The 51,724-nt window shown below is 72.1% G+C and carries 37 protein-coding genes and 2 pseudogenes; 18 read left to right on the top strand and 21 right to left on the bottom strand.

What is annotated here, in order from left to right; all coding sequences use genetic code 11:
* Positions 1-195 precede the first annotated feature (195 nt).
* A complete protein-coding gene (locus ACFVWU_RS26740) occupies positions 196-1,335 on the bottom strand; it encodes a vanadium-dependent haloperoxidase (RefSeq protein WP_387625592.1) in 1,140 nt (379 codons plus the stop codon).
* Between the two features lie 1,050 nt (positions 1,336-2,385).
* Between ACFVWU_RS26740 and ACFVWU_RS26735 the strand changes: the two genes are divergently transcribed.
* A complete protein-coding gene (locus tag ACFVWU_RS26735) occupies positions 2,386-2,889 on the top strand; it encodes an ATP-binding protein (RefSeq protein WP_387625590.1) in 504 nt (167 codons plus the stop codon).
* A gap of 253 nt (positions 2,890-3,142) precedes the next feature.
* On the opposite strand, the gene ACFVWU_RS26730 is transcribed toward ACFVWU_RS26735, so the two are convergent.
* The gene (locus tag ACFVWU_RS26730; RefSeq protein ID WP_387625588.1) at positions 3,143-3,943 is read right to left on the bottom strand and encodes an anti-sigma factor family protein; all 801 of its coding nucleotides are present in this window, start codon (positions 3,941-3,943) and stop codon (positions 3,143-3,145) included.
* 25 nt (positions 3,944-3,968) lie between these two features.
* Positions 3,969-4,136, bottom strand: a pseudogene (locus ACFVWU_RS26725) (sigma factor-like helix-turn-helix DNA-binding protein); the annotation flags it as partial.
* Positions 4,137-4,973: 837 nt separating this feature from the next.
* Between ACFVWU_RS26725 and ACFVWU_RS26720 the strand changes: the two are divergent.
* From ACFVWU_RS26720 to ACFVWU_RS26650, 15 genes are all read left to right on the top strand, one after another.
* A complete protein-coding gene (locus ACFVWU_RS26720) occupies positions 4,974-5,354 on the top strand; it encodes a hypothetical protein (RefSeq protein WP_387625586.1) in 381 nt (126 codons plus the stop codon).
* A 524-nt stretch (positions 5,355-5,878) separates the two neighbouring features.
* Complete coding sequence (gene queC, locus ACFVWU_RS26715) at positions 5,879-6,592, top strand: 7-cyano-7-deazaguanine synthase QueC (protein ID WP_387625584.1); 714 nt, start codon at positions 5,879-5,881, stop codon at positions 6,590-6,592.
* Positions 6,592-6,993, top strand: a complete 402-nt coding sequence (locus ACFVWU_RS26710) for a 6-pyruvoyl tetrahydropterin synthase family protein (RefSeq protein WP_387625582.1) — start codon at positions 6,592-6,594, stop codon at positions 6,991-6,993. Before queC ends, ACFVWU_RS26710 begins: the two co-directional genes overlap by 1 nt.
* A gap of 41 nt (positions 6,994-7,034) precedes the next feature.
* Positions 7,035-7,703, top strand: coding sequence for a 7-carboxy-7-deazaguanine synthase QueE (locus ACFVWU_RS26705; RefSeq protein WP_387625580.1), 669 nt, complete (start codon positions 7,035-7,037; stop codon positions 7,701-7,703).
* 160 nt (positions 7,704-7,863) lie between these two features.
* On the top strand, positions 7,864-8,646 hold the full coding sequence (locus ACFVWU_RS26700) for an RNA-directed DNA polymerase (protein ID WP_387625578.1): 783 nt from the start codon (positions 7,864-7,866) through the stop codon (positions 8,644-8,646).
* Positions 8,647-8,656: 10 nt separating this feature from the next.
* Positions 8,657-9,220, top strand: coding sequence for a formylglycine-generating enzyme family protein (locus tag ACFVWU_RS26695; RefSeq protein ID WP_387625576.1), 564 nt, complete (start codon positions 8,657-8,659; stop codon positions 9,218-9,220).
* Entirely contained in the window at positions 9,217-9,660 is a 444-nt protein-coding gene (locus ACFVWU_RS26690) for a hypothetical protein (RefSeq protein ID WP_387625574.1), read from the top strand. The genes ACFVWU_RS26695 and ACFVWU_RS26690 overlap by 4 nt, the downstream gene beginning before the upstream one ends.
* Positions 9,660-10,697: a glycosyltransferase gene (locus ACFVWU_RS26685; protein ID WP_387625572.1), complete on the top strand. Its 1,038-nt coding sequence runs from the start codon at positions 9,660-9,662 to the stop codon at positions 10,695-10,697. Before ACFVWU_RS26690 ends, ACFVWU_RS26685 begins: the two co-directional genes overlap by 1 nt.
* Complete coding sequence (locus tag ACFVWU_RS26680; RefSeq protein WP_387625570.1) at positions 10,694-11,641, top strand: radical SAM protein; 948 nt, start codon at positions 10,694-10,696, stop codon at positions 11,639-11,641. Before ACFVWU_RS26685 ends, ACFVWU_RS26680 begins: the two co-directional genes overlap by 4 nt.
* The gene (locus ACFVWU_RS26675; protein WP_387625568.1) at positions 11,638-12,195 is read left to right on the top strand and encodes a phosphoribosyltransferase; all 558 of its coding nucleotides are present in this window, start codon (positions 11,638-11,640) and stop codon (positions 12,193-12,195) included. Before ACFVWU_RS26680 ends, ACFVWU_RS26675 begins: the two co-directional genes overlap by 4 nt.
* On the top strand, positions 12,192-13,328 hold the full coding sequence (locus ACFVWU_RS26670) for a glycosyltransferase family 4 protein (protein WP_387625566.1): 1,137 nt from the start codon (positions 12,192-12,194) through the stop codon (positions 13,326-13,328). Before ACFVWU_RS26675 ends, ACFVWU_RS26670 begins: the two co-directional genes overlap by 4 nt.
* Positions 13,328-14,191 carry a 5'-3' exonuclease H3TH domain-containing protein gene (locus ACFVWU_RS26665; protein WP_387625564.1) on the top strand — a complete coding sequence of 288 codons (864 nt, stop codon included), beginning with the start codon at positions 13,328-13,330 and terminating at the stop codon, positions 14,189-14,191. The genes ACFVWU_RS26670 and ACFVWU_RS26665 overlap by 1 nt, the downstream gene beginning before the upstream one ends.
* Positions 14,188-14,805: a PIG-L deacetylase family protein gene (locus ACFVWU_RS26660; protein ID WP_387625562.1), complete on the top strand. Its 618-nt coding sequence runs from the start codon at positions 14,188-14,190 to the stop codon at positions 14,803-14,805. The genes ACFVWU_RS26665 and ACFVWU_RS26660 overlap by 4 nt, the downstream gene beginning before the upstream one ends.
* Before the next feature lie 52 nt (positions 14,806-14,857).
* The gene (gene folE, locus ACFVWU_RS26655) at positions 14,858-15,448 is read left to right on the top strand and encodes a GTP cyclohydrolase I (RefSeq protein WP_387625560.1); all 591 of its coding nucleotides are present in this window, start codon (positions 14,858-14,860) and stop codon (positions 15,446-15,448) included.
* A gap of 34 nt (positions 15,449-15,482) precedes the next feature.
* Positions 15,483-15,905, top strand: coding sequence for an amidase (locus ACFVWU_RS26650; RefSeq protein ID WP_387625558.1), 423 nt, complete (start codon positions 15,483-15,485; stop codon positions 15,903-15,905).
* 500 nt (positions 15,906-16,405) lie between these two features.
* On the opposite strand, the gene ACFVWU_RS26645 is transcribed toward ACFVWU_RS26650, so the two are convergent.
* Genes ACFVWU_RS26645 through ACFVWU_RS26600 form a run of 10 tightly spaced genes read right to left on the bottom strand, consistent with a single transcriptional unit; the run spans position 16,406 to position 41,196 of the window.
* Complete coding sequence (locus ACFVWU_RS26645) at positions 16,406-18,148, bottom strand: ABC transporter ATP-binding protein (protein ID WP_387625556.1); 1,743 nt, start codon at positions 18,146-18,148, stop codon at positions 16,406-16,408.
* A gap of 17 nt (positions 18,149-18,165) precedes the next feature.
* The gene (locus ACFVWU_RS26640) at positions 18,166-19,944 is read right to left on the bottom strand and encodes an ABC transporter ATP-binding protein (RefSeq protein ID WP_387625554.1); all 1,779 of its coding nucleotides are present in this window, start codon (positions 19,942-19,944) and stop codon (positions 18,166-18,168) included.
* Positions 19,941-21,560, bottom strand: a complete 1,620-nt coding sequence (locus tag ACFVWU_RS26635) for a (2,3-dihydroxybenzoyl)adenylate synthase (protein WP_387625552.1) — start codon at positions 21,558-21,560, stop codon at positions 19,941-19,943. The genes ACFVWU_RS26640 and ACFVWU_RS26635 overlap by 4 nt, the downstream gene beginning before the upstream one ends.
* 16 nt (positions 21,561-21,576) lie before the next feature.
* Positions 21,577-22,875, bottom strand: coding sequence for a salicylate synthase (locus ACFVWU_RS26630; RefSeq protein WP_387625550.1), 1,299 nt, complete (start codon positions 22,873-22,875; stop codon positions 21,577-21,579).
* Positions 22,872-28,247, bottom strand: coding sequence for an amino acid adenylation domain-containing protein (locus ACFVWU_RS26625; protein ID WP_387625548.1), 5,376 nt, complete (start codon positions 28,245-28,247; stop codon positions 22,872-22,874). Before ACFVWU_RS26625 ends, ACFVWU_RS26630 begins: the two co-directional genes overlap by 4 nt.
* Positions 28,244-29,614 carry an FAD-binding oxidoreductase gene (locus ACFVWU_RS26620; RefSeq protein WP_387625546.1) on the bottom strand — a complete coding sequence of 457 codons (1,371 nt, stop codon included), beginning with the start codon at positions 29,612-29,614 and terminating at the stop codon, positions 28,244-28,246. The genes ACFVWU_RS26625 and ACFVWU_RS26620 overlap by 4 nt, the downstream gene beginning before the upstream one ends.
* Positions 29,615-29,616: 2 nt before the next feature.
* Positions 29,617-30,312 carry a VOC family protein gene (locus tag ACFVWU_RS26615; RefSeq protein WP_387625544.1) on the bottom strand — a complete coding sequence of 232 codons (696 nt, stop codon included), beginning with the start codon at positions 30,310-30,312 and terminating at the stop codon, positions 29,617-29,619.
* Entirely contained in the window at positions 30,306-32,534 is a 2,229-nt protein-coding gene (locus ACFVWU_RS26610) for a Gfo/Idh/MocA family oxidoreductase (protein ID WP_387625543.1), read from the bottom strand. Before ACFVWU_RS26610 ends, ACFVWU_RS26615 begins: the two co-directional genes overlap by 7 nt.
* Positions 32,531-33,604 carry a saccharopine dehydrogenase NADP-binding domain-containing protein gene (locus ACFVWU_RS26605; protein WP_387625541.1) on the bottom strand — a complete coding sequence of 358 codons (1,074 nt, stop codon included), beginning with the start codon at positions 33,602-33,604 and terminating at the stop codon, positions 32,531-32,533. Before ACFVWU_RS26605 ends, ACFVWU_RS26610 begins: the two co-directional genes overlap by 4 nt.
* Complete coding sequence (locus ACFVWU_RS26600) at positions 33,601-41,196, bottom strand: amino acid adenylation domain-containing protein (RefSeq protein WP_387625539.1); 7,596 nt, start codon at positions 41,194-41,196, stop codon at positions 33,601-33,603. The genes ACFVWU_RS26605 and ACFVWU_RS26600 overlap by 4 nt, the downstream gene beginning before the upstream one ends.
* Before the next feature lie 294 nt (positions 41,197-41,490).
* Between ACFVWU_RS26600 and ACFVWU_RS26595 the strand changes: the two genes are divergently transcribed.
* Positions 41,491-43,068 (top strand): MFS transporter, encoded by a 1,578-nt coding sequence (locus tag ACFVWU_RS26595; protein WP_387625537.1) that lies wholly within the window; start codon positions 41,491-41,493, stop codon positions 43,066-43,068.
* Positions 43,069-43,104: 36 nt separating this feature from the next.
* On the opposite strand, the gene ACFVWU_RS26590 is transcribed toward ACFVWU_RS26595, so the two are convergent.
* The 4 genes from ACFVWU_RS26590 to ACFVWU_RS26575 are packed head-to-tail and all read right to left on the bottom strand — an operon-like array spanning position 43,105 to position 48,833.
* Positions 43,105-43,860 carry a thioesterase II family protein gene (locus tag ACFVWU_RS26590; RefSeq protein WP_387625535.1) on the bottom strand — a complete coding sequence of 252 codons (756 nt, stop codon included), beginning with the start codon at positions 43,858-43,860 and terminating at the stop codon, positions 43,105-43,107.
* A 10-nt stretch (positions 43,861-43,870) separates the two neighbouring features.
* Entirely contained in the window at positions 43,871-46,324 is a 2,454-nt protein-coding gene (locus ACFVWU_RS26585; protein ID WP_387625533.1) for an ATP-binding cassette domain-containing protein, read from the bottom strand.
* Complete coding sequence (locus ACFVWU_RS26580; RefSeq protein ID WP_387625531.1) at positions 46,321-47,265, bottom strand: ABC transporter permease; 945 nt, start codon at positions 47,263-47,265, stop codon at positions 46,321-46,323. Before ACFVWU_RS26580 ends, ACFVWU_RS26585 begins: the two co-directional genes overlap by 4 nt.
* A complete protein-coding gene (locus ACFVWU_RS26575) occupies positions 47,262-48,833 on the bottom strand; it encodes an ABC transporter substrate-binding protein (RefSeq protein WP_387625529.1) in 1,572 nt (523 codons plus the stop codon). Before ACFVWU_RS26575 ends, ACFVWU_RS26580 begins: the two co-directional genes overlap by 4 nt.
* A gap of 160 nt (positions 48,834-48,993) precedes the next feature.
* On the opposite strand from ACFVWU_RS26575, the gene ACFVWU_RS26570 reads away from it, so the two are divergent.
* A complete protein-coding gene (locus ACFVWU_RS26570) occupies positions 48,994-49,296 on the top strand; it encodes a hypothetical protein (protein WP_387625527.1) in 303 nt (100 codons plus the stop codon).
* A gap of 11 nt (positions 49,297-49,307) precedes the next feature.
* On the opposite strand, the gene ACFVWU_RS26565 is transcribed toward ACFVWU_RS26570, so the two are convergent.
* The 4 genes and pseudogenes from ACFVWU_RS26565 to ACFVWU_RS26550 all read right to left on the bottom strand — a co-directional run.
* Positions 49,308-50,093 (bottom strand): class I SAM-dependent methyltransferase, encoded by a 786-nt coding sequence (locus ACFVWU_RS26565; protein ID WP_387625525.1) that lies wholly within the window; start codon positions 50,091-50,093, stop codon positions 49,308-49,310.
* Positions 50,090-50,263 carry a 50S ribosomal protein L32 gene (gene rpmF, locus ACFVWU_RS26560; RefSeq protein ID WP_387625523.1) on the bottom strand — a complete coding sequence of 58 codons (174 nt, stop codon included), beginning with the start codon at positions 50,261-50,263 and terminating at the stop codon, positions 50,090-50,092. Before rpmF ends, ACFVWU_RS26565 begins: the two co-directional genes overlap by 4 nt.
* A gap of 47 nt (positions 50,264-50,310) precedes the next feature.
* Positions 50,311-51,501: a CobW family GTP-binding protein gene (locus ACFVWU_RS26555; RefSeq protein ID WP_387625521.1), complete on the bottom strand. Its 1,191-nt coding sequence runs from the start codon at positions 51,499-51,501 to the stop codon at positions 50,311-50,313.
* 128 nt (positions 51,502-51,629) lie between these two features.
* Positions 51,630-51,724: pseudogene (locus tag ACFVWU_RS26550) on the bottom strand (30S ribosomal protein S14); the annotation flags it as partial.

Here is a 51,724-nt window from a genome sequence, read left to right as displayed (position 1 = left end):
GTCCAAGCACACCTGCTCGAACTCCTCAGCATTGACGAAACCCGACCCCGCTGGCTGGAGACCTAAAACCCCATGTGCGAAGTCCGGGACTAGCCAGGCCCCAGGTACGCGCGTATCGGCGGCCGGCTGTACCCGACGTGTCGGGTACAACCGGCTCCTGGTCGCGGCGCCCTGACGCCGCGCAGGTGCGGGCGGTCAGAGGTGGTGCGCCACGAAATCGGCCACCTGCGTGCCGAGTTGCTGACCGGCCTGGTTGTCGATGGCGGTGTGCTGGCCGGACCAGATCCGGCTGAGCCACGCTTCGGTGGCGGCGTCCTGGAAGCCGGCGAAGGTCCGCGTGACACCTTTCGACGTCACCGTGATCCGGTGGTGCGTGCCGTAGAACCCGGCGAGCGTCGTCGCCGCAGCTTGGCTGAGCGCGCCGTGAGCGCCGGGGTATGACGGATCCGGGGCGGTCGGCAGCAGCGGGGTCCAGCTGGGATCGCCGACGATGCCCCGGTTGTAGTGCGTGTCGCCGAGCCGGATCGCGGTCACCGGCCGCCACACGTGGTAGGCGTACTTGGCGTCGTACATCGCGATCGCGGTGTCGGCGAGCGACAGGTCGAGCCGGGCGAAGACCTTCACCGCCTGCTGCAGGCTTGCGTTTTGGGAGGTGACGAGGCCCTGCGCGACCTGGTTCCACACGTTCCAGACGGGCGCCGCCGCCCAGAACTTCGCGGCCGCGGTCTGATCGTGCGTGCGGGTGGTACTGGTCTTGCTGCCCAGGCCCTTGACCTCGTTCAGGGCACTCGCGTACGCGGCGCTGCTCACGGCCGGCGGCGCTGCCGGGCGGAACTGGCTCCCGCTGGTCAGCACGAACGGCTTGACCGCACCCCAGTCGCTGAACACCGGCATGGGGAAGGCGGGCGGCGTGGGCCGGTAGTCGCCGGGCAGGCTGCCGGGAGTGAACTGCGGCGGCTTGGTTGAGGACCCGTCAGTGGACCGCAGGCTGATCAGCTGGCGCGCGACCGCTGCTCCCACGCCGATGCCTGCCTGCTTGCCGGCGCTGTTGGCGATCGCGGACAACTGGCCGCTCAGCTGCTGGTCCACGCTTGCGCGCTTGGTGGGGTACAGGGCGGCCAGCACATCGTGAGCTGCCTGGTCCGCCGCGACGTCCGCACGTGCACCCTGAGGTGCCGGCACCGAGAACGCGTACACGGGGTCCGCGTGGGTGATCGAGGCCACCGCGTCGTACTCGGCGGCCTGGAGCAGCGCGAAGCTACGCGTGGGCTGGACGGTGGCCGGTTGGGCCTTGGGATCGCTCAGGATGCCGATGAGCTCGCGGTTCCACGCCACGACCGACCTGCCGGACCCCGCAGCGGCGGTGCTCGTGGTCGGCGACTGGGCGACGGCGGCGGTGGCCCCGAAAGCCGGGCTGGTGAGTCCGGCTGCCAGCACCGTTCCGATCAGGACGGCGAGTGTCTTCTGCTTTCCACTCATTTCGGTGGCTCCTTCTCGCTGGTGGCGGGTCGCGGCAACAGGCGGCAACGCTCGGACCACTCGGGTGCATCACGTGGGCCGCTGCGGACCAGGGAGTCCAGGTACATGGGTGTGTGCTCTCTACTGATCAGCCCGCGAGGCGGGCCGGGTGGGGGTCGGTCATTCGGTTGGTGTTTTCCGTGCCGGGCCCCGGCCTTGGAGACGTGCACAGCTTCCGGGTCAGCGCGGACGTCGTACTGCCGTACGCGGGTGGGCCGGACGTGGGGTGTCGGCTGAACAACGGGTCGGTGGCGTAGCGGAGCTCGGTGAACGGGACGTGCGCCGGTAGCTGGACGCGGGCGGGACCGGCCGCGCGGCGGGGAAGGCCCTGAGGGGCGGCGGAACCATCTCGGTCATCTCGGCTCACTCCTTGCCGGATGGAGGGAAGGAGGGGATCCCGGGGATCGGGTGCTCGTCAGATTCCACGGTTCCGGGGTCCGTGCGGTTCGGCCCGTAAGCACCTTTTGCGAGATTTCATTGATTTGTGGCATATGCGATGAGCGGCCGGGAACGCAGAGACCCGGGTGCTCCGACAGCAACTCGCTCGACCAGGTCCGCAGGCGCAGCGCCGAGACGAGCTCCACCTGCCCGAGATCGGCCTTCACGGCCTGAGGCGCACCGCTGCCACCAGCGTGATCGCCCCGCGCCATCTCCCGAACTGCCCGGACGCCTCGTGGGCACACATCGACCCTTGAGGTCGCCGCAGGTCACGGCTCCGCTGAGCGCCGTGTGCCCACCAACTGGCGAACTCTGGAGACACGAACGGGCCGAACCACATGGCGCCCGTCGCACGTGAAAGTAGACAAGCGCTGGTATTCACGAGATCTCCTCCCCATCCCCCGTCCCATCCGCAAGGAGTGAGCTGAGATGACCCAGCTACTCCCCACGAACTCCCGCCGCCGCCGCAACGCTCGGCTCCACGCCACGCGCCGAAGCCCGCAGCGTCCCCGGTTCGCATCCATCACGGGTGTGCTGCCTGCGCGAGGTTGCTGCCGCCGCCAGGCGCTGCTCACCTTGCCGGCGCAGGAAGCACTCGTCTCCGCCGCCCGTCACTTCACGGCGGAGCTGCTGGAAAGCTGGAGCATTCCCCAGGACGAGCGGGACTCCGCCGTTCTCATCGTCGACGAACTCGCCGCCAATGCCGCCCGGTACGGCCACGAGTGCATGACGCTGCAGCTGGTCCTCGACCACCACGTGCTGCACATCGTGGTCGTCGACTCCGGAGCTGACGTAGGCCGCCCCAGCCATCACATCGCCCCTGACGAACACGGTCGTGGCAACGGCATCGTCGAGTTCCTCTCACAATCGACCGAGGTCCGCCAAGCTCCGGAGGGTCGCGAAGTCCACGCCTGCCTTCAGTGGTCAGCGTGACCGCACCCGGTGAGGCTTTGGTCGCCAGGTGAGCGCGTCGCTCACCTGGCGACCGCGATGAGCATGGCATGGCCTTCGGTCTCCGGCGCGGTCGGCGATGGGGGGCGGGGATGACCGCCGTCGCCCGAACCCGCTTCCCCCGTCCCGCGGTGAACGTCGTGCCACGCGGCGTGACCTGTGCCCCGCCTGTCCGGCCGGCCCGTGCCGGCTTTGGAGGGCTGCCGGCCGTGAGGCGCCCGACCTGGCCGGGGCGTCACGCCGGGATGGTGAGCAGCTTCTGGCCGTTGCCGGCGTAGATGTCGAAGTGACTGATCGTTCCTGGGGACATGGGTACGGTCCCGGAGATCTTGGCGCCACGCGGGTACTCGCCGGCCTGCCAGGTGGCGGCGGTCGCCGCGGTGCCCGTGATCCCGGCCGCTTGCAGGCTGCATGTGATCCCGGGGGGTGCTCCCTTCGCCGAGACCTGCAGGGCGGTGCCCCAGGCCGCGGGCGAGACCTCGACCGTGGCGGACACGCCGGTGGTGGGGTCGGTTCCGGAGAAAGTATGGACCGGGGCCGGTGACGTCGGTGCGGGCTGCGCGACCTGGCTGCTCGTGGACACGACGGCAGCCAGCCACGTACCGCCCGACGCTGCCGCGGCGATGAGCGTCGTGGCGGCTGCGACCGCTACCAGTTGCCTCCGCACGGCGTTACGGCGTCGGGACGCTGCCTGCTGGAGCAGCCGGTCGAGCCGGCTTCGCTCGGTTTGCTGCGGTACGCCCGGCCCGGCAGCGGCCGCAGGCTGCGGCTCTGGCTGCGCTCGCGCGCGTGCGGCGGCCCGCTGTACCAATCGGTCGGCCAGCTCCTCGCCGGGCGCGGGCGGTGCCTCGCCTGCGGCCTCGGCCTCGCTGACCTTCGCGAGTAGCGCGGGCATTCCCGCCAGTTCGGCATGCTCGGCCTGACACTCGGCGCATTCCGCGAGGTGGGCGCGGACCTGCTCCGTCTCCGCCGGGGACAGCGTTCCCAGCACGTATCCGCCCAGGGAGAACCGGACGGCGTCACGGTCGCCGTTCATGGCCCGCACCTCCTCCACTCCGCCGTCACGGCTCGATACCCCGTTCCTGCAGCGCCAGCCACAGCGCCTTCAAGGCGTAGTACGTGCGCGACTTCACGGTGCCCACCGGAATGCCGAGCACCTGCGCGGCCTCGACCATCGTCCGGCCCCTGTAGTACGTCTCCAGCAGCACGGCCCGGTGATCCGGGGAGAGGGTACGCCTGGGTGCGATCCAGCTGCACCATCGCGACGCCGAGCAGTTCCTTCGCCGACATGAAGATCAGATGCGGCGGTTTGGCGCTGGTGTGCCGGGCGAGGCGCACCAGGTCGTCTTCGAGTTGGTCGAGGCTGAGGTCGGGCAGCAGTCGAGCAGCCGCGTCGGCGGCGTGGGCACGGGCATCTCGTGCGGTCATGGCCAGTTCTCTTTCATCGAGCACGGGTTCCGCCACCGCTAGCAGTGCTCGAACCTGCTCGTCGGTGTAGAGAGCGAAGAGCTCGTCCACTGGTCTGCCGAAGATGCGCTTGAGGATCGCGGGCGCCGGGTGGTGAGGCCGGGCAACTTGACCGGAGCGCCACCGCGTGAAGCTCTTGTCCGTCAGATCGACGTTTCGGAAGGCGAGATCACCGGTCTTCTCGTAGAGCAGCGCGGCAGCCCGTCTGTACTCGGCCAGGAAGCCGCGGAAGTCCATGCCGGACTCACTGACTAAGGCATCGAACAGGTTCATCGCGGTCCCTTCGCCGCAGCTCGGTGCGAACCGCGTCGGCTCTCTACCTACCACCGCCGGGTGGGGGATCGCACGGGTCGTGCAGAAGTGTCTGCAAACTGTCCGCGGATTGTCTCCCAGCTCACCCCAACGGGGAGCAAGTGTCCCTGCTTCGCCAGTAGTTATGTCCTGGGCTCCAGGCCATGGTTGATCCCCGCAAGCGAACCAAGAACGGGGCGTTCAAGCGCACTGGCGCTGAGCCCACCCCGGCGTCGTGCGCTTGTTCCGGACGCACTCGGGGGACTGCGTCACCGCAAGCCGCAGCGGCCCCCAGGAAAGGAATGAAAATGACCACGATCCTGTCTCCGCCGGCGAATCCGGTGTCCGCTCCCGTGCCTGCTGCATCGCATGGGCACCCGATGGATCAGCTCTTCGCTGTCCCGCCGATCGGTTTTGCCCCTGACGTCGATGGCAGGCGCGCCTCCCGCCCCGCCATGGATGCGCCCAAGACAAGCTCCTGTCCACAGCTGGCCAGTGCGGCCACCCCGGCACGGGGCGCGAACGCCGACCATCACCCGGTCGGGACATTTCTGTGGGCGCTTTGGATGTTCGGCCATGTCCTCGTGATCGCCCTCTTGAGAGTGACCACCAACAATCAGCTGGACCACCAAGGCGTCGCACACGGCCTGGACCCCTCCCGGTCCGCGCCCGACGTTGGGGAGGCCTAGCCATACGGCTACCAGACATGAAAATGACGGTCCTTTCTTCAGCAACGAGATGGCCGGTGCCGTCGACGCTCAATGGCTTCCCCCGGTTCTCGTACGAGCGGGCGCTGGTCTACATCGCCGCGGAACTCACGTGGTGGACCAGATCCGCCCCTCTTGACGACGCTGGCCCTGGGGAGCTGGCCGATATCTGCAGCGAGGTCCGCACCACCCTGGTTCGTTCGGCTGACGTCCGAATCGCCGGAGATGCTCTCGCTCTTTGCGAGGAGTCCTTGAGAGCCGCCGACAGGCTTCGTGGGGGCGCTCCCCCCGTGCGGCTTCAACACGTACGCCGTGCGTGCTTCGCATCCGCAGCCGCGCGGCTCCTCTGCCCTACCCGTCCGACAGCAGCTCCGCCCCAGATCGTCAGGGGCGAGGTGCTCACGTCCACACCGGCATGAGTCCGACCGTGCGTTGCCGGCCCGCCACGGACGTACGACAACCGGGCTCACTCCACCCTCCGCATCGGAGGACTACGAGGAAGACGTATGGAGATGACTGAACACGCTCCCCCGCAACACGCGGTGGTGATCGCCTCCGGTGGGCTGGACAGCACCACCGTCGCCTATTGGCTCGCCGAGGGCGGCAGCAGGCTCACGCTGCTTTCCTTCGACTACGGGCAACGGCACCGGAAGGAACTCGACTTCGCCGTGCTGATCGCTGACCGCCTCGGGGCCCGTCACGAGATGGCGGACCTGAGCGGGCTCGGCCACCTGCTGTCCGGCTCGGCGCTGACGGACCCGGCGATCGCGGTGCCCGACGGCCACTACACCGCCGAGGGCATGCGCAGCACTGTGGTGCCGAACCGGGACGCGATCATGCTCTCGATCGCCGTGGCCGCTGCGGTCGCTGCGGGGGCGGACGCGGTGGCGTTCGGTGCCCACGCCGGCGACCACGCGGTCTATCCGGACTGCCGCACCGAGTTCTTCGACCTGTTCGCCGAGGTGGCTCGGGTCGGTAACGAGGGGTTCCTCTCCGAGGGGTTCCAGCTGCTGGCGCCGTTCATCGACCAGACGAAGGCCGACATCGTGAGGGTCGCCAGTCAGGTCGGTGTGCCGTTCGCGGACACCTGGTCCTGCTATCGCGGCGGCGAGCTGCACTGCGGCACGTGCGGGACGTGCACCGAGCGGATCGAGGCGTTCGTGCTCGCCGGGGTCGAGGACCCGACCGAGTACGCCATCGCGCCCACCGGAGCGGCCTGATGAGGGGGGTCGTCGTGTCCGGCCGGCACCGGATCGGGAAGGCGTTCCGGTTCGAGGCGGCCCACTTCCTGCCCGGGCTGCCGGAGGGGCACCAGTGCTCGAGGATGCACGGCCACTCTTACGAGGCGGTATTCGTCCTCACCGCCGACCAGCTGGTGGAGCCGGGCTTCGTCACGGACTTCGGCGATCTCGCCCCGGTGAAGAAGCTCATCGGCACCACGCTCGACCACCGGACGCTGAACGACGTCCTGCCGGTCGCGCCGACGTCGGAGAATCTGGCCGCCTGGCTGGCCGATTGGTTCGTGGAGCACGTGGAGCCGTCGTTGCCGGGTCGGCTGGTGTCGGTGCGGGTGTCGGAGACGGCAACCAGCTGGGCCGAGTTCGTGCTGGAGGAGCGGTGAGCCTGTCGGGAGGTGAGGTCGGCGCCGGCAGGGGCCTGCTGGTGGCGGAGTGCTTCGGACCGACGTTCCAGGGCGAGGGCCCCAGCGTTGGGCAGCAGGCCCTGTTCGTCCGGCTGTCGCGGTGCAACCTTCGCTGCCCCGGGTGCGACACCCCGGAGACGTGGGACTGGTCCCGGTTCGACCCGCGCGAGGTGTCCACGCGACATAGCGTCGAGGATCTGGCGGCTTGGGTGATGGCCCGCTCGCCACGGCTGGTGGTGGTCACCGGCGGTGAGCCGCTGCTGCAGCAACCCAAGCTCGTCGACCTGGTGCAGCTGCTGTCGGGGCGGCGCGTGGAGATGGAGACGAACGGCACCATCGTCCCGCGGCCCGAACTGGTCGAGTCGGTCGCGGCGTTCAACGTGTCGCCAAAACTGGAAGCCTTCGCCGCCCCCAGGGACCGGCAGATCATCCCGGAGGCGCTGTCGGCCTTCGCGACCTGCGGCAAGGCCCGGTTCAAGTTCGTCGTCCGCGAGGCCGCCCAGCTCGACGAAGTCGCCTCCGTGGTGGAGACATTCTCGCTTCCCGATGTCTGGATCATGCCGGAGGGAACGAGCAGCGAGACGGTCCTCGGCAGGATGCGGGAGCTGGCTGACGAGGTCCTGAAGCGCGGCTGGAACCTCACACCGCGGCTGCACACGCTGCTCTGGGAGGCCGAGCGTGGCCGGTGAGGACAGCAAGGTGCCTGGACGGCGCGGTCGTTCCGACTCCCCGAGGCCGCGCGTGTTGGGTAGCGGCCAAGTTCTTGGTACGGAGGGGAGCGGGATCCTGCATGCCGTCCAGGCACGACCAACTATAGCCAACTCCCCTCCTCCGCGCGCACATTCACTGATGTCGTTCCTCGTCGATCCTCGACACCTCAAGGCCGCCGCGCGGGCCTGCATGCGCCGTGCCGGAGCACCGGGCGCCGATGGGATGAGCTGGGCGCAGTTCCGGCAGGGCATGGACGGCCGGCTGGAGGCCTTGGCCGAGCAGCTGCGGACAGGTTCCTGGATGCCCGGCCCCCTGCGCGAGGTGGAGATCACCGCCTACACCGGCAAGACGATTCCCTCGGTGATCCCGACGGTGACCGACCGGGTCGTCCAGCGGGCGATGCGGGGAGCGATTGAGCCGGTGCTGGAGCGGCGGGCGTTCGCCGGCTGGGTCTCGGGCTACCGTGCCGGGCGGAACCGGATCACCGCTCTGCGCGAGTCCGACCGGCATCTGCGGGAGGGGTTCCGGTGGGTGGCGGACGTGGACGTGCGGAAGGTGTCGGAGGGATCGTGCGCGGCCGAGGTCACCGACTGGCTGGCCGAGCACGTGGCGGACGGCTCGTTCCTGCGCCTGTTCGAGCGGGTGCTGGAGCCCTTGCCCTGTCCGATCGTACCGGGGACGGCACTGGCGCCGCTGCTGATCAACCTGCGCCTGTCCCGGGCAGACGCGCGGCTGGCCGGGTACCGCGTGGTGCGGTTCGCGGATAACTACTGCGTCTTCTGCGGCGGCGCCGAGCAGGCCGGTGAGGCCCTCGAAGCCGTCACCAAGGCGTTGGCGCGCTGCGGGCTGCGGCCCAACCTCACCAAGTCCAAGGTCTGGGCCGGGGTGAACGCCGAAGACCTGTTCTTGATCGCCGGATGAAGGGGGATCGATGACGACGAATCCGGCCGAGCACGCGCTCGCCTGGGTGCGGGTGCCTGGCGGTGTTTGCCTGTTCGGCGACCGGCAGAAGCCGGTGCGGGTGGTCGACCTGGAGTGGACGGCGACACCGGTCACGCCCGCCCAGCTCGGACTCGGCCCGGACCACCGGCCACTGGTCGAGGTAGCCCATGCGCAGGCGGCCCGGATCGCGGCCGATCTGGGCGGCCGGCTGCCGCTGTCCAAGGAGTGGGAGTGGGCGGCCTCCGGGGCCGAGCGCCGCCTGTACCCGTGGGGCGAGGAGGAACCGGACGAGACGCGGGCGAATCTGCGCGACTCCTGCGGGCGGCTTACCCCTGTCAGCTCCCACCCCTGCGGGCGGACCCCGTTCGGGCTGTGGGACATGGCGGGCAACTGCTGGGAGTGGACCGCCTCGAAGACGATCGGCGACGGCTTCGTCATTCGCGGCGGCTCCTACAACTCCCTCCCGCTGTACGCCCGGTGCACATTCCTGAACGCCGCGCCGGCCGAGTCCGCTTCGTCGGGCATCGGGTTCCGGGTGGTGAGAGCGGCGTGATCGGCGACCTCGTGATCGCGGGCTGCTCATACCGCAAGGCATCGGAGTCCCGGCCGCTGCCCGCACTGGAACGGTACGTCGGCGGTATCGCCCCACAACTGAACGCCCGCTTCGCCGGGCACCGGAAGGCTCGCAGCCGGATCCGCTTCCTGTCCGCCGCCTACGGCCTGGTCAGCGCGGACGACCTGCTCGCCCCCTACGACCAGCGCCTCGACTCCGACCGGGCCCAGGAGTTGCGCCCGACCGTGAACAGGCAGCTGCGGCGCGACTTCGCCGCCAACGGCGTCCCGCAGCGGGTGCTGCTGGTCCTCGAACCCGACTACCTGGTCCTGCTCGCCGACCTCCTGGCTCTGCCGGAGCGCCCGGCTCTGCACTGGATCCCCGACCCCCGCGGCTGGCCCCAGGCCGCCGCCATGCTCGACGAATGGAGGTGGCCGTGATGCACACCAGCCTCGCAGACACGCTCAAGACCCAGGCCAACGCCCACCGGCACGTCACGGCGGACTTCACCGAGCGCACCGGTCTGGGCTGGCACCAGCCCACCCCCGCGGGCGCCAGCGCCGGCCAGGCGCTGTCGGTCGTGATCCCGGCCCACAACACCGCCTACGCCCTCCCTGCGGTGCTAGACGCGCTCGGCGCCCAGCAGCACGCGGCCGACGTGGAGGTGATCCTCGTCGACGACGCTTCCACGGACGCGACGTTCGACATCGCCCGCCGGCACCCGGCGGTCACCACCGCAGTGCGTCTGACCGAGCAGCGGGGCTCGGCGGCGGCACGCAACACCGGTGTCCGCCTCGCCCAGGCCCCGACGATCCTGTTCGTCGACGCAGACATGGTGCTGCCCTCGCACGTGTACACCGACGTCGCCGCGCGGGCCGAAGCCGACACGGTGCTGACGGGGTTCCGGCACAACGTCGCCCACCGGGCGTCGCCCTGCGGCGGGCCGCTACTGCCCGACGGGCCCCCGCTCCTCGCGGCCGACCATCGCGTCACCTGGACGCCTCCGGTCGGCAAGGTCCTGCCGTACTCGGGCATCACGCTCACCGAGGAGCTGGACGGGCGCCCGCTGGATGCCACCGACGACTTCCAGAACCTCGGGTACGGCCGGTTCTACTACGACTGGGACCTGCCGAGGATGGCCGTCACCGCGCTGCTGGCCGTGCCGCGCGAGCAGCTGGTGTACGTCGGAGGCTTCGACGAGGAGTTCGGCGCACTGGGCTGGGGCATGGAGGACACCCACCTCGGCGCGGCCCTGATCGCCGCCGGATGCCTCGTCATCCCGCTGCGCCAGGCCGTCGGCTTCCACCTCGACCCGCCGGACGCCGCCGCCCAGTGGCAGGCCAAGCTCGCCACCTGGCCCGCGACGCTCGCCCGCTACCGCCACCTGCTGTCCCTGCCCGCACCCGCCGGGCAGGGCCGCGCCTTCGCCACCACTGCCGACAAGCACCTGACCGACTCCGAGGTGATCTCCCGATGATCCGCGCCTTCGCCGCCGCCCTGTTCGACGGCACCACCGTCGTACACGACCCGGCGGTCGGTACCAACCACCTTCCGCCCCAGCCGCTCCGGAGTGGCTGCGTCGCCCTGGACGACCAGCAGGTCGCCGCCTGGCCCCTGGCCGACCCGGCCGCCCTCGCGCTCGACTACCCCCTGAGCATGTGCTGGTCCCCGATTGTGCGCTGCAACCTGGCCTGCCCGCAGTGCCTCGACGACAAGACCGTGCGCGAGTCCACCGCAGCCGAACGGCGCGTCCTCGCCGGTCACATCGCCGCCTCGGGGGTCCTGGGCGTGGACATCTCCGGCGGCGAGCCGCTGCTGTTGCGCGACCTGCCTGACCTCGCCCTCGCGATCCGCCGCCAGGGCACCAGCGTGGTCAGCTGCACCACCAACGGCTGGCACCTCGCCCGGCGCGCAGGCAAACTCGCCGACGCGCTCGACGCGATCCGGGTCTCCCTCGACGGCGCCACCGCGGCTACCCACGACACCTGGCGCGGTCAGGACAGCTACCGCCGCGCCATCGCCGGCATCCGCGCCGCCGTGGACGAAGGCCTGTTCGTCCAGCTCCAGATGGTCCTCATGCAGGCCAACAAGCACGAGGCCCAGCAGCTGCTGGACCTCGCCGCTCAACTCGGTGCCGGCGGGGTGACCTTCCTCCAGATGCTCCCCATCGGCTCCGGCGCCGCACTCGCCGCCGAGCAGATGCTCACCGACGAGCAGGCCCAGGAGATCGTCGCTCCGCTCACGGTCCCGGCCGGTGTGCGGGTCCGGCTGCGCACCCGCACCAGCGCCGGCGGCTTCACCGTCCTGCGCGCCGACGGCTACGCCTGGCGCAACACTCGAGGTGCCACCGGCATCTCCGCGTTTATTCCCGTCACCGGCCCGGGCGACCTGCGCCTGCCCACGTCCGGGAGCACCTCATGACCAACACCCCCTATGCCGCGAGGCGGGTCTTCGCGCAGCGCGTCCCGTTCGCGCCGACGCATTACCAGTGCTTCGACGCGGCCCGGATGATTGCCGAGTCCGTCGTCGGGACCGACCCGGAGGTCACCTGCGTGGTCGGCATCGCCTCCGGCGGGATCAAACCGGCCCGCCTCATGGCCGACTACCTCAAGGTGCCCTTCCACACCGTCACCGCCAGGCACAACAAGAGCGACGTGCCGTGGCAGCAGGCCACCGGCGACGTCGAGGTCCTGCTCACGGATCCGCTTCCCGAACGCCTCGCCGGGACGGTGCTCCTCGTCGACGACATCGCTGGGACCGGAGCGACGTTCGCCGCCGTCACCGACGCGCTGCGCGGCCGGCTCGACGACGGCGCCGCGATCATGCCGGTGGCGCTGTTCCGCAACCGGGGCTGCGCCCAGAAGCCGGATCGTTGGGCCTGGACCGTCAACGACTGGGTCGTCTTCCCCTGGGAGACACCGCACCACGGTCAGACCCAGCCCGTCCCGGCCCTGCGGCGGGTGAGCATCCGGTGATCAACCACACGACCTCTTCCAGGGGCGTCCTGCTGGTCCTCGTCTCCTGGACTCCTGACGCCCCAGCCGGGATGGAACGCGCGACGGCGGCCCTGGCCGTCGGCCTCGCCCAGAACGGCCACCGGCCCGTCATCGCCACCGCCGTACCCCAGCCCGGCCGCCCCGGCCTCCCCGGCGTCACCATCGCCCAGCTACGCCTCGACGATGTGCGCTTCCCCTGCGACGACGACGTGCTGCGCCGCGCCATCACCTACCAGGACACCAAGCTGACCCGCCAGATCCAGAACCTGGTGACCGAGCACCGCATCGACACCGTCCTGTTCACCGACGCGTTGTGGGGGCTCGGCCGCCTGCGCGGCGACATCCCCGGCCACCTCCGCCGTGCGCTCGCCGCCCACGTCAAGCCGCACACCCTCGATGCCGGGCCCGCGCTCGCCCGCGCCACCCGCGTCCTCGTGCCCTCCACCGTCGTCCGCGACGAACTGGCCGGCTGGGGCCCGCGCAACCTCCGCGTCGTACCCAACGCACTCCTGCCCGATGCCTCAGTGGCCCCGCCCACGCCATCCCGCCGCGAACAGCTGCGCCGCAGCGGCCCGGTGCGCCTCCTCGCACGGCTCGGGCCGGAGAAGGGCGTGCTCGATCTGCTGGAGGCCGCCTCCGGCTGGAACCGGCCGGTCGAAGTGGCCCTCGCCGAAGCCGGATTCGAGACCAGCAAGGGCTCGCAGTCCGAGCTCCTCGACAGCTGCCGCAAGGCGGCGGCCCGCATCCCGGGCCTCCGTCTGCGCGGGGCGCTGGCCTGGGACGAGGTGCTGCCCTGGCTCGCCGGAGCCGCCGTGGTGATCGTCCCCAGCCACAAGGAGACCTTCGGCCTTGTGGCGCTGGAGGCGATGAGCGTCGGCACCCCGGTCGTCGCCTACCGCGTCGGCAACCTGCCCGCCCTGATAGGCCCGACAGGCCACGGCGACCACCTGCTCGTCGACCATGACGAAGGCCCGGCCGCCCTCCACAAGGCGGCACAAACGCTTCTGGAAGGTGACATACTGTACGCCGCGACTACACAGACCGTGTATCGGAGAGCGGCCGAATTCGAGCCGCGCCGAATCGCTGACTTCTTCCTGGAGGCGGTGTCGTGATGCCCGAAACCACAGCAACCCCTGCGCCGTTGCTGCTCGTCGACGGCTTCAATCTCCTGTGGGCCGGCACCTTCGGCTTCCCCGCACCGATCCACTCCCGCGACAAGAGCCGCGAGTTGACCGGCCTGTTCGCGTTCTTCGCCCTGCTGCGAGCCGCGATCCGCGACGACCTCGACGTCCCGGAGCCCGAGGTCCTGGTCGTCTTCGACGGTGAGCACGGCTCCGCCGACCGCGTGGCCACGGACCAGGAGTACAAGGCGAACCGGGAGGCGACACCGGAGGCGCTCAAGCCGCTGCAGTTCCTCACCCCGGTCAAGGACGGCCTGGACGCACACGGAATCCGGTGGGTCGAGGTCGACGACGCCGAAGCCGACGACGTCATCGCCACCCTCGCCACCCAGGCCGCCGCTTCCCGGCCGGTCCTGATCATGTCGCGCGACATGGACTTCTACCAGCTCCTCGACGAACGTGTGCGCATCCTCAACCGCTCCCGGAAGTCGTCCCAGCGGATCATCACCGCCGACGAGGTCGTCGCCCGGTACGGCGTCACTCCCGCCCAGTGGCCGGCCTTCCGCGCCCTGACCGGCGACAAGTCCGACAACATCCCCGGCGTCCGGGGTGTCGGCCCGAAGGTCGCCGCCACCCTGCTGCGCAACGGGATGCGGCTGCACGACCTTCCCGGCTCCGGGCGGCTGACCGGCGCCAAGGGCACCGCGATCACCACCGCCTGGACCGACGTACTCCGCTGGGAAGCGGTGATCACGGTGCGCCGCGACCTGGACGTGCCCATCGCCCTCAACGGCCAGGCAAGCCCCCAGCTACCCAAGCCCGCCGACGTCGTCGAGAAGCTGGGGCTGTGGTGACCAGTGCCGTGCCGGGCTCGGTCCTGGCCGCCTTCGCGCACCCCGACGACGCCGAACTGTGGGCCGGCGCCACCCTCGCCCTCCACACCAGGTACGCCGCCGTCACCATCGCCGTCCCGCACCGCGACGACGTCCGCGACGCCGAGGCCCGCAAGGGCGCCGCAGCCCTCGGCGCCGACCTGCACCAGGTCCCCCGGCTCGACCACGCCACCGTACAGCAACTGCTGCTGGAGAAGCGGCCGGAGATCGTCATCACCCACCCGCTCAACGACGTCCACCCCGAGCACCGGGCCGTCGCCACCACCGTGCTCGCGGCCGTCCCCGAGCTCAGGATCGCCACCGGCCGTCCGAGCCGCTTCTACACCTGCGACACCTACAACTCCCTCACCCTCGACGGACCGGTCCGCGCCGACGTAATCGTGGACGCCACCACGACCTTCGACACCAAGATGGCCGCGCTGCGCGAACACGCGAGCCAGCCGATCGACCAGCACTTCGGCCCCATGGCCGAGACCCTCGGCAGGCTCTGGGGCGCCCGCATCGGCACCCGGTACGCAGAGGCGTTCACCGCCGTGCCGATCCTCGGCTGCCTGCCCGGCGCCACCCACCTCTGACGCGCCGCACTTCGCGGCCCATCCACCGTCAACTCACCCCAAAGGGATGACCATGACGTCCATACCCGTGCAAGCCCCGCGCCGCCCCGTCGACCGCCCGCGCGTCGAAGAGCTGACCCGCGAGCTTCTGCTCGCCCTCGGAGAAGACCCCGACCGCGACGGCCTCAAGGACACGCCCCGCCGCGTCGCCGACTGGTGGGGCGAGTTCCTCGACCACGACCCCGGCAGGCTCACCACCACCTTCCAGACGCGCCAGTACGGCGACTTCGTCCTGCTGACCGGCATCGAGGCGTGGAGCGTGTGCGAGCACCACCTGCTCCCCTTCCGCCTCGACGTCTCCATCGCCTACGTACCGGACAGCAACGTCCTCGGCCTGTCCAAGCTGGTGCGGCACCTGGAGGCCCACACCCACGCCCTCCAGCTCCAGGAACGCATCACCCACGACGTCGCCCACGACCTCGCCAAGGCCGCCGCCACCGACGACGTCGCCGTCTTCACCGCCGGCGAGCACCTGTGCATGAGCATGCGCGGCATCAAAGCCACCTCGGTCCGTACCACCACCATGTGCAGGCTCGGCCGCACCGAGAGCGACCCCGACCTGGCCGCCCGCATCGAACGACTCGCGCTCCCCGTCCGCGCGTAACCACCCCGCACCCTCGACGCACCAGGAACCGACCTTGACTGTCCACCACTTCACCCTCACGACCTCGCTGGGCACCGACGCGGCAGCGGCCGAGGCCTGGCAGCAGCTGAAGAGCTCTCCGCCCGCCGGCTGCACCTACGATCCCGAGGTCTTCGCCCAGCCCCCCGGACTGCGCTGCGAGCGTGAGGCACCCACCCGGTTGAAGGCCGTCTTCGCCGTCGTCGGCGAGGTCCATACCTCCCACGGCCTCCTCCTCGACGACCTGGGCGTGGAGAACCTCTCCGAGTGGGTCAGCGACGGCGTGGACCAGCCCGGCAGCCCTGCCGGGATCCACACGACCGACACCGCCGCGCAGGCCCTGCTCCTCGCGATCGACCGCCTCCGACGCCTCGGCCACGACGCCGACGACATCGCGACGTTCACGGACCTGATCCTCGGCAGGTCTCACACCGTCTGACCACCGGGCCATGGGCATACCGACGCTACGACACCTCAAGGCACCCAACCTGTTGCCCCCCGCCGCGGGGACGGTCGCCCTACTGGCCGGAATCGCCACCGGCCGCCCCCGCTGGCAGCACCAAGCCGTCCGCCTGCTCGCCAACCACGGCTTCCACGGGACGGTCCTCGATCGTCCTCGGCGATCCGTACGCCGCGTGGCGGACCGACTGGCTAGACCGGGCAGGGACCTACGCCGACCTGATCCTGACGTGGCTTCCGCTCGGTCCCCGGCCGGTACTGCGAGCCCACCGCTCGCACCGCGCCGACCCGCTCCGGCCGCCCGTCGTGGTCGGCTGCGACCCCGCTTTCGGCTGGCAGGTCAGAACTCGCCCGGCGATCCAGGAGGGCGCGCCCGGCCTTGTGGTGCATCACACGCTCGACGCCGTCACCCGGCTCGCCGCTCCAACTCTCCAGAGCCGCCAGTAACCGAACCGCGCAGCCATTCACCCCAGAGTGGGTTCACCGCCCAGGACGAACGGTCGAACCCATGTGCCACTCCCGCGCCGCCAGTTGCGCCGCCCACATACGGGCGTAGCGGCCCTCCGTGTCAGCGAGCAGGTCGGCGTGGGTGCCGCGCTGGGTGACGCGGCCGTCGTCGAGGACGAGGATCTGGTCGGCACCGACGACGGTGGAGAGGCGGTGGGCGATGACGACGACGGTCTTGCCGGCCACCAGGCGGTCGATGGCCTGCTGGACCACGACCTCCGATTCCGTGTCCAGTGCAGCGGTCGGCTCGTCGAGCAGGATCACGGGCGCGTCCTTGAGGATGGCGCGGGCGATGGAGATCCGTTGGCGTTCGCCGCCGGAGAGGGCGGAGCCGATCTCGCCGACGCGGGTTCCGTACCCGTCCGGAAGGCGGGAGACGAAGTCGTGCACGTTGGCCGCGCGGGCGGCGGCTTCGATCTCGCCGTCGGTGGCGTCCGGGCGGGCGAGGGCGATGTTGGCGCGGATGGTGTCGTCGAAGAGGTAGACGTCCTGGAAGACGGCGGCGATGTGGCGCAGCACCTCGTCCGGTTCGAGGGTGCGCAGGTCGGTGCCGCCGAGGCGGACGGTGCCGGTCTGCGGGTCGGCGTAGCGGCTGATCAGTTTGGTGACGGTGGTCTTGCCGGAGCCGGAGGGGCCGACGAGGGCGGTGAGGCTGCGTTCTGGAATGGTGAAGTCGACGCCTTCCAGGGTGGGTTCGGGCTGGCCGTCGTAGGCGAAGGTGACGTTCTCGAAGCGGAGGTCGAAGGTGGCGGGCTCCTGCCCGTCGGGTGCGATGGGCAGGGGCTGGACCGCGAGCACCTCGTCCACTCTGCGCAGGGCCGCTTCGGAGAGTTCGAAGAGCTTGGTCATGGTGGCGGCGAGGCTGAGCGGTTCGGCGAAGCGGGCGGCGGTGACCACCACGGCGACCACGAGCGCCGGGGAGAGTCGGGTGTCGAGGGCGAGCGCGGAGCCGATGGCGACCAGGGCCACGAGGGCGAGCTGGACGATGAGTTGGGCTCCTGCGACGGGCAGTGCGGCCGAGCGGTTGGCCCTCGCCTGAGCGTGGTGCTGGTCGGCCAGGACGGCGGTCAGGCGCGGGGAGCCGGCACCGGCCTGGCCGGTGGCCTTGAGCACGGGCAGCCCCTGGACGTATTCGACGATCCGGTCGGACAGGGCGGCATCGGCCTCGTTGACCTCGTCGTACCCGGTGTTGGAGCAGCGCTGCACCTGGCGTACGAGTGGGAGGGCGGCGAGCGTGCCGGCGACGAGGACGAGCCCGAGACGCCAGTCGAGTGCCAGAACGACGATCCCCAGCACGGTCGGGACGGTGATGAGCTGGATGAAGAGCGTGGAGAGCGAGGAGATGGCGGCTGCCGCGGTGGTGGCGTTGTTGCCGACGACGGAGGTCAGGTCGCCGGCCGCCCGGCGGGCGAGTTCCTGCTGCGGCATGGACCGGAGTCCAGCGCCGAGCCGGAGCCTGGTGGTCTGGGTGACGAGGTGCCAGTAGTCGTAGGTGAACGCCGTCTCGCGCACGCGCAACGCCGCTTCGCCGGCGACCAGGGCCGCCAGCAGCCCGACCCACAGCCAGGCCCGGCCGGTGCGGACCGGCTCCCGGGTCAGTTCCGCTAGCAGGGGGATGAACGTGGCGTAGGCGGCGGCCTGAACGAGTGAGGCCGCGAACGAAACCCGCAGGGTGCCGCGGAACTGCGGGGCGTACGGGCCTGCGGCGGTGAGCATCAGGCGAAGGATCCGCCTCATCGGACAGTCTCCCGGTCGGTGGTGAGGCCCCAGCGGGCGGCCTGTTCGTGGCGGGCCCACAGCTGGGCGTATCGGCCCCCAGCGGCGACGAGTTCGACGTGCCGTCCGCGTTCGGCGACCCGGCCGCCGTCGAGGACCACGATCTGGTCGGCGTCGACGATGGTGTTGAGCCGGTGGGCGATGATCAGGACGGTCCGGCCGTGGGTGAGCCGGGCGATGGCCTGCTGGATCGCGGCCTCGCTCTCGGGGTCGGCGAAGGCCGTCGCCTCGTCCAGGATCACGATCGGCGCGTCGGAGAGGACCGCCCGGGCGATGGTGATGCGTTGGCGCTGCCCGCCGGAGAGGAGCCCGCCGCGCTCGCCGACCTGGGTGTCGTAGCCGTCGGGCAGTTCGCGGGTGATGAACTCGTGTGCTGCGGCGGCTTCGGCCGCGGCCCGGACTTCGGCGTCGGTCGCGTCGGGGCGTGCGAGCCGGATGTTCTCGGCGACGGTGCCGGTGACCAGGAACGGTTCCTGGAAGACCAGGGCGATGTGCCGGAGGAGGTCTTCGCTGCCGATCTCCCGCACATCGACGCCGCCGATGCGCACGGAACCGGACTCGATGTCGTGGAAGCGCGGAATGAGCCTGGCCACCGTGGACTTGCCGGAGCCGGACGGTCCGACCAGCGCGCACACCGTGCCGGCCGGAACGTCGAGGTCGATGGCGTCGAGGGCCGGGCGGCCCCGGTCGGCGGCGTAGCGGAAGGTCACGTTGTGGAGCGTGATGGCCGAGCCCTCCGGTTGGCGGGGGTGCTCCGGTTCGGGGAGGGCGGGGGCGCTGAGGAGTTCGGTGATCCGGACAGCACCTGCCTTGGAGTCGTTGATGTAGTTGGTCAGGTGCATCAGGGGTGCCACGGCCTCGATCGGCATGGCGCCGATCAGCAGGCCGAGCAGCAGGTCGGTGTCGGAGATCCAGCCGGCCGCGCGCATCGGCACGCCGGTGGCCGCGACGAGCAGCAGGGTGGGGAGCGGCACGATGAACAGCCGGGTCAGCAGGCCGGAAGCCCGTGAGGTCGCGAGCCAGCCGGCGACTGCTTCGGTGAACTCCCCGACGGCGGTCGAGAATCGGCGGAAGGATCCCTGTCCGTCGTCGAAGGTCCGCACGACCGGCATGCCCTGGACGAACTCGACCACGGCGGCATTGACGCTCTCGTTCGCCTGGTTGTAGCGCTCGCGCTGCTGGGTGTAGTCGCGGGAGAGCAGGGACAGGCACACCATCGCGATCGGGAGGATGAGGAGGACGGCGAGCAGCAGCCGCCACTGCACGGCGCCGAGCGCGATCAGCGCGGCGAGGGGCTGGGCGATGCCGGATCCGACGAACGGCAGGGCATCGGCCACCACGTTGTGTAGCGACTTGACGTCGTCCTGCATGATCTTCTTGATCCGGCCCGAGCCCAGCCGCTGTACCTCGCCCAGCGGCATCCTGGCGAGTGCGTCGGCGATCCTGCCGCGCAGGACCACCTCCAGGCTGTAGCTGGCCTCGTGGGCGAGGTGCTCGGCGAGGCAGCGGGCGGCGAACGCGGTCACCAGGGCGGCCAGCGCCCCGACCGTCCAGGCAGTGATGTCGGAGCGGCCACCCGAGAGCAGCGCGCCGACGGCGAATGCCGCGCAGAGGTAGCCGACGACCGCTCCGATGCCGCCGAGTACGCCGAGGAGGGCCGCGCGCCCGAGCCTGGCACGAACGGCCGGGGCAAGTGCGACCAGGTCCAGGACGCTTCCCAGTCCGCCCTTGCTCATCGCACGCCTCCGGCGATCAGAGCGGCCAGCTCCCGCTTGTTGACCTTGCCGAGCGCGGTACGGGGGAAGGAGTCCACCATCTCGATCCGGTCGGGCAGTTTGAAGGCCGCGAGGCCGAGCCCCGTGAGGTGTGCGTTGAGTTCGGCGCGGGTCGGCGGGGTGCCCCGGGCGATGACGCAGGCGCAGCTGCGTTCGCCCAGGGTGTCATCGGGGATGCCGACGATCGCGACGTCGTGGACGGCCGGGTGGCTGAGCAGGTGGTTCTCGACCTCCTCCACCGGGACCTTGTCGCCACCACGGTTGATGACGTCCTTGATCCGTCCTTCCACCACCAGGTCTCCGCTGGGCAGTTGGCGGACGAGGTCGCCGGTGCGGTAGTAGCCGTCGGGGGTGAAGGCGGTTCGGTTGTGGACCTCGGCGCGGTAGTAGCCGCGCAGGGTGTACGGGCCGCGCACGTGGAGTTCGCCGACTCCGCCGGGTGCCACCTCGTGGTCGTCGGCATCGACGATCCGCAGTTCGTCGTCGGCGGCGAGCGGGCGGCCCTGCGTGTGCAGGACCAGCTCCTCGGGGTCGTCCTGCCGGGTGAAGTTGAGGAGTCCCTCGGCCATGCCGAAGACCTGCTGGAGTCGGCAACCGAGGGTGGGCGTGATCCGGGCGGCGGTGTCGGGCTTGAGCCTGGCCCCGCCGACCTGGAGCAGCTGCAGGCTGCTGAGATCGGCGTCGGACCAGTCGGCGGCCTCCAGCCAGAGCAGCGCCAGCGGTGGGACCAGGGCGGTGACGGTGACGCGTTCGCGCTCGATCAGGCGGAAGGCGTCGTCCGGGCTCGGGGTCGGGCTGAGCACGACGGTGCCGCCGGCATACAGGGTGCCGAGGACACCGGGGCAGGCGAGCGGGAAGTTGTGGGCGACGGGCAGAGCGGCCAGGTAGCGAGTGCCGGTGTCGAGGCCGGTCACCTCGGCGCTGGCGCTGAGGTTGTAGACGTAGTCGTCATGCGTGCGCGGGATCAGCTTGGGGACGCCGGTGGTGCCGCCCGACAGTAGGAGCAGAGCGACGTCGGCGGGATCCGGGCCGGGCAGTGGTCCCGGCTCGGCGTCGAGATCCGCCAGGGCGGTGAACTCCGCCGGGTCACCCACGATCAGGACGTGACGCAGGGCCGGCGCCTGGGCGCGCACGATCCGGGCGAGCGGTCGGTGGTCGAAGCCGAGGTGAGTGTCCGGCGCCACGTAGGCCACGGCCTCGGAGAGCCGGGCGAGGTGGACAATCTCGGTCTCCCGGTGGGCGGGGAGGGCATAGACGGGGATCGCCCCGAGCCGGAACAGCGCGAAGGACAGGGCGAGGAACTCGGCCACGTTCGGCAGGTGCACCAGCACCCGGTCCCGGGGCGCGATGCCCAGGGCGTGCAGGCCGACAGCCAGCCGGTCGGCGCGTTCGTCGAGTTCGTGGTAGCTCCAGCGGCGGTCGCCGTCGACGACGGCGGTGTGCGCGGGCCGCATCCGCGCCTGTTCGCGGAGCAGGGAGCCGAGCGTGCGGCCCGGCCAGTAGCCGCGCTCGCGGTAGCGGGCCGCGAACTCCTCCGGCCAGCCGGTGAATCCGTCCAGCATGACAGCCTTTCTCATGTCGGTCCTTCTCATGTCACTGCCCGGCAGCCGGTACGACGTAGGGCGCGACGCTGGCGAGCTTCTCGCAGGTCTCCTCGTACTCCCGGGCCGGGCGGGAGGCGCCGACCACTCCGGCGCCCGCCCTCAGCCAGGCCCGCCCGTCGCGCTGGTACACCGCGCGCAGTACCAGCGCCGCGTCCAGCGAACCGTCGCAGCCGACCATCAGGACGGCGCCCGAGTAGAGGCCGCGCGGCTCCGCCTCCAGTTCCTCGATCAGCCGGTAGGCGGCGGACTTCGGGATGCCGGAGGCGGTCACGGGCGGGAACACCGCACCGAGCGCGTCCCAGGCGGTGCGGCCGTCGGCCAGCGTGGTGGCGACGCGGGAGGCCAGGTGCTGGACACTGCCGCGCGGTCGGACCGTGAGGAACTCGCTGACCAGAGTGGTGTCCGGGCGCCCCACCGAGGCCATCTCCTCGACGGCGAGCTTGACCGAGGTCGCGTGCTCGAAGACCTCTTTGGGGTCGGTGAGCAGGTCGCTCCGCAGGGCGTCGTCACGTTCCGGCTCGCCGGTGAGCGCCCGGGTCCCGGCCAGCGGCTGGGTGGACGCCGTGCCTGCGGCGTCCACCTCCAGCACGGTCTCCGGGCTGAAGCCCGCGGCCTGCCAGCCGCCGAGGTCGAGCAGGAAGGAGCGGGCGGGGGTGTTGTGGCGGCGACCGAGGACGTAGGTGGCGCACAGGTCCACGGCAAAGGGGATGGCCACCGGGCGGGAGAGGATGACCTTCTGCAGCCGCCGTCGGCCGATCTCGGCGACGGCGTGCGCGACTCCGGCGGAGTAGGACCAGTCGTCCGATCTGATGCCGACCGGTTCGGGTTCCGCATGCGGCGGTTCGGCGGGCTCGCCCAGCAGCTTGCGTGCGGCGTCGAGGGTGTCGTCCTCCAGCGCGCGGATCAGGATCTCGTCCGCGCCGATCCGGAATTCGAGGCGGGGAACCATCAGCTGAGCCAGGGTCTCGCGCGCGGCTCTGCGGTCGCCGCTGGCCAGTTCGAAGCGGGCCCAGCCGTAGGCGTGCCAGTCCGTCACCGGTATCTGGCCGAGTGCCGCCTGGACGGCCCGCCAGGGCGTCCCGGTCCAGGCCTCGGTGGCGCCGAAAGTGCTGCGGACCTCGCCTGCGTCGACGCGGATCTCGCCAAGTGGGTCGGCCGCGACGTACCAGCGCTGCCCGCGCTCGTACACCACGTACTCGGTGAGCAGGCCGGAGTGCACGAGTTGTGCGACCACGGCGAGCGCGTCGAACCGGCCCTCGACCAGGGCCTCCCGGTAGTGCCGGTTCACGGCGTCATCCCCTCTACGGCGTTGATGGGTGCGGCGATGAGCTCGGCCACGCGGGGTGCGTTGTGCTCCTCGACGCAGCTGAAGTGGTTGCCCTCGATGTCGGCGATCGGCAGGTCGCCGAGGCAGACGTCGCGCCAGAAGGCGAGCGTGGTCTCGTCCATGCCGGGCGCGAAGCCGGAGTCGGCGTTCGGGCGCAGGAAGCGGATGTCCCCGGCGTACGGCGGCGGGGTGAACCGCGCGGACAGGAAGCTCTGCCGGAAGACGCGGAACATGCCCGCGACCATCTCGGCCGGCATCTCCTGGCCGGTCACCTCGGCGACGGCGGCCGCGTACCGGGCGAAGCGCTCCTCGCGGCTGTGGTCGCCGAGGTGGCGGAAGTACGCGGCGGCCTGGTCGAGTCGGGCGTCGCCGCCGACCTCGGCCAGCGCGCCCTTCGGCACCCGGCCGCCATGGCGTCGCATGACCTCGGTGAAGGCGCGCAGGATGTCGGCGGAGTCGATCTCCCCGAAGCCGGTCTGCTGGAGGGTGATGTGCAGGTTGGGGATGAAGAGGATCTCGATCATCAGGTCGTCCTCGATGTCCATCACCACGGGGTGGCTGCTCACCAGCACCAGGTCCTCGACCTGCAACCCGCGTTCCGCCAGCCGCCTGGCGACCTCGGTGGCGAACAGGCCGCCGAGGCAGTAGCCGACGAGCTGGAAGCGGGTGTGGCCCTCGGCGAGCAGACGGTCGGTGTAGTCGTCCGCCAGCCGCTCGATGACCTCGGCGGGATCGAGCGAGCAGTAGACGTCGGTGTCGTCGATGACGATCCCGAGCACCGGGCCGAGGCCCTGGGCCACCAACTCCTTGGCCAGCGGCCGGAAGCAGTCCATGGTGCCGAGACCGGCGTGGAACAGCACCCGTACCGGCCCGGCGCCGCCGGTGCTGAAGGGCACCAGGACGGCGTTGCTGCCCTCGGCGCGTCGAGCGCTCAGGTCGTCGGGAGTTTCCGTCGCGCGGACGCGCAGGAAGCAGGCCAGGGCCTCGACGGTCGGGTGGTTGAGCTGTTGCCGGAGCAGCGTGTCGAACGGCACGTCGGCGGCCTCGGGTAGCTCCTCGCGGAGCCGTCCGGCCATCCGGGCCATGATGAGGGAGTCGGCGCCGAGGTCGTAGAAGCGCTCCGCGCGCCCGACCCGGCCGACGGCGAGGGCCGATGCCCACAGTTCGGCGAGCCTCGCCTCCAGGGGGTCGGCGGGTTCGTCGGAGCCGGCGAGTCGGACGGTGTCGGTGGACGCCGGGCGCCAGCCCCGCAGAGTGCGCCGGTCGACCTTGCCGTTGCCGGTGAGCGGGAGCGCGTCGACGACCTGGAGGTGGGAGGGGAGCATGTGGGCGGGGAGGCGGTCCGCCAGGTGCCGCAGCAGCTCCGCCTCGGTGACCTGGGCCCGGTCGGTCTTCAGCCGGGCCGCGAAGAGGTGGATGCCCTGCGGTGCGAGGACGTGGTCGTCCTCGGGCAGGCACGACACCCGGTCGGCGCCGGCGGTCTTCGCCAGCAGTTCCAGCCACTGGTCCCGGTCGAGGTAGGAGGCGCCGGTGGTGCGGCGGGCGTCCTGGGGGGCGGTCATCATGAACGCCTGGGAGGCCAGGATCCACGGGTGCTCCCGGGTCGGCTCGGTCAGCACCAGCCGGCCTCCCGGGGCGACCAGCTCGGCGAGCCGGGCGAGGGACGCCTCGGTGTCCCGGGCGTTCTCCAGCACGCCGGCGGCCAGCACCACGTCGTACGAGTTCGGCGCCAGGCCCTGCGCGCGGTGGTCGGCGTCGACGTCGAACACGCCGAACCGCACCCACGGATGCCTGCCGAAGCGGTTGCGCGCTTCGGGCAGGAAGAACGGCGAGACGTCGGTGAAGAGGTAGTCGACCTCGAAGCCGTCCAGCGCCTTGAGCACTCCCTCGGTGGTGCCGCCGGTGCCGCCGCCCACCTCCAGGACGCGCAGTGGGCGGCCCGCCGGGTGCTGCCGGGCGATCTGCTCGAAGAGGTCGGCGACGGCCTGGTTGAGGTAGCGGGCCATGCTGTGCTCGCGGTAGAGCGCGTGGGCGGTGTCGAACCGTCCTTCGGGAAAGAGCAGTTGGACCGGATCCTGCTCACCGGCCAGCAGCGCGGGCAGGCTCTCGCAGTTGCGGCGCAGGTAGGCGAGGAACTCGGGTGAGCCCAGCTCGTCGGTCCAGGCGGCCTCAAGCTGCTCCCAGCGCGCGGCGACCACGGCCGGGTCGACCGGGCCGAGGGCGGCCTGCGCCAGGACCGCACGCCAGCGCGCCACCAGCCACGCGTGACGGGGGGCGATGGCCGTACCTGCGCTCTCCACCTCCATCAGGGCAAGGGCCATCGAGGAGAGCACCGCTGCATCAAGGCTCTCGACGTACCGCTCGACTTGGGTACGGGTCAGGCCCTCGACGGGTCGCGCCACGGGCTCGCCCACCTGACTGGCCGTCGCACCGCAGCGGGCGGTCTCCACCACCGCAAGCAGTCCACGCTCGCCGCCCGTCCCGTCGAGGACGGCGCCCGCAGCAGCGACCGCGGGGTGGTCCAGCAGCGCGGCCTCGATCTCGCCGAGCTCGATCCGGTGGCCCCGGACCTTGACCTGGGTGTCCTCACGGCCGAGGAACTCGATCTCCCCGCCGGGCAGGTAGCGACCGAAGTCTCCGGTGCGGTACAGGCGTTGTCCGTCCGGGTGGGCGATGAAGCGGTAGGCGGTCGTGTCCGGGTCGCCGAGGTAGCCCTCGGCCAGCCCAGCGCCCGAGATGTGGAGCTCGCCGACCGCCCAGACCGGGCAGTCCCGCAGCGCGCCGTCCAGGACACGGAAGCCCTGGTTGGCCAGCGGTCGGCCGTACGGGATGCTGCGCCAGCCGGGCTCAAGTCCGCTGTACGCGTGGTGGATCGACCAGATCGCCGCCTCGGTCGCGCCGCCCAGGCCGATCACCTGAAGGCCGGGGATGCGGGCGGTGATCTCGTCCGGCAGGGTGATCGGGATCCAGTCGCCGGACAGCAGGGCGAGGCGCAGCGTCGGCAACGTGAGGGTCGGTTCGGTTGCCAGGTAGGTGGCGAGCATCTGCATCAGCGCGGGGACGGAGTTCCACAGCGTTACGCCGTGCTCGGCTATCAGGGCCGCCCAGTGCGACGGATCGGTCCGGCGCTCCGGGTCGGGGTAGACCAGGGCACCGCCCACCGCGAGCGGGCCGAAGATGTCGTAGACGGACAGGTCGAAGCCGAGGTTGGCCAGGCCGAGCACGCGGTCGTCGGCGGTGACGCCGAAGCGGTGGTTGATGTCGGCGATCGTGTTGCCCGCGGCGCGGTGGCTGATCACCACGCCCTTGGGGCGGCCGGTGGAGCCGGAGGTGTAGATGACGTACGCGGGCGCATCCGGATCGCCGCCGGTCGGCTCGGCCGCCGGGGTGACGGGCGGCAGCTGGTCCACGGCGATGACGGCGGCGCCTGCGGGCCAGTCGGCGCCCACCCACGACTGGGTGAGGACATGGCAGACCTCGGCGTCCTCCAGGATGGCGGCGCGGCGCAGCGGCGGCTGGACGGTGTCCACCGGCAGGTAGACGGCCCCGGCGAGCAGCGTGCCGAGCACGGCGGCGACCTGTTCGACGCCCTTGTCCATGACGACGGCCACGCGCTGCCCCGGCGTGCAGCCGGCCACGCGCAGGGCGTCGGCGACGGCGGTGGCCCAGCCGGCGAGTTCGCTGTAGCTGACCACCCGGTGCGGTCCGTACACCGCGGGTCGCTCCGGCGTACGTGCCGCCTGGGCGAACACCGGCTGGTGCAGCAGGGTGTCGGGCAGGGCGGTGGCGGTGTCGTTGGCCCGGCGGCGCTCCTCCGCCTGCCAAGCGGGCAGCGGGATGGTCTGCTCGGCGTCCCAGACGTCGTCGCCGGCGGCGAGGCCGCGCAGCAGGGTCTCGAAGGCGGCGAACATGTCGTCGGCCAGGCCGTCGGGGAAGACGCCTTCACGGACGTCCCAGTTCGCCTGGAGGCCCTCGGCGTCGTCCATCGCCTGGCAGTCGACGAACACCTGCGGGGTCTGGGTGATGCCGAAGCCGTCCAGGCGTCCGGTGGCGCGGTGGCCGTCGGCGTCCTCGCCGAGGCCTATGGCGCTGGTGAAGACGATCGGCAGCAGCGCCGCCTCGCGCCCGCGCCGGCGAGCCACTTCGCGCAGCACCTCGACGCCGGAGCAGAGGCGGTGGTCGAGGTCGTCGAAGAGCTGGTCGGCGACAACCTTCGCCTGGTCGGTGAAGGAACGGCCGGCGGCCCAGTCCACGGCGAGCGGGTTGACAGCGGTGAAGTCGCCGACGATCCGGCCGACTTCGGGATGGAGCGGGAGACGGTTGAGCACCGTGAGGTTGAGCGAGAAGCGCGGGCTGCGGCTCCAGCGCTCCATCACGGCGGCGTAGGCGGCCAGCACGACCGAGGACGGGGTGAGCCCACGCTGCTGGGCACGCAGCTTGAGCCGCTCCCAGGTCGCGAGGTCGAGCCGCAGGAAGCGGCGGCGGAAGCGCGGCTCGGACGGGCCGTCGGCGAGCGGCAGTTCGGGCGCCGCGGGGAGGTCGTCGATCCGGGCCCACCAATAGTCCCGGTCGCGCTGATAGCCGGGGCTCTCGCGCAACCGCCGTTCGGCGAGGAGGTAGTCGCGGAAGCGCAGCTCCAACGGCGGCAGCTCGGCGGTCGGGTCGGCGTGCAGGGTTTCGAACTCCGCCAGCAGCAGCCAGATGCTGGCCCAGTCCGCGATCAGGAAGTCCATGGACAGGTGCAGCACCGCGCGCCCGGGAGTTCGGGTGATCCGGAGGTCGAACAGCGGCCATCGGGTGGTCTCGTACACGCGGTGGCCCATGTCGGCCCGTGCCGACTCCAGTTCGGCTTCGATCCGCTCGGCGTCGGCTTCCCACAGGTCGGTCGCCGGCACGGGCAGGTGCGGGACGCTCGGCAGGACCCGCTGGTAGCCGTCGGCCTCGACCGTGGCGCGCAGCATGTCGTGGCGCTCGATGAGCCGGTTCCATGCCGCCTCGACGCGCTGCGGGTCGAGGTCGGGGTAGTTCACCTCCAGGTAGACGTGACAGGCGACCCCGCCGTGGCCGAAGGCGTCGTTGCGGCCGAGCAGGTAGGCGGCCTGGACGTCGGTGAGCGGGAACGGTTCGTGCACGGCCTGCGGGTCGGGCGTGAGGGCAGTGGGCGCGCTCTCGGCTCTCAGGTGCTCGACGACGGCGGACTTGGCGGCCTTCAGCGCTTCGAGCTGCTCCGGGGTGATGACGTTCTTGGGTGCGCGGTACCGGAGTCGGCCGCCTTCCTCCCACAGGGTCACTCCTGCACGGCGCAGTTCGGCGATCAGTTCGGTTGTGCTCATGCGTCTCGGCCTTCTTCTTCGTCGGTCCGCAACGGAGTGGGTGGGATGTTGGCGTTGAACCGGAACACGTTCTCCGGGTCCCAGGTCTGCTTCAGGCGGGCCAGCCGCTGGTACGTCTCGGTGCCGTAGGCGGCATGCACCCACTCGGGTTCGGGGTCGGGCAGCAGGTTCAGGTACGGACCGCAGGTCACGGGCTGGAGCGAGCGCCACGCCTGCACGGCGGGGCGGACGTGGGTGGGGCTGTCCGCCGCGCCGTACCACTGGGCGCAGATCTCGGCGAACCACTGCGCCTGCCGGCGGGTGAACGCGGTGGGACCGGCCGGGGCGCGGCTGATCGCACCGCCGAGGGCGCCGAGGACCACCGAGAAGTTGGGGCCGGCGGCGTCCCACTGGCCGAGCAGCGAGTCGATGGTGGCGTCGGAGAGCTCGGTGAGCAGCTCGCCCCGGTTGTAGACGTGCTGGTCGGCGTAGTTGGGCGGGGAGGGCAGCAGCCGCTGGTAGTCGGCGTAGGGCACCAGCGCGACCCCGTCGGCGACCGGTCGCGGGCTGCCGTGGCGCAGCGGTGCGAGGATCTCCTCGCCGTCATCCGGGTCGCCGAACCAGGTGGGGATGAGCATCGCGCCGCGTTCGAAGTGCAGGTGTTCCGGGATGTACGGCAGGGGCGGCGCGGTCCAGACGATGGCGATCAGCGAGGCCTGGTCCGGCGCGGTCACCAGCCAGTCGCGGGCCGTGCGGAGAGCAGCCCGGACCTGCCCGGCGGGGTGGATCAGCGGCCCGGCCAGGACGTGGGTGACGGGGTGCAGCCGAAACCCGAACCGGGTGACCACGCCGAAGTTGCCACCGCCGCCGCGCAGGCCCCAGAACAGCTCGGGATGTTGCTCGGCATCGGCTCGGATCGCGCGGCCATCGGCTGTGACCAGGTCGAAGAAGACGGCGTTGTCACTGGTGAGGCCGTACTGGCGGGAGAGGTCGCCGACGCCACCGCCGAGGGTGTGGCCGGCGATCCCGACGTCGGTGTTGCGGGCGCCGGGCAGGGCGAGGCCGTACTTCTGCGTGGCCGCGTCGAACTCGCCCCAGGTGAGGCCTGGTTCGGCGGTCGCGGTGCGGGTCTCGGGATCGACGTCGATCCGCTTCATGCCGCTCAGGTCGAGCACGAGACCGCCGTCGCAGGTGGCCCAGCCGGCGACGTTGGCTCCGCCGCCGCGCACCGCGACGGGCAGGCGGCGGCTGCGGGCATAAGCGAGCGCGGCGATCACGTCGTCCGTGCTGGTGCAGCGGGCGATCACGGCGGGGTGGCGGTCGACGCGGGCGTTGCGGACGCGGCGCGCCGCGTCGTACGCCGGGTCGCCGGGAGTGAGGAGTTCCATGGTCAGCCCCTCCTGGCGGCTGCGGTGAAGACGGCGCCGTGCAGCCGGGCCGGTTCCAAGTCGGCTGCCAGTCCGGCCAGTTCCACGCCCAGGACGGCGGTGTGTGCTGCGGGCTCCACGGCAAGGCGCCGGTCCTCGCCGACAAGCGCGTCGAAGGCCGGCCGATCGGCGGCGGCCACGCCCATCCGGACGCGGGAGACCGCCTCCGCTCCATTGGGGTGAGCGATCCGCGCGGGGCGCTGCGGCGGGTCGTAGGCGGAGACGACGAACGGCAGCCGGGCCGGGCGCGGGGCGAGGAACTGGTAGCGGACGGTGTCGCCGTCCGGGCGGGTGCGTTTTCCTTTCATCACCCGGGAGACGGGCACGTTCGCGACTCGCAGGTCAGCACGGGTCGCGGTCAGGTCCAACTCGTCCGTCTCCAGGGCGAGATCCCGCCAGCCCTCACCGGGCCGGGCCCAGCGGGCCAGCCGCTCGCCCGCGCCGAGGCCGTACGCGACGCTGAAGGGCCACCTCAGCAGAGCGAAAGCGGGCGGTAGTTGGAAGAACTCGATGAACGGGCCCTCGGCGAACCAGAGCAGGGCGTTGTGCGCCCGCGCGGGATCGCTGCCGAATTCCATGGTGAATCCGAGCTCGGTGAAGTCCCGGACGACTGCTCGGACGTCGTCGACCTTGCAGAGAATGTGGCTGCATCTCAGCATCGCGGCCTCCTCGCGGCGAAGAGGCGCTGCCCGAGCGGGGCCAGGGGGTGGTCCTCGCCCGGCAGGGTGAGGACGTCGTCGAGGCCGGCTCCGGCGAGGACGTTCAGCCACTGGCGGCGGGAGAGGAAGGTCTCGCCGGACGCGGCGCGGGCGTCCTCGGGAGTGGTCATCATGAACGCCTGGGACGCCAGGATCTCCAGGTGCACGCGGGTCGGTTCGGTGATCAGCAGCCAGCCGCCCGGCACCAGCAGTTCGACCAGCCCTCGGATGGTCACGTCGGTGTCCCGCGCGTTGTTCAGGACGCCGGCCGCGATCACGACTTCGGCCGAGCCGGACTGGTACCCCTGGTCCTGGGGTGTGCGGTCGATGTCGAACAGGTCGAAGCGCATCCACGGGTGACGGCCGAAGCGCTCGCGGGCCGGAGCGAGGAAGAACTTGGAGACGTCCGTGAACTGGTAGTTGGCCGTCAGTCCGCTGCCGGTGAGCGCGTCGATAACGGCTTGGGTCGTGGCACCTGTGCCCGCGCCGATCTCAAGGACGCGCAGCGGGAGCGGACCCGGGTGGACCGAGGCGATGGCCCGGACCGAGGCGGCGACGGCGGCGTTCAGGTAGCGGGCGGTCACGGTGTCGCGGTAGACGGCGTCGGCCCGCTCGCTCCGCCCCTCGGGGAAGAGGAGCAGGGCGGCCTGCTGCTCGCCGGTCATCAGCTGCGGCAGGCATTCCGCGTTGAGCCGGAGGTAGTCGATGAACTCGGCCGATCCCAGCCGGTCGGTCCACGCCTCGGCGGCGAGGTCCCAGGCGCGACCGACGTCGGTGGCACCAGTCGTCCGGGTGGCGCGGAACACTTCACCGTAGCGTTCGATGAGGCCGCGCTCTGCCAGCACATCGAGCCAGCGGCCGATCAGGCGGTGGTGCGCGGGTGCCACGCGGGCGTCGGCCAGCAGCTGGGCCAGAGTGGCGGGCGTTCCGGGCAGGGCGAGCAGCATCGAGCGCAGGACGGCGTCGTCCAGCCGCTCGACGAAGGTGTCGACCTGCTCGGCGGTGACGCCCTGGGCCTGCGGCTCGGCGGCGGTCATCGCCCGCGCGATGACACCGTGCAGGGTGAGCGGTCCGCACTCCGTGAGGCGCTCTCCCCCGCCGACGGTGGCCGCGGCTGCGGCCAGGTCGGCCACGGCCAGCGGCTGGTGGGCCTGCCGGGGGCGCAGTTCCGGGTATCCGAGCCCACTCGTCACGTCCTGCCACATCCGGCAGAGCGTCAGCAGGACCTGGTCGGGGCGCTCACTCCCAGGTTCGCCCAGGACGGCGGCGCGGAGCGCGAGCAGATCGGCGCCGATGGCGGAGGGCCACAGGTCGTGCAGCGTGTGCCGGAAGCTCGGCGGCCGGGCCGGTCCGAGCACGGTCGCCGTGGACTCGGCCAGGTGCCCGGTGTCCGGGCCGTCGAAGTCGAAGCGGTTCTTGACGGCCTCGGGGATGTGGAGGCGCGGCGTCCAGCTGACCGGGCCGTGTGTGTCAGCGAGCGTGAGACTTCCGCCCGCTGTCCCGACGGTCACGCGGTGCAGTAGGTGCAGGTGGTTGTCGGGTTCGGTGGGGTCGACCTGGTTCTGGACCCGCAGGGTGAGTGGAGCGCCGCCGATCCGGCCGGTCAACACGGAGAACGGACCGCCGGTGCTGTCCGCCGCTGAGAGCTCCCACGGCCGCACCGCGCCCAGCGCGTCGCCGAGGATGTGCAACAGCGGGAAGGCGACCTGCACCGAGCAGGCCGCGTCCACGTACTCGGCCGGCTGCCGGGCGAACAGGGCGCGGGCCGCAGCCGTGAACCGGCGTACGGACGGCAGCCGTACGTAGAGATCGCCAACGCGGTAGTGGACGCCGCTGCGGCGGGCCTCGCGCAAGCAGGCGGCCAGGTCGTCATGGTGGACGGGCTGTTCCTGCACCACGTGCATGCCCCGGCGCAGCAGCCGCAGCGCCAGGTCCGTGCCGGCTCCGCCCATCACGCCGGAGCGCAGCACCACGCAGGCGAGGTCGATGTCCCCGGGCAGTTCCTCGGGGTCGGTGAACAGCGGTACGCCGTAGCGCTCGGCGCACTCGATCGAGCGTGGGCTGCCCTTGGCGAGCACTCCGGCGATCTCGAACTGCTCGGGCAGTGCGGCAAGCGCGGCCAGGTAGAACTGGCCGAAGGTCGTCCCGCACACCACCACCCGCAGCTTGCGGTTCCCGGTCACAGGGTTCCCTCCTCGACCGTGGCAAGCTCCTCGATCGGTGTCTGATGAATCGTCATGTCGCAGGCGTCGCGGAGTCGGGTGACGGTGGCCGACGGGTCGAGCGCCGATGCGGCGTAGGCTGCTCCGGCCGCGACCTCGCCGCGCAGGACGGCCGTCGTCGCGGCGGCGGTCATGGCGCCGGTCAGCTCGGCGATGCCCGGCGCGCGCAGGACGGCCGTGCGGGTGGCCGCCCGGCCCGCCACCGTGCCGTCGAGCTGCGCCAGGATGGTCACGTACGGGGTGCGCCCAGCCGTGTCCAACGCGGTGGCGCGGCACAGCCCGGCGACCGCGTCGGCCAGGGGCAGGGCCCGGGCCGCGTCCAGTGCGGTGGCCAGGTGATCGCCGTCGAGCGCGGTGTACCAGCGGCCGTGGGTGAGCGCGAGGTCCCGGGCCAGCTGCTCGCCCTCCGCGTCCAGGTACGGGAAGGCGCTGACCTCGTACGGGAAGAACGGCAGGGTGACGGCCGGCCGACGGGTCGCCGTACCGGGGCGGCGAGCGCCGTCCTGCCAGGCGGCGAGCGGGTCGTTGCCGCCGCCGAGGACACCGTGCAGGTAGTCCTCGGCGCCAGTGGCGGTGAACCTGTCGAGCACCCCCGCGTAGACCGTCAGCTCGTGCACCTCGTCGAACTCCTGGGCTGCGAGCCAGCGTGGCAGCAACCCGGACAGGCCGGGCAGCGCGCCGGCGGCGAAGACCGCGCAGCGGCCTGCGGTGTCCGGTGGCAGGGTTTCCCCGCCCGCATCGACATGGTGTGCTCCGGCCGCGAGCGCGGCTCGGGCCACACGTACGGCGGTCCGGTGCGACGGCCCCGCGCAGTTGACGACCACCTCGCACCCGCGGACGAAGGCCGCGAGCAATCCGTCGTCCTCGACGTCGACCGCGAGCGCCTCGACCGCTGCGGGCAGCGTGGCCGCCGCACGCACGGCGCGCTCCCGGCTTCGGCCGCCGATGCGCAGCGGTCCGGCGCCCCAGCCGTCCAGCAGCCGGGCCGCCTGCGCGCCGACCGCGCCATAGCCTCCGATGACGCCGATCACAAGGTGCCTTCTTCCATCTCGTCGAGCGCCGCGAGTTCCTCGGCGAGCGCTGCCGCGACCCGTTCCAGGCTGCGTCCCGAGAACATCCGCCGCAGCGGCAGTTCGACGCCGTAGCGCTGCCAGACCTGCTCAATGAAGCGGGTGGCCAGCAGGCTGTCGCCGCCCAGCTCGAAGAAGCTCCGCTTGCGGCCGACGGCGGTCCGGCCCAGCAACTCCGCCCACAGATGGGCGAGTTCCTGCTCCAGCCCGGCCTGCGGCTCCTCGTCCGGATCCTCAGGACCGTCCGCCCCGGCGAGCCGGGCGAGTGCGCTACGGTCGATCTTGCCGTTGGCGCTGAGCGGCAGCCAGGGCAGCACCTCGACGCGCTCGGGCACCATGTGGTCGGGCAGCCGGGACATCAGGTGGGCGCGGAGTCGGCCCGGGTCCAGGTCGGCAGCGGCCTCTGGGCGCCGGCCCCACAGCAGGTGGGTGAAGGTATCACCGATCGGGCGATGGCCCGCCTCCCGCAGCCCGGCCCCGGCCAGGAGTTCGGCCCAGCGCGCGCCGGACAGCATCGGGGTACCCGCGAGCCGGCGTGCCCGGTCGAAGCCGGTGTAGCCGCGGTCCAGCAGTGCCGCCGTCAGCAGCGCGACGGGTGTCAGCTCCGCGCGCTCGACCGCCAGGACGGTGCCGCCGCGCCGGGCGAGCAGAGTGGCCAGCGCGGGGCCCTGCGCCGGGTCCGGGTAGCGGTGCAGGACGTTGTCGGCCAGCACCACGTCGAATCGGTACCTCAGCTCGTCGGAAACCCGTGCGCCGTGCAGGAGTTGGCAGTCGGTTCGGTGCGGCAGCGCCTCCAGTCGGTGGCCGGCTGCTGCGACCATGGCCGGTGCGGGATCAAGCAGGGTGTAGCGCACCTGCTCCGGGTCGAGGAGGCGAAGCAGCCGAGCGGCGAACCGGCCGTCCCGGCCGTCGAGTTCGACGACCTCGATCGGCCTTCCCAGCTCCGAGGCCAGCGCGGCCAGGCGGTGGGCGATCTCGTCGGCGGCCCGGGCCGTCCCCTGATCGTGCTCGGCCAGGCTCGCCGGAGAGAGCACCTCGTCGTCGAGGAGCGCGGCGGGATCGAGGCGGTCGGCGAGGATCTCGCGGTAGTCGTCCAGCCGTTCCAGCAGTCGACCGTGGGCTCGGACGATCAGCTCGGCGTACTCGTCGGCACCCGTGTCGGGCTCGGTGCGCGCCAGGGCCTCCCGCAGGCCGGGACCAGCGCTGTACGTACCCGCCTCCTCGACCAGCACCTTCTGCTCGACCAGCCAGTTCAGCCACAGCCCGAGGATCGGCAGGTGCTCGTCCACCACGTCCAGCCGCCTGGCGAGTTCGCCCGCCGTCGTACCGGTGAAATCCGTCAGGCGGAGCAGCCTGACGAGGAACGCCTCGGCCGTCTCCGCCTCCACCTGCCGGGCCCTGGCCCGAGCAGCGAGCAGGTCGGCGTCCGGCTCGATGCCGTCAACACCCGACCGGTCTACGGTCACAGCCGGTACGACGGCGGCGACCAGACGTCGCGCCGCCCCCTCGCCCGCCAGCGTGACGACAGCCCGGCCGACGCCGGCGTGGTCCCGCAGGGCCGCTTCGATCTCACCGAGTTCGATGCGGTGGCCACGGATCTTGACCTGCTGGTCGGCCCGGCCCAGGAACTCCAGCGTGCCGTCCGGCCAGTACCGTCCGAGATCGCCGGTCCGGTACCAGCGTTCGCCGCCCAGCGAAACGAACTGGCGCTCAGTCTGCTCAGCTGCTCCCCGGTAGCCGCGGGCGACTCCCGCGCCGCCGATCCACAGCTCACCCGCCACCCAGTCCGGGCAGTCGCGGCCGAGCGGGTCGACGACCCGGTAGCGCTGATTGCGCAGCGGGTACCCGTACGGGATCGAGCGCCAGGTCGGCTCGACCTCGGCGACCTCGAAGGCGTTCGACCAGATCGCGGCCTCGGTCGCACCGCCGAGGGCGACGAACCGGCAGCCGGGTCGCTGGGCCGCGAGACGTCCGGGCAGGTCCAAGCCCACCCAGTCGCCGGAGACCAGCACCAGTCGCAAGGGCGGCAGGCCGTCGCCGCCTTCCGCCACCACGAGCAGCATGTCCAGCAGGGCCGGGACGGTGTTCCAGAGCGTCACCTGGTGGCGGCGGGCCAGCTCAAGCCAGCGCCGGGCGTCGCGCCGGGCCTCCTCCTCGATCAGGACGGCCGCACCCCCGGCCGAGAGGGGGCCGAAGATGTCGTAGACGGAGAGGTCGAAGTCCAGCGCGGAGACCGCGAGCACGCGGTCGTGCTCGCCGATCGCGTAGCGCTCGTTGAGGTCGGTGACGGTGTTGGCCGCCGCGCGATGCGTGATCTCCACGCCCTTGGGGTCGCCGGTGGAACCGGAGGTGAAGATGACGTACGCGAGCTCGTCCGGGTCGGACTCGACCGGTCGCGCCATCGGCCCGGCGGGCGGAAGGTCGTCGATCGCGACCGGCACGACGGCATCGGACCAGGCCGAGGCCGCCTTCGCGGCCTGGTCGGTGACGACGAGGCGAACGCCTGCCAGGCTGTGGATGCGCTCCCGCCGTGCCGCCGGCTGGTCGACGCCGACCGGCAGGTAGGCCGCTCCCGCCGCGAGCACGCCGAGCACGGCGGCGATCTGGTCGGGCCCCTTGGGCAGGGTCACGGCGACTGGCTCGCCCGGCCCGACGCCCCGATCGGCGAGGGCGGCGGCCAACCGCACTGCTCGGTCGGCCAGTTCGCCGTAGGTCAGCTGCTCGTCGTCGCCCCACCGCAGCGCGATGCGCTGGGGCTGCTCGGTGGCGCGCTCGAAGAAACGTGCGTGGAGCAACCGGGCCGGGGCCGCGGTGCCGGTGGCGTTGATGCGGGTACGAGTCTCCCGCTGGGCTTCGGGCAGCAGGTCGGGCGCGGGTGCCTCCCAGTCGCCCCAGCCGAGCCAGTCGAGCAGCCGGAGGTAGGCGGCGAACATCGCGTCGAGCAGACCGTCCGGGAAGAGCTCCTCGACGGCGTCCCAGTTGAGGCGCACCCCGCCGTCGTTCTCGGTGACCTGGTGGTCGAGCCACACCTGCGGAGTCTGCGACACGCCCCACACGTAGTCGTCGAACAGCCCCGAGGCGGGTTCGCCGCCGACCCCGAGCGCGCTGGTGAACACCACCGGCATGGTGGTCCCGGGTTCGCCCGTGTGGCGGGCGAGTTCACGCACGACCTGGACGGCCGAGACCTCACGGTGGTCGAGTGCGCCCCACAGTTCCTGCTGCACCCGCCGTGCCCGCGTCAGCCAGCTCTCGCCCGGCTCCGGGCGGGAGGCGACGAGCATCAGCGAGGTGAAGTCGCCCAGCACGTTGGCGATGTCGGGGTGCACGTCCTTGCGGTCGAAGAGGGTGAGGTTGAGCGTCAGGTCCGCTCGGGCGCTCCACCGGCCGAGCACCTCAGCGAAGGCGGCGAGCAGCACGGCGGAGGGGGTGAGCCCGTGCTCGCGGGCCTGCTCGCCGATCGGCCGCCAGTACGCGGCTTCGATCCGGGCCTCGCGCCGGGTGAAGCGGGGCCGCTCCACCGTCGACGGGTCGACGGCCAACGGGAGTTGCGGCGACGGAGGCAGCGCCGGCACCTGGCGCGTCCAGTGCTCCTGTGCGGCGGCGAGGGCGGCGGGCTCGGGCGCGGTGCCGAGCACGTAGTCGCGGAACGAGACGCCCACCGGAGGCAGTTCGGCGTCCAGGTCGTCGTAGAGGAGGCCGAGTTCGGTGTAGAAGGTGAGGATGCTCAGGGCGTCGAGGACGATGTTGTCCATGCCGATGCCCAGCCGGGTGCGGTCGCCCGCGCGAACGGCGCGGATGGCGAACAGCGGCCAGCTCGCCGGGTCGAACAGCTGGTGGGAGGCGGTGTCGCGGAGCTCCCGGAACGTTGCCTCGGGGTCGGGGCCGGCCTCGGTGACGGCGATGCGGTAGGACGGGACATCGGCCAGGATCCGCTGTTCCCCGCGCTCGTCGACGACGGCGCGCAGCATCTCGTGGCGGCGCACGAGACGGTCCACGGCGGCCTCCAGGCGGGCGAGGTCGAGGTCGGGTACGTCGTACTCGCGGTAGAAGTGGCAGCCAGTGCCGCCGAGGGTGAAGTCCTCGCCCCGGCCGAGCCAGTAGGCGCGCTGAACGTCGGTGAGCGGGAAGGGGTCCGGCCGGTGCTCCGGATCGGCTGCCAGGTCGGCACCGGACCGGGCGCTGTGGTCGATCCGCAGGGTGGCGGCGAAGTCGGCGAGTACGGGGTGGGCGAACAGCTGGGCGAGCTTGACGTCCGCGAAGCCGTCCGCGCGCAGCCGTCCGACCAGCCGCGTGGCCAGCAGGGAGTCGCCGCCGCGGGTGAAGAAGTCGTGCTCGCGGCCGACTTCGGGCACTCCCAGGATCTCCGACCAGGCTACGGCGGCGCGACGCTCGATCCCACCGGCGGGCGCGGTGACCGGCACGGCGCCGTGAACGTCGTGGGCGGTAAGGGTGCGGCGCAGGGCAGCCCGGTCGATCTTGCCGTTGGGCGTCAGCGGCAGCGCGGGCACGAGGACGATCCGCTCGGGCACCATCGCCGACGGCAGCCGGTCCGCCAGGAAGGCGCGCAGTTCAACGGTGTCCGGCTGTCCGTCCTCACGGTCCGTCGGTCTTCCGGCCGAGACGGCCGCCAGTGTGCTCCAGTCCGGCACTGACGGCACGGGCGTGACGGCGGCGACCAGCCGGCCGTCCTCGCACACCACTGCGACGCCCTGGCCGACCCCGGGGAAGGCGGTCAATGCCGTCTCGATCTCGCCGAGTTCGATCCGGTGGCCACGCACCTTGACCTGGTGGTCGGCCCGGCCGAGGAACTCCAGTGTCCCGTCCGGCCAGTAGCGCGCCCGGTCGCCGGTACGGTACCAGCGCCGGCCGTCGGCCTCCAGGAACCGCTCGGCCGTGCGAGCCGGGTCGTTCCGGTAGCCGCGGGCGACACCGGCGCCGCCGATCCACAGCTCTCCGGGTACCAGGTCCGGGCAGTCACGTCCCAGCGGGTCGACCACCCGGCAGCCCACGTTGCGCAGCGGCGTGCCGTACGGGATCGAGGTCCAGGCCGCCGAGGGATCGCGGACCTCGCAGATGGTGGAGTGGATGGCGGTCTCGGTGGTGCCGCCCAGCGCGACGAACCGGCAGACGGGCGCGACGGCCGCCAGCCTGCCCGGCAGGTCCAGCGGCACCCAGTCACCGCCCAGCAGCACCACGCGCAGCGGCACGTCCGCGCCTGCGGCCGTGACCAGCATGTCCAGCAGTGCGGGCACGCAGTTGGCGACGGTCGCGCGGTGGCGGTGCGCGAGCTCGGCCCAGGCGTGGGCGTCGCGGCGCTCCGGCTCCTCGACGCACACCACGGCGCCGCCGGCGGAGAGCGGGCCGAAGATGTCGTAGACGGAGAGGTCGAAGTCGAGGGCGGACAGCGCCAGCGTCCGGTCGGCGGGGCCGATGGCGAAGCGCTCGTTGAGATCGTGGACGGTGTTCATCGCCGCGGCGTGGGTGAGCTCCACGCCCTTCGGCTCGCCGGTGGAGCCGGAGGTGTAGATCACGTAGGCGAGGTCGGTGTCGGCCCCCGGGACGGGTGCGGCCAGCGGCGTGGTGTTCCCCGGTACGGCGACGTCGTCCAAAACCAGCCGGAGCCCGGCGGTGCGGTGGATGCGCTCGCGCCGCAGCGCGGGCTGGTCGATGCCGAGCGGAAGGTATGCGGCGCCTGCGGCCAGCACGCCGAGGACGGCCGTGATCTGGTCCGGGCCCTTGGGCAGCGTGACGGCCACCAGGTCTCCGGCTGCGACGCCCTGGGCCTGCAGGTCAGCGGCGAGCGTGAGCGCCCGCCGGGCGAGCTCGCCGTAGCTGAGCGAGCCGTCCGCTCCCCAGCACAGCGCGGTGGCCTCGGGGTTGCGGGCGGCGTGGGCGAAGAATCCGTCGTGGAGCCTGGCACCCGGCAGCGGCCCGGCGGTGTCGTTGACGGAGTCCCGCACCGCGAGCTGCGATGCGGGGAGCAGCGCCGGGACGGGCTCGGACCAGGTGTCGGCGTCCGACAAAAGGCGGTCCAGCAGCCTGCTGTAGGCGTCGAACATGGCGTCCAGCACGCCGGGTGCGAAGGCGTCCTCGCGGGCGTCCCAGTTGACCAGCAACCCGCCGTTCAACTCGGTCACCTGGGCGTCCAGCCAAACCTGCGGGCCCTGCGAGATGATCCAGGTGGCCTCGCCGAACGTGTCCCGGACCTCCATTGGGAACAACTCGCCCAGGCCCAGGGCACTGGTATAGACGACAGGTGCGAGAACCCGTGCACCGTTCAGGCGGGAGGCGTCGCGCAGGACCTCCACACCGGAGTAACCGGCGTGCGCGGCGTCCGCGTGAAACCGCGCCTGCAGCCGGGCGGCGCGCTCCGCGAAGGTGCCGGGCGCGGCGCCGTCCCACGCCAGGAGGACCGACGAGGTGAAGTCGCCGACCAGGGAACCGACTTCGGCGTGCAGTGGTTCACGGTCGAAGAGCGGGAGGTTGAGCAGGAAGCGCGGCTCGGCACTGAAGGCGGTGAGGGTCTCCGCGAACACCGAGGCCAGCGCCATCGCGGGGGTCAGCCCGTGGCTGCGCGCCAGTCCCCCGAGACGTCGCATCATCCGGGGGTCCAGCCAGCGGTGGTGGCGCACCACGGTCGGCTGCTCGGACAGTGTGGCGAGCGGCAGTTGGGGCGCGGCGGGCAGCTCGGGCAGGTGGCGGCGCCAGTGGTCGCGGTCGGCGTCCAGGGCAGCCGCACGGGTCGGCGCCTGTCGGGCCGCGCGCCGATCGGCGAGATAGCGCGGATAGCTGTACGCGAGCGCGGACAGCGGCGTGTCAGGGTCGGCGTAGCTCCGGGCGAGGTCAGCGAGCAGCACGCGCAGGCTCAGTGCGTCGGCCGCGACCATGTCCAAGTTGAGGTGGACGCGCGTGCCGCTCTCCCGGATCTCCGCGGGCAGCAGCGAGAGTTGGACGTCGAAGACCTCACCGGACGCGATGTCCAGGCTCCGGTGGGACAGTCGCTGCCGGATGTCCGCCAGTTTCTGCTCGGCTTCGGCCGCGGTCAGCGCGCGCAGGTCGTGAACGCGAAGGCCCGGCCAGGTGCTCTGCGGGGCGATCTGCTGGTAGCCGTCGTCGAGGATCCGCACCCGCAGCATCCCGTGCCGCGCGAGCACCGCCCGGACGGCCGCCTCCAGGCGGGCGGGCTCGACCCGCTCGCCGTCGAACTCGTTGTAGAAGTGCGCTGCCACGCCACCGAGTTGCTGCTCATCGGCGCGCCCCACCCAGTAGGCGTGCTGCATCAGCGCCAGTTCGAACGGCTCGGACTCGTCCACCGCCCGCCCGGCCGTCGGGGTAGTCGCCCCGGCACCGGCCATCAGCTCGTGCCAGGCGGCCAGGGTCGGTTCGGTGGCCAGCTCCGCGAAACCGATCTCCAGGCCGGCGCGCCGAAGGCGGCCGGCCAACCGCATCATGGCCAGCGAGTCCAGGCCGAGGGCGATCAGGTTGTCGCCCTCGCCCAGCTCCTCCGCCGGCAGTCCGAGCAACTCCGCCACGGCGCCCGGGAGGTCGGGCACTGCGGCCCCGTGATCCTGCGACAAGTGGGTTCCCTTCCTCGGGATGTGGAGGTACGTGCCGCCAGGACGGCGGCGCGGCCGGGGCGCCTTCGCGCATCTCGCGGCCCGACGACTCGGAAGCCGTTCGACTGTTACAGCCGGATTGCTTATTGGTAGTGGTTATCATATGCATTAAGCCTCTCCGGTAGGCAAGCCCGAACGCGCAAACACCGGTTCAAGTCCGAGCAAGCCGCCGGGGAACAGCCCCTGACAGACCGTCTAGGCGCCCGCACGGGCGTGGAAGAGAGGGCACGCATGAGCACGACCGAAGCTGACGCGGTGGAGGCGGCGATCCCACCCGAGGTACGAAGCGGCAGGCGCTGGACGACGGCGGTGACCTCGCTCGCGGCCGCGATGATGACCCTGGACATCACCGTGGTCAACGTGGCCCTGCCGCGCATCGGCGAGGACCTCGACGCGTCACTGGACAGCCTCCAGTGGATCGTCAACGCCTACACGCTGACCTTCGCCGCCTTGCTACTCACCGCAGGCTCGGTGTCCGACCGGATCGGCCGCCGCCGGATCTTCCTCGCCGGCGTGGCCGTCTTCACGGCCGCCTCGTCCGTGTGTGCGCTGGCGCCGAACGCGGCGGTTCTGATCGCGGCCCGTGCCGTTCAGGGCGCCGGCGGTGCGATGGTCCTCGGCACCTCGCTCGCCCTGATCGCCGGGGCGTTCGAGGGTGCCCCGGCCCGCTCCCGCACCACCGCCATCGGGCTGTTCACGGCGGGCGGAGCCGTCTCGGCGGCGCTCGGCCCCCTGGTGGGCGGCTCGATCGTCGAGTGGCTGAGCTGGCCGTTCCTGTTCGCGGTCAACGTGCCGATCGGACTGCTCATCCTGGTCGGCGCCGCCCGCAAGGTCCCGGAGAGCGTAGCCACCGACGGACCCGCCCGGATCGACTACGCCGGGGCCGTGCTGGCCGTGCTGGCGCTGTTCGCCCTCAACTACGGCCTGCTGGCCGGATCCGAGAAGGAGTGGTCGGCACCGGACGTGCTCACCGCGCTGATCGCCGGCGGTGTGCTGGCGGTGGCGTTCGCCGCCGTCCAGTGGCGACTGGGCCCGGACGCGATGCTGGATCTGCGGCTGTTCGCCATCCCGACCTTCAGCGGCGCGGTGCTGCTCAGCTTCGCCGCCCGGATCTTCAGCTTCGGGCTGCTGCCGTTCCTGACCCTCTGGCTGGGCGGCATGCTGGAGCTCAGCCCGTTCCGGATCGGCCTGGTGCTGCTGGCACAGTCCGTCGCCCTGGTGATCGCGGCGCCGCTGAGCGGCCTGCTCACCAAGGTGATGCCGGTCGCCGGGGTACTCGCACTCGGCATGGCCGTGGTCGGCGTCGGCATGTTCCTGGCCGTCGGGATCGGCCCGCACGACGGCTGGTCGGCCGTCCTGCCCGCGCTGCTCCTGCTCGGTGCGGGAGCGGGTCTGACCCTCCCCCACCTCCTGGCACTGGCCGTGGGTGTGGTCCCGGCCTCCCGGGCAGGCACCGCCTCGGGTGCGGCCAACAGCTTCTTCCCGCTCGGTACCGCAACCGGCGTCGCCGCCTTCGGCGTGGTGCTCAGCCACAAGGTCGGCGCGGTGATGTCCTCCGCCGCGCTCGACCGGCTCGGCCTCCCGCCGGGCGACGCGGAACGCCTGCGCAAGCTCGTCGCGGCGGGCCAGTTCGACACCCTCGCCACGGCCACTCCGGCTGCCACCCGCAGCCAGGTCGTGGACCTCGCGCACACCGCCTACACCGGCGCGCTGTCGACGATCTTCCTGATCGCCGGCATGGCCGCGCTGGTCGCGGCGGCCGCAAGCCTTCTACTGGTTCGTGAGCGGGACAACCTCGATACCGCGTAAGACAGTTCGGCGCACACCACGGCCCTCCTCCGTGTGTCAGAGGGAGGCCGTGGTGTACTCGGCGATCCGCCGACGCACCGCGCTCACGACCTCCTGGGGACGGTCCGAGAGGTAGAAGTGCCCGCCGGGGAAGGTCAGGCGCTGGAAGAGGCCGGAGGTCCACTGCCGCCAGCCGTCGGCCTCCTCGGCCGTGAGCTCGGTGTCGTCCGCGCCGACCAGGGCGGTCACCGGACATGGCAGGAGGCCGTCCGGGCGGGCCGGGTAGGTCTCGATGAGCCGGTAGTCACCCCGGACCGCGGGGAGGACCAGCCGCCGGAGTTCGGGCATGGCCATGAGGGCGGCGTCGGTGCCGCCGAGGCGGACGAGCTCGGCGCAGAGCGCGTCGTCATCGAGCAGATGCGTGGTGCCGCCGTGGTGGAACTGCGGTGCCTCGCGGGCCGAGACGAACAGGTGGACGGGCGGGCGATGGCCCTGCCGGACCAGCTGGAGGGCGAGTTCATGGCCGACGGTCGCTCCCATGCTGTGCCCGAAGACCGCCCAAGGCCGGTCCAGCAGCGGTGACAGCGCGGCACCGAGCCCGCCCACCAGCGCCGGGAGGTCGGCCGGGAGCGGATCGTCCAGGCGGTCCTCGCGGCCCGGCGGGCAGACGAGCAGGAGCTCCACCTCCGGCGGAAGCAGGGTGACCCACGTGCGGTAGAGGCCCGGCGAGCCGCCGGCGTGCGGCAGGCAGACCAGCCGGACGGCGGCGTTCGGACGGGGCTGGGGACGGCGCAGCCAAGGCGCGGAAGTCATGGGAAAGTCCTCAGGGTCGCTCGGTGATCCCGGCCGGTGCGACAGCCGAGGCCGGCAACTTGGCTACGGCCGCGAGCAGTTCGCGGGTGAGCGGATCGGCGGGTGTGGTGAGCAGCCGCTCGGCGGGGCCGCTCTCCCTGATCCGGCCGTCGGCGAGCACCGCGAGAGAGCCGCCCAGCCGTGCGGGCACGGTGAGGTCGTGGGTGACGACGATCAGGGCGACGCCCAGCTCGCGCCGGAGCTCGGCCAGCAGGGAGATCACGGTGTGGGCGGTCGGCGCGTCCAGGGCGCTGGTCACCTCGTCACACAGCAGTACCGCCGGTTCTGCGGCCAACGCCCTCGCCAGGGCGACCCGCTGGCGCTGCCCTCCGGAGAGCTGCGCCGGTCGGCGTCCCGCGTGCTCGGATGTCAGCCCGACCCGTTCGAGCAGCCGGTCCACTTCGCGGCGCACCTGCGCCGCGTCCAGTTCGGGACGGAAGCGGCTGAGCGGGCGGGCGACGATCCGGCCGACGCTGTGGCGGGGGTTCAGCGAGGAGTACGGGTCCTGCGGCACGAGTTGCAGTCGGCGCAGCTGTTCCGGGGAGCGTCCGTGCAACCCGTGGCCGGTCTCCTCGTCCGAGAGGAGGAGGGCGCCCGACCAGTCGGCGTGCAGGCCGGTCAGGCAGCGCAGCAGGGTGGTCTTCCCGCCGCCCGAGGGGCCGACCACGCTGAGGCAGCCGCCCTGTTCGACGGACAGGTCGATCGCGGCGAGCACGGTCCGCCCGCCCCGGCGTGCCTCCAGCCCTCGCACGGTCAGGGCCGCTGGTCCGACCGGCTCGCGTGGCCCAGGCAGAGCGGTGACACGGCCCGCGTCGACCAGACTGCGGGCGGCGGCGCTCGCTGGCCGGGCGAGCACGTCGGCCACCTGCCCGTGCTCGACCACGCGCCCGGAGTCGAGCACCGCCACCTCATCCGCGACCGAGGCCACCTGGGCCAGGTCGTGGGCCACCAGCAGCACGGCCGGGCCTCCGTCCTCGCGCAGCCGCCGGATGTCGGCCAGCAGCGCGGCCGCGGTCACCGGGTCGAGGGCGCTGGTCGGTTCGTCGAGCACGAGCAGGTCAGGCCGGTGCGCGAGCGCCGCCGCCAGGGCGACCCGCTGGCGCTGGCCGCCGGAGAGCTGGTGCGGGAGGCGGCGCAGGAAGTCGTCGTCGCACGGCAGCCGGACCGTCCGCAGCGCGGCGCGGATCCGTTCCGGCCGCTGCTTCCGGGGGACCGAGCGGGCCCGCAGGTACTCACCGAGGTGGTCGGCCACCCTCATCGTGGGGGCGAGTGAGGTGCGCGGGTCCTGCGGAACATAGCCGGCATGGCGGCTGCGCAGTCGGCGCAGCGCGCGTGCGGGAAGGCCGAGGACGGGCCGGCCGGCCAGGTGGGCCTCGCCGGTCCGGAGTGACAGTCCCGGGCGCAGTTCCCCGAGGGCGGCGAGAGCGACGGTGGTCTTCCCGCTGCCCGACGGCCCGACCAGCGCGAGGATGCGCCCGGGGGCGAGATCGAGGTCGATGCCGTCCACCACCGTGCGCGGCCCGTCCGGGCCGTGCACCTGCACCGTCAGGCCACGCAGCCGCAGTACCGCGGACCCGGCAGCGAGGTCCGCCGCCACGGGTACCGGCCGCCGACGGCCGCGTGGCTGGCGCGCGGCGGGAAAAGCGGCGTCCACCAGCAGGTTGGCGGCCAGCAGCAGCACCAGGATCCCGGCCGCCGGGACGGCGACGGCCAGCGGTTGCAGCGACAGCCCGTCCCGGTTCTCCAGAACCATCAACCCCCAGTCGGCGGCCGGTGGTTGGGCACCGTAGCCGAGGAATCCCGCAGTGGAGACGACGAACACCGCGCCCACGAACCGCACGGCGGCGTCGGCGGCGAGCACCGGCGTGAGGTTGGGCAGCACCTCGCGCAGCAGGACGTACCCGGTGCGCTCGCCCCGGGCGAGGGCCGCCTCCACGTAGTCGTGCTGCAGGGCCTGCAGGGTGGCGGCCCGCACCACGCGGACGATCTCCGGCAGCAGGACGACGGCGGTGGCGGCCCCGACGCCGACGGCACCCCGACCCAGCGCCACCACGGTGACGCTCAGCAGCAGGAAGGCGGGCAGGCTGAGCAGCACGTCCGCGCACCGCAGCACGGCCGAGTCGGTCCGCCCGCCGCGCAACGCCGCCACCATGCCCGCCGCCGCGCCCACGGCGTACGCGGCCGCGAGAGCGGTCAGCGAGAGCAGCACCAGCGACCGGCCGCCGGCCAGGAAACGGCTGAGCACGTCGGCGCCCAGATGCTCGGTGCCCAGGGGGGCCGCTCCCGAGGCGGGGGCGTACGGCATGTCGAGCACCTCGCCGGGCCCGTGCGGGGCGAGCAGCGGCCCTACGAGGGCGAGCAGTACAGTCGCTGCCAGGACGGTCCCGGCGGCCATCGCCCGCCACCGCCCGCGAAATCTGGTCAACTCAGGCTCCTTGCCGCCGGATTGAGCGCGGCCGCCAGAAGGTCCGCGAGCAGGTTGAGGGTGACGGTGACACCGGCGACGATCAGGGCCACGCCCTGGACGACGGGGACGTCACGCGCGGCCGTGGCGTTCACCAGGGCGGCGGCCAGGCCCGGGTAGCCGAAGAGCGTCTCGGCGACCAGGGTTCCGCCGAGCAGGTAGGCGAGGTAGCGGGCAAGCACCGGCACGGCGGGCACCACGGCCGCCGGGAGCACCCAGCGCAGCACGACGCGGTGCTCGGGGATGCCGCCGAGCCGGGCGGTGCGGGCCGCCTCGGAGTCGGTGGCGGCCAGCACCCCGGCGCGCACCAAGCGGACGTTCTGGGCCAGGCTGACCGACAGCAGCGTCAGCACCGGGAGCACCAGGACCCGGGGCTCGGCGGCCACGCTGTGCCCGGCCGAGGGCAGCGACACCGCCGGCAGCCAGCCGAGCCCGACGGCCAGGAGCAGCACCAGCAGCGTGCCGACGACGAACTCGGGCAGGCTGACCAGCGCGAGCGTCGCGGTCGACACGACGCGGTCCGCGGCCCGCCCGGCCCGCAACCCCGCCCACAGCCCGAGGCCGACCGCGAGCGGTACCAGCAGCGCCGCCGCGACGGCCCCGAGCAGCAACGAGTTCCCGGCCCGCTCGGCGATCAGCTGCGCGACCGGGCGACCGCTGGCATAGGAAGTGCCGAGGTCGCCCTGCACGGCGTGCCAGAGCCAGTGCCCGTAGCGGATCCACGCCGGCTGGTCGAGCCCCAGGCTGTGGCGCAGCGCGGCGATCTGCTCGGGCCCGGCCCGACCGCCCAGCCGGGCCGCCGCCGCGTCGCCCGGTGCCAGCGCGGTCGCCGCGAAGACCAGGACCGAGGCGGCGAGCAGGGTGCCCGCCGCGACGGCCAGCCGGCGCAGGACCGCCCTCACGAAGCGAGGAAGGCGTCGCGCAGGCACGGGTAGTCGAAGAAGCCGCGCGCCTGGACGCCGTGGACGGCGGGCGTGGAGGCCGCCACAGGGGGGATACGGGCGAACACCGCGTCGCCGCCGTGGTCGTAGAGGTGGTGCTGGACGTCGTGGACGGCGGCGGTGCGCTTGGCGTCGCCGACGGCGGAGTGCATGGCGGTGATCAGGCCGTCCAGGGTGGTGCCGGCGGGCCCGGTGAAGGGGTACGAGGCCTTGGAGCCGTAGTACATCGAGAGCTGCAGCGGCAGCGGCATCGCGTGGTACAGGTTGGTCTGCAGCGGGGTGCTCAGCAGTGCCTTGATGTCAGCGTAGTAGTCGGCTGCGGGGATCTTGTTGACGGTCGCCGCCAGCCCGGCGGCCTGGGCCTGCTGGACGAAGGCGGTGGCGCTTTCCAGCGTCCCGTACTCGTAGTCGCTGGTGCGCACCGAGAGCTGCCCGCCCGGGAACAACTTCCGTACCTGGTCCGGGTCGTGGGCGCGACGCCGGAGCGAGGTGTCGTACCAGGACTGGTGGCGGCCGAGCGCGTCGTCGGCGACCTCGCCGTAGCCGAGGGTGACGGTACGGACCATCGCCTCGCGGTCGATCGCGAACTTCACGGCCTGGACGGCCTCGGGCTTGGTGAACGGGTCGGTGCCGAGGTTCATGGTGAAGGCGAGCTCGCTCCACAGCTCCTGCGGCGCGGTGAGGATGCGCAGGGCCTGGTTCTGGGCCTCGGCGCGGGCGGTGGTGAGGGTGAGCCCTCCCGCGTAGTCGAACTGGCCGGCCTTCAGGCCGTTGAGCCGGGCACCGGCGTCGGCGACGGAGAGCAGTTCGATCTGGTCGAGGTAGGGGCCGCCGTTGGCCGAACCCCAGTAGTCGGTACGGGCGGTGAGCAGGCTGCTGCTGCCGGCCGTCCAGCTCTTCAGGACGAACGGTCCCGAGCCGGGCGCGTGCGCGAGGTCGCTGGTGCCGTCGGGGAAGACGAACATCGACTGGGCGAGGACCAGGTCGAAGAAGCCGTCGGGGCCCTTGAGTTGAAGCTCCAGCGTGCGGAGGTCGCGGACGGCGGACGCCCCGGCGTCGAGCCCGCCGAGCAGCCCGCTCTGCACGGTGGGGTTGGAGGCCAGCGTGCGGAGGCTGAACAGCACGTCCTGGGCGGTGAGTTTGCGTCCGTCGCTGAAGGTCACGCCGTCGCGCAGCCGGACGGTCCAGCGGGTGACGTCCGCGTTGGGCTCGACGGATTCGGCGAGCCGCCACACCGGGGCGCTGCCCTCGATCTCACCGAGGGTGTCCCAGATCAGCCGGGCCCGGACGTAGTCGATCGCGCTCCCGGTCGCCTGGAGCACGCTGGTGGACTCGGCGCTGGATCCGGCGAAGGCCGCCCGCAGCTTGCCCCCTCGGCGGGGCGGGACGGAGGCCGTCGGGCTCTGCGCGGCGAGCGGCGGGCGTGCGGTCGAGCCGCCACTGCACGCCGTGAGCAGGCCGCTGCCGAGCACCGCGCCCGCGCCCATCAGGCCGAGCACCGATCTACGGGATATCTGACGATGCGTCATCTTCCCCTCATTCATGGACGATTCCCCAAGCCTAAAGTGAAACGATAATACTTTTCAATAACCCTGCGGGAGACAGCAGTTCAGGTGCCACGCGACGATTCATCGCCCGTTTTGCCAGTCATGCGTAGATTTGGAGATGGACAGAGGGAAGGCGGACGTCATGAGCGCACCGATCGACCACCGAACCCACAGCGAGCACGGCCACCACCACGGCGAGGGCTGCGGCCACGTGGCGGTGCCGCACGCCGACCACGTGGACTACGTCCACGACGGCCATCTGCACCGCTTCCACAACGGCCATGTCGACGAGTGCGAGTCGGCCGGCCACGTCGAACACTCCGGCCACGCCCACGAGCACCGGGAGGGCTGCGGCCACACCGCCGTCCCCCACGGCGACCACGTGGACTACGTACACGACGGACACCGCCACGCCGCCCATGCGGGCCACTGGGACGATCACTGACCGGCTCGGCTTCAGCGCACGGCGACCAGGACGCAGCTGTCGCCGTACTGCCAGACCGGCCCGGCATGGCGGAACCCGGCCTGCCGTAGCAACCGCTCGTGCCCGGCCGCCGACAGTCCGTTGCCGTCGCCGTCCGCCGGCGGGAGCTGTTTCCGCCCGGCCGCGAGCAGTTCGGCGAACTCCGGGACCTGCCCCGCCGCGGCCCACCAACCGGCCCAGTCCTCCCCGGTGTCGCTCCTTCCCCGACGTTCGGCGCGGCACCGCCCGACCGTCCGGGCGAAGCGGGCGAGAACCGCGTCCTCCGGTGTCAGGTGGTCACCGTTGACCAGCACTCCGCCGGGTCGCAGCACTTCCGCCAGATCCCGGTAGATCTCCCCCAGGCGGTCCGGCTGCGGGTAGTGCAGCGCCGTGGTGGACACCACGGCGTCCACGGGCCCGTCGAGCGCCAGCTGCTCGATCCAGCCCGGTTCGCCGATCACGACCTCGGTGTAGCGTGCCGCGTCCGGGCGGCCGACCCGGCCGAGTTCAAGCAGCAGCGGATCGATGTCCGCCGCCACGATCCGCGCGCCGGGCAGGCGGGCCGCCAGCCGTACCGGGAGCGAGCCGGGCCCGCTCCCGAGGTCGAGCACCACCGGCCGCGCCCGTCCCTCGGTCGCCCGCGCCACGACGTCGGCGATCACCGTGAACCGCTCCTCGCGGTCCACGGCGTACCGCTCCTGCTGGCGCTCCCACCGCTCCAGCCATTCCTCGGCCAGCCCCCGGCCGATGACCGACGGCCCTCCCCCCGCCGTGGTCACCTCTCGTCGGGGGTCAACAGGCCGCGCTGGTAGGCGCGGACCAAGTGCTTGGGGACGAACTGGCGTCGGCCGTCGATCTCGATCGGCACCAAGTCCGGCGCGGTCGCCTTCCACTGGGCACGGCGGTGCCGGGTGTTGCTGCGGGACGTCCTGCGCTTGGGTACGGCCATGGGTGATTCCCCTTCCGATCTAAAGGTGTTGAACGGGCGACCGGTGCTCAGGCCACCGGGTCGAGCATGTCGTCGAAGGCGTCCGGCAGTTGCTTCCAGGCCTCCTCGCCGGAGGCGAGTTCGTCGTCGGCGAGCAGGCAGGAGTCGAGCAGCTCGACGATTCCGTCGGCGTCCAGGCCCTCGGCGGTGAAGCAGAGTTGCTGCACGCGGTCGCCGTGGACCGGATCCCAGTCCAGGGCCGCCGCCGCACGCCGCTGCGGCGGGTACAGCTCCCAGGAGGCATCCGGCAGCGAGGCCAGCCACGGCCCGCACTCCTCGACAACCAGGCTCGCCCCCGCGGCATCCCAACCCAGCAGCAGATCGGGCCGGTTGGCGAGCCAGAACCGGCCCCGGCTGCGCTGGGCGGCGGGGACCAGCAGGTCGAGCGCCTCATGGAATCGGGCCGGGTGCAGCGGGCGCCGTCGCTCCCATACCAGCGTCGCGACGCCCGCCTCATCCTGCGGGTACGGCAACAGAGCGAGCGCCGGGTTGACCCGGTCCCGGGCGGCGGGCACATCGAACCCGGCCAGCGCCACAGGGGCCAGCGTGCCCGTGCCGAGGGTGACGGTTCGGGCGGACGGGTGCAGTTGGCGCAGCATGGCCAGCCCGGCGTGGAGCTCGGGAGCACCAGCCGCGGCACCCTCCGCCGGGACCGCGTGGACGGTGGCGTACTCGACCTGCTGGGTGAGCGCCTCGGCACGGGTCCGGGTGTCGTCGGCACAGGTCTGCGCCGCATGCTCACTGAGCGTGTCGGGTACGGAGAGTTGGGGAACGAGCCGCAGCGGGTCGACGGCGGTGACCACCCCGGCCACCACCACCGCCTCGGACAGGCAGCGGCCGTCGACCGCCCCTTCGGCGATCACCTCGACCGCCGGGTGGGGGTCACTGCCGCCCCACAGCTCGACCACCGCCAAGCGGTGCCGGCCGGCGTCGGCTATCCGGAGCAGTTCGGGGAGCAGGTCCTCGCGCAGCGCGCAGCAGGGGCAGTCGCCGGTCAGCGGGACGTCCGACTCGCTGCGCGAGCCCGCGGCGTCCAGAATGTCCCGTCGGACCCGGCCGTGGACGGCGGCATCGGTGAGGTCGTGGTGCAGCACGACAGCGTTCCCGCCGCCGCTCAGCAGCTCCAGGACCGCCTGGCGGCGCTCGGCCTCGTGGAGGCCGGCGACGACCACCACCGGCAGGCGGGTGTCGTCAGGCATTGTGTCTTCCTTTCGGCGTTGCGGCGTCGGCGTTGCGGCGTCGGTCCGGATGCCCGAGGGAGTATGGCCGCGCCGCGGGCGGCGGCAGTCCGGGAGCAGCCCGCGACGCGACCGGTCTGTAGGCGGGCCTACCAGCTCGACTTCCGGACCCCGGGCAGTTGGCCGGCATGCGCGAGGGTGCGCAGGTTGATGCGCGAGAGGCCGAAGGCGCGCTGGTAGCCGC

The sequence above is a fragment of the Kitasatospora sp. NPDC058190 genome (genome assembly GCF_042883685.1).
Taxonomy (GTDB): domain Bacteria; phylum Actinomycetota; class Actinomycetes; order Streptomycetales; family Streptomycetaceae; genus Kitasatospora.
This window is presented reverse-complemented; position numbering and strand designations above follow the sequence as displayed.

Coding starts and splice junctions, on each gene's coding strand:
- ACFVWU_RS26735 (WP_387625590.1), top strand. CDS start 2,386: ATGACCCAGCTACTCCCCACGAACTCCCGCCGCCGCCGCAACGCTCGG.
- ACFVWU_RS26730 (WP_387625588.1), bottom strand. CDS start 3,943: ATGAACGGCGACCGTGACGCCGTCCGGTTCTCCCTGGGCGGATACGTG.
- ACFVWU_RS26720 (WP_387625586.1), top strand. CDS start 4,974: ATGACCACGATCCTGTCTCCGCCGGCGAATCCGGTGTCCGCTCCCGTG.
- queC (WP_387625584.1), top strand. CDS start 5,879: ATGGAGATGACTGAACACGCTCCCCCGCAACACGCGGTGGTGATCGCC.
- ACFVWU_RS26710 (WP_387625582.1), top strand. CDS start 6,592: ATGAGGGGGGTCGTCGTGTCCGGCCGGCACCGGATCGGGAAGGCGTTC.
- ACFVWU_RS26700 (WP_387625578.1), top strand. CDS start 7,864: ATGTCGTTCCTCGTCGATCCTCGACACCTCAAGGCCGCCGCGCGGGCC.
- ACFVWU_RS26695 (WP_387625576.1), top strand. CDS start 8,657: ATGACGACGAATCCGGCCGAGCACGCGCTCGCCTGGGTGCGGGTGCCT.
- ACFVWU_RS26685 (WP_387625572.1), top strand. CDS start 9,660: ATGCACACCAGCCTCGCAGACACGCTCAAGACCCAGGCCAACGCCCAC.
- ACFVWU_RS26680 (WP_387625570.1), top strand. CDS start 10,694: ATGATCCGCGCCTTCGCCGCCGCCCTGTTCGACGGCACCACCGTCGTA.
- ACFVWU_RS26675 (WP_387625568.1), top strand. CDS start 11,638: ATGACCAACACCCCCTATGCCGCGAGGCGGGTCTTCGCGCAGCGCGTC.
- ACFVWU_RS26665 (WP_387625564.1), top strand. CDS start 13,328: ATGCCCGAAACCACAGCAACCCCTGCGCCGTTGCTGCTCGTCGACGGC.
- folE (WP_387625560.1), top strand. CDS start 14,858: ATGACGTCCATACCCGTGCAAGCCCCGCGCCGCCCCGTCGACCGCCCG.
- ACFVWU_RS26645 (WP_387625556.1), bottom strand. CDS start 18,148: ATGCTCACCGCCGCAGGCCCGTACGCCCCGCAGTTCCGCGGCACCCTG.
- ACFVWU_RS26640 (WP_387625554.1), bottom strand. CDS start 19,944: ATGAGCAAGGGCGGACTGGGAAGCGTCCTGGACCTGGTCGCACTTGCC.
- ACFVWU_RS26635 (WP_387625552.1), bottom strand. CDS start 21,560: ATGAGAAAGGCTGTCATGCTGGACGGATTCACCGGCTGGCCGGAGGAG.
- ACFVWU_RS26625 (WP_387625548.1), bottom strand. CDS start 28,247: ATGAGCACAACCGAACTGATCGCCGAACTGCGCCGTGCAGGAGTGACC.
- ACFVWU_RS26620 (WP_387625546.1), bottom strand. CDS start 29,614: ATGGAACTCCTCACTCCCGGCGACCCGGCGTACGACGCGGCGCGCCGC.
- ACFVWU_RS26615 (WP_387625544.1), bottom strand. CDS start 30,312: ATGCTGAGATGCAGCCACATTCTCTGCAAGGTCGACGACGTCCGAGCA.
- ACFVWU_RS26595 (WP_387625537.1), top strand. CDS start 41,491: ATGAGCACGACCGAAGCTGACGCGGTGGAGGCGGCGATCCCACCCGAG.
- ACFVWU_RS26590 (WP_387625535.1), bottom strand. CDS start 43,860: ATGACTTCCGCGCCTTGGCTGCGCCGTCCCCAGCCCCGTCCGAACGCC.
- ACFVWU_RS26575 (WP_387625529.1), bottom strand. CDS start 48,833: ATGACGCATCGTCAGATATCCCGTAGATCGGTGCTCGGCCTGATGGGC.
- ACFVWU_RS26570 (WP_387625527.1), top strand. CDS start 48,994: ATGAGCGCACCGATCGACCACCGAACCCACAGCGAGCACGGCCACCAC.
- rpmF (WP_387625523.1), bottom strand. CDS start 50,263: ATGGCCGTACCCAAGCGCAGGACGTCCCGCAGCAACACCCGGCACCGC.
- ACFVWU_RS26555 (WP_387625521.1), bottom strand. CDS start 51,501: ATGCCTGACGACACCCGCCTGCCGGTGGTGGTCGTCGCCGGCCTCCAC.